This window comes from Pseudomonas reactans, from assembly GCF_013387025.1.
GTDB classification, from domain to species: Bacteria; Pseudomonadota; Gammaproteobacteria; order Pseudomonadales; family Pseudomonadaceae; genus Aquipseudomonas; species Aquipseudomonas reactans.
On record NZ_JACAQP010000011.1, the window covers coordinates 113,062 to 155,928 of the forward strand.

Sequence of the window (42,867 nt, forward strand, 5' to 3'; positions counted from 1 at the left end):
GGTTCTTCAGGTTCTTGGCTTTGCCGACATACAGCAGGCGCGCCTCGCTGTCGAACATGCGGTACACGCCTGGGCGGCCGCTGCAGGTCGAGAGAAAGGCACTGGGATCAAACGGTGTGCTCATGTCAGGCGCTGGCGTCCACCATGCCGTGGCGCACCGCGAGCAGGGTCAATTCAACATCACTGCTGATGGCGAGCTTCTCGAAAATGCGATAGCGGTAGGTGTTGACGGTCTTGGGCGACAGGCACAGTTTGTCAGAGATGCTCTGCACCTTTTGGCAACCGACGATCATCAAGGCGATCTGGATTTCCCGCTCAGACAGCGCATCGAACGGTGAGTCGCTGACGGGCTGGAAGGACTTGATCGCCAATTGCTGGGCAATCTGCGGGCTGATGTAGCGCTGGCCGGCAAAGACCAGGCGAATGGCTTGCACCATTTCCGCCAGGCCTGCACCTTTGGTCAGGTAACCGGCTGCGCCCGCCTGCAAGAGGCGAGTCGGGAACGGATCTTCTTCGCACACTGTCACCACCACGACCTTGATGTCCGGATGGCTGCGCAATAATTTGGTCGTGGCGCCTAGACCGCCGATACCGGGCATCTTGACGTCCATCAACACCACATCGGGTTTCAACTCTCGAGCCTTGATCAGGGACTCTTCCCCGGACTCGGCCTGGCCGACTACTTGCAGGCCATCGATGTCAGCCAGCATTCGTGTAATGCCTGTACGAACGAGATCATGGTCATCGACTACTAGCACCCTAATCAAGCAGACACCTCGCGATATGGTCTTATAGGTTGCTGAACACCTTAGCAAAAAACCAAGGCGCAGACCTAGCTGCAAGCGTCATATATATAGTGTTTGAACGCACAGCAGCCGCCCACCGAGGGGTGGACGGCTCTATTTTCTGGGCAGCGGGTCAGGAATCCTGGGGCTGCGGCTTGGTTTTTCCATTCAGCGAACTGGAATGTTCGGCCAAGGTCGACGTCAGTCGGCGGATCGCATCCTGGTCTTCCTTGAACATGGCGCGGTAATCGCCCAACACTTGCTCTTCGATGTGGCTCAGGTTCTCCAATTGGATCGGTGTTGCCGTACCAGTCAATACGTACAACACATCCACACCTCTTTCAGCGACACGGGATAAATAGTCCGCTTTAGGCGCACGCCCTCCACTTTCATATTTACCTTGGGCGTTGGCCTCAACGCCGCCGATTTCACCAAACACTTTTTGCGACAGGCCAAGTCGCTCTCTTTCTTGCCTCAAACGCGAACCGATTCCACTCATTTGGATGTATGATCCTAGTTGGCACACCCCAAGAGGTGACACACTCATCTCTTTGTTAAACGAACTTGAACGGTTTTGAACTATGCCCGGAATCCGTACTGCTGCACAAGCCAAGGCCTGGCTGGAACACCAAGGAAAGTCAGTCCAAGCGTTCGCCCGCGAACATGGCGTTGATCCGGCAACCACCTATCAAGTGCTCGCTGGGCGCAAAAAGGGACGGCGTGGAGAGGCCCATAAGGTAGCGGTCCTTCTGGGCATGAAAGAAGGGATCATCCTTGCTGAGGCTGATGGCCAAAACAACGATCAGGAAGTCGTCTCCTGAAGCCAGTATGCGCTTATTAGGATTGGCTGCATGCTTTAGCTGAAGGGGCAGGCACGCTCCATACGCCAGAAGCAATCCTCCTCACCGACAATGCTAAAGCCCATGCGCTGATAGAGCCGCCTGGCCGGATTGGTCTTGAACACGGTCAAGCGCAACAAGCCCAGGGCCTGCGCCTTGAGTGCCATTTTCCCCAACACCCAGCTGCCCGCGCCAAGTCTGCGGCATGTCTCGAGCATATGCAGCTCACGAATATAGAGCGCGCGGCTGTCGCGACTCAGACTGATAAAGCCCAGCACCGCATCATCGCTGCAGATCAGCCAGTTTTCACGGCCGGCCCAGGCGACGTCAAAGCCATCGTTGGACCAGATCAGCCCGTATTGCAGGTAGTAATGGCTCATGGCCTCAAAGGTCAAGGTTCGTGCGAACGGCAGATCCAGCTCCGTGGCTGCGCGTAAGTGAAACGCCATGTGTCCGTGTCCATTCCAATTAGGGTATGCACAGCATATCGACAGTCCCCCATAGCCGTAAGCATCCCACGAGCATAGAAATTTCTGATTGAAACTACTCGCACGCGTCGAGTAAGCTCTGCCCATCATTTGGAGAAACACCATGTTGCAACTCACCCACCCTCAGGTCTGCCCTGCTGCCAGCGCCCCGCGCTCGGTATCGGCTACCCGTGTGAACGGTTCGAGCGCACTGGTCAGCTTTTATTTTGGGTATTGGTTTAGCCACTGGCGCGCCTGATACCTGAAATCGGCGCCCACTACTCAAGGGGTCGCCTACCAGAGAAATCTAACCCCCGGTCGGCTCCCCGACCGGGGGTTTTGTTTTTTCAACCTCTTAATTTTTTTGAAGAACACTTAAAGGACACACGACATGAACTACGCCACCTATTACCGCTACGACACCTCCACCGCATGGCGATTTAGCCAGCTCCGCTCGGGACAGCCTGCCGCCTCCGATCGGTCACCTCTTGGTGGCAAGCCAACACACGTAGCCAATACGGCCAATTGTCGAACACCCCAGTAGGGCAGAGCGCGCGGGAACAGCCCGCCGCTTGCCCAGGAAGCCTTGAATATGAACTCTGCCACCGCCGCTCTGCCGATCTCTGCACTGACCAGCGCCAACGAAGCCCTGACCCAGCGCCTGCCCAGCTCCCTTGAGCTCAAGCATCAACTGCCCCTCAGCCCGTTCCTCAACGAACAAGTCCACGCCCATCGCCAAGCCGTGCGCGCCATTCTTAATGGCGAAGATTCCCGTTTACTGGTGATTGTCGGCCCGTGCTCGATCCACGATCCGGAATCGGCCATGGAATACGCACGCAATCTCAAGAAACTCGCACTTGAAGTCAGCGACCAGATGCTGCTGGTGATCCGCGCCTACGTCGAAAAACCGCGCACCACCATCGGCTGGAAAGGCCTGGCCTACGATCCGCACCTGGACGGCAGTGATGACATGGCCGCCGGCCTCACCCTGTCCCGCGAACTGATGCGCGAAATGCTGCGCCTGGGCCTGCCGGTCGCCACTGAGCTGCTGCAACCCATGGCCGCCGGCTACTTCGATGACCTGCTCAGTTGGGTCGCGATTGGCGCGCGTACCACCGAATCGCAGATCCACCGCGAAATGGCCAGCGGCCTGGGCATGCCCGTAGGCTTCAAGAACGGCACCGACGGCGGCGTCGCGATTGCCTGTGACGCGATGCGCTCGGCGTCCCACCCGCACCGTCACTTCGGCGTCGACAGCCAGGGCCACCCGGCGATCATCCAGACCCCGGGCAACCCCGACACGCACCTGGTACTGCGCGGCGGGCACCGTGGGCCGAACTACGACGCGCAAAGCGTGGCGCAGGTGAAACACGATCTGGCCAAGTCCAAGGTAGCGGCGCGCATCATGGTCGATTGCAGCCACGCCAACAGCGGCAAGGACCCGCTGCGTCAACCGGCGGTGTTCAACGAGGTGCTGGAACAGCGGTTGCAGGGCGACACCTCGCTGATCGGCATGATGCTCGAAAGCCACCTGTTCGAAGGCTGCCAGCCGTTGAGTGCGTCGATGAAGTACGGTGTGTCCGTCACCGACGGTTGTCTGGGCTGGAATGGCACTGAACAGCTGCTGCGCAGTGCGGCCAAGCGTTTGCGCCAACAACCCAAAACCAACTGACTGGTCGAGATCGAAATGTGGGAGCTGGCTTGCCTGCGATGGCGGCGTGTCAGGCTACAAATCTGTAGCTGATGTACCGTTATCGCAGGCAAGCCAGCTCCCACATTTGATCAGTGTTAGGCTCAAGACAGGGGATACAGCGCCTCATCAAACTGCTCAAGTTTCGGGAACGCCAAGGGCTGCTCGTCCGCCAGCCCTTGCAGCCGTTGATCATAGGCCACCAGGAAATCCCGCCGTGCCTCATCGCTGATGTACGGCACATGCCAGGCCACAAACGGTGGCATCACGTCATACCCCACATACGCCAGCGTGCCGCGCAGAATTGGCCGCAACATGTCCTCCAGCGGTCCATGAATCGCGCCCTCACCGAACATATGCTCGCGCCCGCCCAGGGTCACCGTGACCATCGCGCGCTTGCCCGCCAGGCCGCCCTGATCGTAAAAGCGCTTGCCGCCGTAACACACGCCCGACACCAGCACCCGGTCAATCCAGCCCTTGAGCATGGCCGGTGCGGAGAACCAGAAGATCGGAAAGTTGAGGATCAGCAGATCTGCCCACAACAGCTTGTCCAACTCGCCCTGGATATCCGCGGCGATCGACTGCTTCTTCACTCCCAGACGCTGCTCCAGCGCATACACCAGATACTCGGGATTTTCCCGCGATGAAAAGTCCGCCGACGACGCCACGGGGTTCCACTGCATGGCGTACAAATCGCTGACTTTCACCTCATGCCCCTGGCCTTCCAGCGTGGCCACCGCCTGATCGCGCAAGGCCGCAGTGAATGACTGTGGCTCAGGGTGCGCGTGAACAATCAAAACCTTCATACAAACTCCTCAAACGGTATGCGCCGCCCGTTGGGCCAGCAAATGATCGAGCCAGTCGGGGTCCATCTCGGGCTCCGATGAAAACAGCAGGCCGGTGTAGTCCTGGTACGGCGGGGTGAAAATCGCGCTGCGACTGCCCTGGTCCACTACCCTGCCCTGCTGCATCACCACCACTTCGTCGGCGATGGCGCGCACGGTGGCGACGTCATGGGTAATAAACAGGTAGCCCACGCCCAGTTGCTGCTGGATGCGGTTGAGCAACTTCAGCACGCCCTCGGCCACCAGTTGATCCAGGGCCGATGTGACTTCGTCGCAGATAATCAGTTGCGGATCGGCCGCCAAGGCGCGGGCGATGCAGATGCGCTGCTTCTGGCCGCCGGACAATTCCCTTGGCTGGCGCTCCATGAACACCGCCGGGTCCAGTTCGATCATCTCCAGCAACTCGGCAACGCGGGCGCGCATCGCCCTGCCCTTCAGGCCCAGGTAAAACGTCAGCGGGCGGCCGATGATATCGACGATGCGCTGACGCGGGTTCAGCGCGGTGTCGGGGATCTGGTAGATCATCTGGATGCGGCGCAATTGCTCCTTGGTTCGTCGCCGAAAATCCACCGGCAACGCTTCGCCGTCGTACAGCACCTGCCCCGCCGTGGCCGGCAACAACCCAGTAATCAGCCGCGCCGTGGAGCTCTTGCCGCTGCCCGACTCGCCGATCACCGCCAGGGTCTGGCCGCGATAGAGCTTCATCGACACGTCATGCAGCACCGGTTGATGACCGTAACTGGCGCTCACTTGGCGCACCTCCAACAGCGGTCGCTCCTGCGTCGGGCAAGCCTTGGGTTCGGTGCGAAAACTGCGCACCGCCCACAGGGATTTGGTGTAGTCCTGCTGCGGCTGGGCGAGCATGCTGCGCGTGTCTGCCTCTTCCACCAGCTTGCCGTGGCGCAACACCATGATGCGGTCAGCCATCTGCGCCACCACTGCCAGGTCATGGCTGATGTACAACGCGGCGCTGCCGTAGGTTTTCACCGCATCGCGGATCGCCGCCAGCACTTCGATCTGGGTGGTCACGTCGAGGGCGGTGGTGGGTTCGTCGAAGATGATCAGGTCCGGGTGGCAGGCCATGGCCATTGCAGTCATGACCCGCTGCAACTGCCCACCGGAGACTTGATGGGGATACCGTTGGCCGATGGTTTCCGGGCTGGGCAGGCGCAACACACGGTACAGTTCCACCGCCTCACGCTCGGCCTGGGCGCGATCAATGCCACCGTTGATCACCGCCGTCTCCACATGCTGGTCGATCAGGCGATGCGCCGGGTTGAACGACGCCGCCGCGCTCTGCGCCACATAGGCAATACGCAGGCCGCGTAATTTGCGCAGCGCCTCGGGCCTGGCCTGCAATAACTGGATACCGTCAAAACACACCGAACCACCGGTGATGCGGCAACCGTCCCGTGCATACCCCATCGCCGCCAGCCCCAGGGTGGATTTACCCGCCCCCGACTCGCCAATCAAACCCAGTACCTCGCCGCGCTGCAAGGTCAGGTCAATGCCCTTGATCAGCGGGTGCCAGGCGTCTTCGTAATGCCCTTCGATCTGCAGGTTGCGGATTTCCAGCAATGGCTTGTCCATCCTCAACACTCCTTCAGGCCGCTGGATTTGTGCAGCATCCAGTCGACGACAAAATTCACGCTGACGGTGATCAACGCCACCGCCAGGGCCGGCAGCAACGGGCTGATGTCGCCAAAGGTGATCAGTACGGCGTTGTCGCGCACCATGCTGCCCCAGTCGGCAGTGGGCGGTTGAATGCCCAGGCCGAGGAACGACAACGCGCTGATGAACAGGAACACAAAGCAGAAGCGCAGGCCGAATTCGGCAATCAGCGGCGCGGCGGCGTTGGGCAACACTTCGCGGGTGACCAGCCACCACAGGCCTTCGCCGCGCAGGCGGGCAGCTTCGACAAAATCCTGCACCACCACGGTCATTGCCACGGCACGGGACAAGCGAAACACCCGCGTCGAATCCAGCAAGGCAATCACCAGCACCAGCGACGTGGCGTTGGTGCCCACGACGCTCAGAATCAGCAACGCGAAGATCAACTGCGGGATCGCCATCAGCACATCCACCACCCGCGACAAGCCCTGGTCGATCCAACCGCCCTTGATCGCCGCCACCAAGCCGCTCAAGCCCCCCAGCAAAAACGCCAGCATCGTCGTCAGGAAGGCAATGCCCAGCGTGTTGCGCGCGCCGTAGACCAAACGGCTGAACATATCGCGCCCGAGGTTATCGGTGCCCAGCAGGAACTGGCCGCTCCAGGGCGCAAAGCCCTCGCCCACCACCTGGGTTTCGCCATAGGGCGCCAGCAACGGCGCAAACACAGCCACCGCGATGTACAACACAATGATCAGCAGGCCGAACTTGGCGCTCAACGGCGCACGGGCCACTTGGCTCAACAGGTTCATGGACTACCCCTTGGGATGCATCAGGCGTGGGTTGCTGGCGATGGACAACACGTCCGCCCCGGTATTGAGCAGGATATAAGTGGCGGCAAAGATCAGGCTGCATGCCTGCACCACCGGGATGTCGCGCTTGGACACCGAGTCCACCAGCAATTGGCCGAGGCCCGGATAGACAAACACCACTTCGACCACCACCACCCCCACCACCAGGTACGCCAGGTTCAGCGCGATCACGTTGACGATCGGCGCCAGCGCGTTAGGCAGCGCATGCCGCCAGATAATCCGCGACTGACAGATGCCCTTCAGGCGAGCCATTTCGATATACGGGCTGGCGAGCAGGTTGATCAGGGACGCGCGGGTCATGCGCATCATCTGCGCGATCACCACCAGGCTCAGGGTCGCCACCGGCAGTACCGAGCGTTCCAGGATCGTGCCAAAGGTGGCATCCGGCGCCAGGTTGGACAGACTGGGAAACCAGCCCAACTCCACCGAGAACACCAGGATCAGCAGGTAGGCGACGAAGAACTCCGGAAACGACACCGCGCTCAACGCCGAGGTATTGAGCAGGCGATCGAACCAGCTGTTGCGGTACAGCGCCGCCAGCATGCCCAGCACCAGCGCCGTGGGCACCGAGACCAACGCCGCCAACGCAGCCAGGCTCAAGGTGTTACCCAATCGCGCGCCGATCAGCTCGGCGATGGGCCGTTGATTGGCCAGCGACGCACCCAGGTCACCGTGCAGCAGGCGCAGCAGCCATTGGGCAAAGCGCGTGAACGGCGGCAGGTCTAGGCCCAACTGCGCCCGAAACGCCGCCACGGTTTCCGGCGTGGCGGACTGCCCGAGCATGGCCTGGGCAATATCCCCCGGCAGCATGCCCACGGCGAGAAAGATGATCACCGACACGGCGAACAACGACAGCACGCCCAGGGCCAGGCGTTGCAGGACCAGCTTCAACAGGCTATTCATGATGCCACTCCTCAGGCCTGCCACCACCGCTCGATCAACCGCAGCCCATCCAACTCACCATAGGGCGCGGTCAGCGGCCCGTGGTTGACCTTGTTCGACCGCGCCGCCACGGAGCTGGCAAACAGCGGCACAATCGCGCCGCCGTCATCCCGGCACAGGGCCTGCATTTCGTTGTACATCTCCTGGCGCAACGGCGCGTTCATCTCGCCACGGGCGGCATTGAGCAGTTGGTTGAAACGCGGGTTGTCCCAATGGGTTTCATTCCACGCCGCGCCTTTGGCGTAGCCGATGCTGAACATGCGGTCGGCGGTCAGGCTGCTGTACCAGAACGAGGTGGTGAACGGCTGCTTCATCCAGACGTTGGAGAAGAACCCGTCAGCCGGTTCACGCACCACATCGATGTCGATACCCGCTTGGCGCGCCTGTTCCTTGAACAAGACCGAGGCGTCCACCGCACCGGTGTAAGCCGCATCGGAAGCCTGCAGACGCACCTTGAGCGACTCCACACCGGCCTTGCGCAGGTAGAAGCGCGACTTGTCCGGGTCGTAGGTGCGCTGCTCCAGTGCCCCATTGATAAAGCGACTGCCGGGCTGGATCGGGTGGTCGTTGCCCACCAGGCCGTAGCCATGCAGCACGGAGGCCAACAACGTCTCGCGGTTGATCGCATGTTTCATGGCCATGCGGATGTCGTTGTTCTTGAATTCATTGCTGTCGCACAGCATCGGGAAGGTGTAGTGCTGCGCGCCCTTGGTTTCTTCGATCACCAGGCCGGGGTTGCGCTTGAGCAGCGCCACGGTTTTCAGGTCGACCTTGTTGATCACATCCACCTGCCCGGTGACCAGCGCATTGACCCGCGCGGCGCCGTCGGCGATGGCAAGCAACTCGGCGCTGGCGAAGTGCGCGCGACCGGGTTTCCAGTAGTCGGGGTTGCGCTCAAGGTCCATCCGCACGCCCGGCTCAAAGCTTTTCAGACGGTAGCCGCTGGTGCCCACACCGGCTTGCCAGTCAGCCACGCCGTCCTTGGCGGGCAGGATCACCAGGTGGTAATCGGCGACAACGTAGGCGAAGTCGGCATTGCCTGAATGCAGTTCGAACACCACCGCATCGCTGCCCTTGGCACTCACGCTGGCGACATCGCCTAGCACGGTCTTGGCGGCCGAAGTGGACTTGGCGTCCAGATGATGGTTGATCGAGACCACCACGTCTTCGGCGGTCAGGCTCTTGCCATTGTGGAAGGTCACGCCGGGGCGCAAATAAAAGGTCCACACCCGCGCATCGGGCGTGGATTCGAAACGCTCGGCCAGTTCGGGAATCGCGCTGCCGTCCACCGCGATTTCCGTGAGGGTGTTGTACACCGCCGAGAAGCCGACAAAGGTGAAGGTATCGACCCAGGAACCCGGATCGCGAGAATCGGTGGTGCTGCCACCGGCCAGGCCCAGGCGCAGCACGCCGCCCGGTTTGGGCGTGGCGTCTGCGGCAAACGCCTGCAACGGCAAGCCCATGGAAAACGCCGCGGCCACCGCGCCAGCCACGGCGCTGTGTTTGAGGAAGTCGCGGCGGTGCATCGCTTGAGTCATTTTGTTGTTGTTTTCGCTCATGGTCTTGTCTCTCTAAAGGTCAACAGGCACAGGCATGTTTCAACTCGATCAAGGTCACGCCATTGCGTTTGAACGCGTTGCGCAGGTCCGTCTGCAATTCATCCAGGGTGCGGGGCTGGTTCACGGTGCAACCGAACGCCTGGGCGAACAGCGCGAAATCCGGGTTGCGCGGCAGCACGCCGATGGGCTCGATATCGAGGCTCAACATGTCGTCGCGGATCTGGCCAAGGGCGTCGTTGTTCCAGAGCAGCACCACCAACGGGCTGTCCAGCTCTTCGACGGCGGTGGCCAGTTCCTGGGCGGTGTAGAGGAAACCACCGTCGCCCACCAGCACCAAACCCGGCCGCTGTGGCGCGCCGAACTTGGCGCCGATACCTGCGGGCAGGCCGTAGCCCAAGGTGCCGTAGCCGGTAGGATGCAACCAGCTGCGCGGCGCACGGCTGCGGTAGGCGTAATTGCCGGTGTAGGCCAGTTGGGTCATGTCGCTGCTGATGAACGCATCGGCCGGCAATTCGGCTTCGATACGGTCGAGAATGGCTTGGTGAATGGACTGCAAGGCGCCGTGCCCCAACTCGACTGCCTGCAACAATGCCCTCACTGTCGAGACGGCGGCTTCAGCATCGCGCGTTGTGGTCGGCAGGCGCTCCAGCAAGGCGAGCACGGTCTGCTGTGCATCGCCTTTCAGTGCCACGGCACAGGGGTAGAAATCATTGAATTTGCGTGCATCGATATCCACCCGCAACAGCTCACCGTTGAGGGGCAAACGCTCACGCCAATAGTCGGTGTCGGCCATTTCCGTGCCGATTGCCAGCACCACATCCGCCTCGCTGATCAGTTGCCAGCCGGGTTCGACGCACAGGGTGGAACCGGCATTCAGCGGGTCATTGATGGGCAGTAACCCCTTGCCGGCCACGCTGGTGAAGAACGGCGCCGCCAACTGGGTGCTCAAGCGCTGCAAAGCCCCGCCCGCCGCCAAGGCACCGCCACCGGCAATGATCATGGGTCGCTTGGCTGTCGCGAGCTTGGCCGCAGCTTGATCCAAGGCTTCAGCGGACGGCAAGCCACGACCAGGGCGGCGTACGACCTCATTGCTCCAGTCGCGCAGGATCGGCGCGGCCAACACGTCCAGTGGCACCGAGATATGCACCGGACGGGGTCGCTCGCTTTCGAACACCGCGTAGGCGCGGGCGACCAATTCAGGCAAATCCTCAGTGCTCAGTGCCACCGCCGAAAACGCGGTGATCGGCGCCGTGATCGCGCGCTGGTCCTGGGTCTCATGCAGAATGCCCCAACCTTTGCCGAGGCTGGCGGTACTGTTGACGCTCGAAATCACCAGCATCGGAATCGAATCAGCGTACGCCTGGCCAATCGCGGTGGCGGCGTTGGTCACGCCGGGACCGGTGATCACAAAACACACCCCCGGCTTGCCACTGACCCGCGCGTAGCCGTCAGCCATAAAGCCGGCACCTTGCTCATGCCGTGTCAGCACATGGCGAATGCCACTGCCGGGCAGGCCGCGATACAGCTCCAGGGTGTGCACGCCGGGGATGCCAAAGACCGTGTCGACGCCATAATTGGCCAGCAACCGCACCAGGGCCTGGCCGCCGGTCAGGGTTTTATCGTGCATGTTCATCTCCTAGACGGATCAATGCATCGACCGCCGTGGCGCCCTGGGCATTGACCAACAATGGGTTCACATCCAGCTCCAGCAACTGCCCGGCGTTGGCGCAGGCGTAGTCCGCCACGGCACGGATCGCGGCGACCAATGCATCCATATCTGCCACTTCCCGCCCGCGAAAACCCTGCAATAACGCGGCACTGCGCAGGCTGAGCAAGGCGTTGCGGATCGCACTGTCGGTGGTCGGCAACAACAGGCTGCGACTGTCCTTGAGCAGTTCCACCAGGATCCCGCCAGCGCCGATGACCAGAGCCAGGCCAAAGTCGTTTTCGCGCTTGATGCCCACGATCAGCTCCGCCAAGGGCGGCGTGGCCATGGACTCCAGCAGCAATTGGTTAAAGACGACATTGGGCGCATAAGCGGCGATTTGCTCGCGCATCTGCTCCAGTGCGGCGGTCAGGGCCATGCCGTTCTGCAGGTTCAGCACCACGGCACCGGCCTCGGTCTTGTGCGGCAACTGCGCGCTGACCGCCTTGAGCACCAACGGATAGCCCAGCAACTCTGCATCGTTGAGCGCCCTTCCCGGCGTACTCAGCACGCCGGCCGGTGTGGTCAGGCCGAATGCACGCAGGGCTTGCTTGGAGGCCCACTCGTCCAGGGCCCCGCCGCTGTCATCCAGGGCCTTTGGGCACAAGGGTTCGAGGATCGACTCGCCTCGCTCCAGCAACACGCGACGGTTGTCCTGGTAATCGGCAATCCGCCCCCAAGCCGCCAATGCATCCTCTACGCCTTGCAGCGCAGCGATCCCCTGAGCATGCAGGCGCTCGCGGGCGTGGGCCGGCAACAGCTCGGGAAACGCCGAGGTGACAAATCCGGTCTTGCCATGGCGACCGAGCGCAGCGCAGAACAGCTCCAGCAACAGGTCGCACTCCTTGCGCTCGCCGGTGAATTCAGCCGGGTAATCCAGCACCAGCATGGCGGCATCGGCGTCGGTTCGCAGCGCGGTGTCGAGCATCGTGTTCAGGGCATCACGATCGCCCCAGATGGCGGTGGTGAAATCCAGCGGGTTGACCAGGTTGGCGTAGCTGGGCAGCACCTGCGCCAGTTCACTGCGTTGCTTTTCGTCCAGTTTCGGCAAGGCCAGATGATTGCGTTCGGCATAGTCGGCAATCAGCCCCGCATCGCCACCCGAACAGGCCAGTGCAATCAAGCGATTGCCCGCCGGAAGATTGCCGCAGGCGGCCGCCTTGAGGGTTTCGACAAAACTCACTGGCCCGCTGACGCGAATCACGCCCAGTCGCGCAAACAGGCTGTCGTACAGCGCGTCGGAACCGGACAACGAACTGGTGTGACTCAAGGCCAGCTCGGCACCGATCTGCGACACGCCGGTTTTCAGCGCGATGATCGGAATACCTTTCTCCAGCGCCTTGTGCGCCGCTTGGGCAAAACCCGGCACATTCTTCAAGCCTTCCAGGTGCAGGCCGATGGCGGTGACGCGTGGTTCGTCAAGCAACACATCCATCAATTCGGCAACGCCCAGTTGCGCCTGGTTACCGACCGAGGCCATGTAGGCCACCGGCAGCGAACGGTCGCTCATCGATAGGTTGTAGGCGAAGTTGCCACTCTGGGTGAGCACCGCCACGCCCTTCTCCACCGACTTGCCGCCGTGGGCCACCGGCCACAACGCCGAGCTGTGCAGGTAATCCAGCAGGCCGTAGCAGTTGGGGCCAAGCAAGGCCATGTCGCCCGCCGCCTTTAACAGTTGCTGCTGCATGGCGGCGCCGCTGGCACCGGTCTCGGCAAAACCGGAGGCGTAGCAAATCGCGCCACCCGTGCCGATAGCGGCCAGTTCAGCGACGCAGGTCAGCGTCAATTCACGGTTGGTGGCGATAAACACCGCATCCGGCCCACACGGTAAATCGGCCACGCGGCGCACACAGGGGATGCCATCGAGGCTGTCATATTGCGGGTTGACCAGCCACATCGGCCCGGAAAAACCACCGTCGGCACAGCGCTTGAGCGCGCGCGCCATGCTGCGTCCGCCAACGAATGCCAGGTGCCGGGGCGCCAGCAGGCGCTTGAGGTTGTCGCGAATAACCTGGGACATACGCTCTCCTCGCCGCTTAACGCAACAGTGGCCGCAACAGTTCACGGGCGATGATATGGCGCTGGATTTCCGACGTGCCTTCCCAGATCCGTTCGATCCGCGCATTGCGCCAGATTCGCTCGACCGGCCCTTCATCCATCAAGCCCATGCCGCCGAAAATCTGCACCGCCTCATCGGCCACCTTGCCCAGGGTTTCACTGGCAAACAGCTTGGCCATGCCGGCCTCGCCGTCGGTCATGTTGCCTTGGTCCATTTTCCAGGCGGTGTGCAGGGTCAGCAGTTCAGCCGCGCGAATCTGCGTGGCCATGTCGGCCAGCTTGAAACTCACGCCTTGGTAGGTGCCGATCGGCTGGCCGAACTGTTTGCGGTCCGCCGCCCATTGCAACGACACATCCAGCGCGCGCTGGGCCTGGCCGACGCAGTTGGCGGCCACCATCACACGGCCAGCGGTGAGCCAGGCGTTGGCCACTTCCCAGCCTTTGCCCACTTCGCCCAGTACCTTGGACGCCGGGACGCGGCAGTCGTCGAAGAACATTTCGTAGGTGTGATAACCGCGGTTGCTCACGCACTTGGGGCCACGGCGGATGGTCATGCCCGGCGTCCCCCGGTCCACCAGGAACGAAGTCACCGCGTTGCGCTGTCGACCGTTGTGTTCGTAGGTATCAGTGACCGCAAACACGATGGCGAAATCGGCGTGCCCGGCGTGACTGATGAAGTGCTTGCTGCCGTTGATCACGAAGTCATCGCCACTGCGCACGGCGCGGGTCTTGATGGCGTTGGCGTCGGAACCGGCGCCGGGTTCGGTCAAGGCAAAACAGTCGATTTTCTTGCCTTGCACACAGGGCAACAAATAGTCGCCAATCTGCGAGCCCGTGCACGCCATCAGGATCTTGGACGGCCGCGCGACAAACACATGCAACGCCCAGGAAACTTTGGACAGTTCACGCTCGATCAGCGCCTGGGACAGGTAGTCCAGGCCACCACCACCCACCTCTTCCGGCATGTTGAAGGCGTAGAAACCGGCAGCAATCGCCTTGTCGCGAATCTGCGCCGCCAGCTCCGGCGAGACCTCATCGGCACGGTCCACCGCCTCTTCATGGGGCAACAATTCCTTGGCAACAAAACTGCGTACCGCGTCCACCAACATGTCTTGTTCTTGGCTGAGTTGGAAATTCATGGCGCTACCTGTTTGGAGGTGTTGTTGTTATTTGCCGCAGAAAGTCGGGACGCGTTTGTCCATGGATGCGCGCAGGGCTTCGGCGCCGTCGGCACTGCGCCCGCACAACAGGCCGGCGGCCAGTTCGGCCTGCAACTGCTCGGGCAGGCTGCGGTCGGCGCCTTCACGGATCAGGGTCTTGGTCTGGGCGAACGCGAAGGTCGGGCCATGGGCCAGGCGCGTGGCGAGTTCGGTGGTGTGGGTGTGCAGTTGATCATCCGCAACCACTTCCCCGACAAGGCCGGTGGCCAGGGCGCGGTCGGCGCTCCACAGTTCGTCAAGGAACAGCAGGCGCTTGGCTTGCTCGCTGCCGATCAGGCGCGGCAAGTGCCAACTGGCGCCGGCGTCGGGCGAATAGGCCATGCTGGTGTAGCCGGCCTTGAAGCGTGCCGATTGGGCGGCGATGCGCAGGTCACAGCACAATGTCAGGTCCATGCCGGCGCCGACGGCCGTGCCATTGATCGCAGCAATCGTGGGTTTGTCGAGGCTGTGCAGGCGGGTCATCAAGGCGTGGGCGGTTTCGGTCCAGCCGTAGGTTTCGAGGGCGCCACGGGCTTCGGCGTCGGCCCACTCGGCCAGGTCGGCCCCGGCGCAGAAGCTGCGACCGTTGCCGGTCAATACCACCACACGCACAGCAGGGTCGGTGTTGAAGGCGTCGAGCACGGCGTGCAGGTGCTTGAGGGTGGGAATGTCCAAGGCGTTGCGCTGCGGGCCACGGTTAAGGGTGATCCAGGCAACGCCAGCTTGCACATGAGTGAGCACGGGCGAATCGGTAGTCATGGCTTCCTCGAATTATTTTAGTTGGCTTGAGGGGTGCGACATGAGGCGATACTAAACAAGTGTTCAGCAAGAAGGCAATCGGCAAACCGCAAATATTTTCAGAAGGGGAAATGGCCGACCTGAACCTTGCGTTCAGGCGGCTGCAGAAGACTCAGGGTTTGAGCTGATAACGCTGGCGGCCACCGGCCTGCAGGCCATCGACCCAGGCTTCGCAGATCTGGATACCCTGCTGCGGCGTGAAGGTGCCGGGGTTGAGCCCCGACTCCAGCCACAACCCGTCGAGCAGTGCGCTCAGGCCGATGGCGGCCAGATCGGCATCGAAGTGCTTCCAGACCTCCTCCTTGGCCATGTCGGTCAGCGCTGAGCGCATGATGGTGCGGTACTCGCCGTAGGAGTGTTCGTGGGCCAGGTTGATCGCCGGCGCCGTCTTGACCGCGCCCCAGAACACCAACCAGGCGTCCAGCAGGTGCGGGTCGAGCAATTCGGCGGAAAACGAGCCACGGAACAACGCCGACAGGCGCTCCCGAGGGTTCGGCGGCGCCTTGGCCATGGTTTCGCGCAACAGGCTCATGACCTGGTCGGTGATAGTGCGGTAGGCCTCGGCAACCAGCTCATCCTTGCCCGAATAATGGTGGCTGATCAGCCCCACCGACACCCCGGCCTCGGCGCTGATCTTGCGGATCGACGCACCCTGGAACCCGTCACGCTTGAGGCACGTGAGCGTGGCCTGGACCAGATTGGCCTTGCGCACTTCCGGGTCCATCCGGGAAAAACGGGATTCCTGGGTCATGCGGTTAATTCCTACGATTGGGTCGGCAGCACGACTCTACCTCAGTCGCGATAACCCGGCGACACCCGATCCAGCATCCGCAGCAACGCCACCCAAGCCAGTTGCATGGCGTCCAGGTCGACCAACTCACCCTCTTCCAGCGGGCGGCCAGGGTTGTTGAATTGCTGTTCGGTGTAGGCACAGACCTCGGCGGGCGGCAGCACCAGCTTGCCACACGCCTGGGCGGCGATCTGGATATCGCAGGCCTTCTCCAGGTAATACATGCGCAGGAACGCCTGGCTGACCGTCTCACCCACCGTCAGCAAACCATGGTTGCGCAGCATCAGCACCGGCTTGTCGCCCAGGTCACGCACCAGCCGCTGCTGCTCATCCATGTCCAGGGCCACGCCTTCGTAGTCGTGGTAGGCCACCTTGCCGTAGAACTCCATGGAAATCTGGTTCACCGGCAACAACCCGCACTCCAAGGCCGCCACTGCACAGCCCGCGCGGGTGTGGGTGTGCAGCACGCACTGAGCGTCTTCGCGGGCGCCATGAATCGCACTGTGAATCACGAAGCCCGCCGGGTTGACCGCATAAGCCGAGGGCTCCACGGCGTGACCGTCCAGGCCGATTTTCACCAGGCTCGATGCGGTGATTTCGTCGAACATCAGCCCGTAGGGGTTGATCAGGAAGTGGTGCTCGGGCCCAGGGATGCGCACCGAAATATGCGTGAAAATCAGGTCACTCATGCGGTAGTGCGCGATCAATCGGTAGCAGGCGGCGAGCTGTTCACGCAGCTGCTGTTCGGTGGAGTGAGTCATTTTTATTCTCCAGGCACGGGGTTGGTAAGGGCGACGCTAATCCAGTCGCCAGTAAAAAAACAAGTTGATTTTTTACTGGCGCTCGCCTCCTATAGAAAAATAACAATAACAGCGCCTGGAGTATCCGCACCATGTCGCACCCGACCTTTCCCCATCTGTTCGAACCGCTGGAGCTGCGTGGCAAACGCCTGAAAAACCGCATCATGTCCAGCGGGCACGATACGTCGATGCCTACCGATAATCGGGTCAATGCGCAGTTGATCGCCTATCACCGTGCTCGCGCCGAGGGCGGTGTGGGGCTGATCGTGTTACAGGTGGCCGGGGTGCATGACAGCGCGCGCTATACCTCCCATGTGCTGATGGCGACCGACGACAGCTGCGTTGATGGCTACCGCGAATTGGCAGAGACCTGCCATGCCCACGGTACCGTGGTGCTGTCGCAGATCTTCCATCCGGGCCGCGAAATCATGGAGTCGGCCGATGGCCTGCTGGCCGTGGCGTACTCGGCGTCAGGAGTGCCGAATGAACGCTTTCGCGTGATGCCACGGGCGCTGGACCAGGTGATGATCAACGAGATCGTCGCAGGCTATGCGGCGGCTGCCAGGCGCTTGCATGAGGCCGGGATCGATGGGGTGGAAGTGGTTGCCAGCCATGGGTATCTGCCGGCGCAGTTTCTCAATCCTCGAGTAAACCGGCGTACCGATGATTACAACGGTTCTTTGGAACATCGGTTGAAGTTCTTGAGGGAAATCATCGAAGCCGTAAGGGACGTCACCGACGAACAGTTCATTATCGGGCTGCGCATTTCTGCCGATGAACGCGACGCCGAAGGCCTCACTGAAAACGAGTCCCTTGAGGCCGTTCAACACCTGCAAACCCAGCTGGATTACGTGCATATCGTCGCGGGCACATCAGCGTCCCTGGGCGGCGCAGTCCATATCGTGCCGCCCATGGCGATTGCCGCCGCGTACCTCGCCAACGAAGCGGCGACGTTCAAGGCCAGCCTGTCGATTCCGCTATTCGTCACAGGGCGAATCAACCAGCCCCAGGAAGCCGAACTGATATTGGCGCGGGGCCAGGCCGATGTCTGCGGCATGACGCGTGCGTTGATCTGCGACCCGCTGATGCCGGCCAAGACCCTTGAGGGCCGTGCCGAAGACGTGCGGGCGTGCATCGCCTGCAATCAAGCCTGCATCGGTCATTTTCACAAGGGGCTGCCGATCTCCTGTATCCAGCATCCCGAGACCGGCCGCGAGTTGGTGTTTGGTGAGTTGCAACAGGCAGTGAAGCCCAAACGCATCATGGTGGTGGGCGGTGGCCCGGCGGGCATGAAAGCAGCGGCAGTCGCCGCGCAACGCGGGCATGACGTAACGCTGTATGAAGCCAGCGGGCAATTGGGCGGGCAAGTGTTGCTGGCCCAGTTGCTGCCACGGCGCAGCGAATTCGGCGGGGCCAGTACCAACCTGCAACGTGAAATGGAACTGGCAGGGGTACGGGTGGTGCGCCATACCTGGGTCGATCGTGCGCTGGTGGAACAGGAACAGCCCGATCACGTGATTATCGCCACCGGTGCCGAGCCTTATTGGCCTGCCTTCGAACAGGGTGGCGCACTGCAAGTGGTGGACGCGTGGCAGGTGCTGCGCGAGCAGGTTACGTTGGGCCGCTCGGTGGTGGTGGTCGATTGGCGTTGCGACTGGATTGGCCCCGGTATTGCTGAGCGCCTTATGCGCGCCGGCCATCAGGTGCAACTGGCGGTCAATGGCACCCACTGTGGGGAAAACCTGCCGCTGTATGTACGCGATCAATTGGCTGGCGAACTGCATCGGCTGGGCATCCCGATCATCCCTTACGCCCGCCTCTATGGTTGCGATGACACCACACTTTACTTGCAACACACCGCCAGCGGCGAGCCGATGCTGCTGGAAAATGTCGACACGCTGGTGTTGTGCCAGGGTCACCAGCCAGTAGACACTCTGGGCGCGGAGCTGCAAGGCCTGGTGCCCTTTGATCGTATCGGCGACTGCCTGGCCCCGCGCACCGCCGAAGAAGCGATCTACGAAGGACTCAAGGTAGCGTGGAACCTGTGACAGACAATCCCCAGCAACTGTTTCTCGGCACGCGCATTCGTGGGCTGCGCAAGGCGCGTGGCCTGACCCTCACGGCCCTGGCGCAGGCCAGCGAATTGACGGCCGGCTACCTCAGCCAGTTGGAGCGTAACCTGGCGTATCCATCGATTCCCGCATTGTTCAATATTGCCCGCAGCCTGGGCGTGACCATCCAGTGGTTCTTCGCCAGCGAAACCGTAGCCGCTGCCGAAGACGAAGGCTATGTCGTGCGCAAAGGCAACCGCCAGAGCATTCACTACGAGGACGGCATCGTCGACCAATTGCTGACGCCGTTGCCCAACCACCAACTGGAAATGCTCCAATCAAGCTTCCCGCCGGGCACGTATAGCCAGCAGAGCTACAGCCATGAAGGCGAAGAAGCGGGGTACGTACTGAGCGGCCAGTTCGAGTTGTGGGTGAGTGAGCGACACTTCCTGCTGCAGGCCGGTGACAGTTTCAGCTTCGCCAGCCGTGAGCCCCATCGATACGGCAATCCTGGCAAGGTAGAAACCGTGGTGATCTGGGTAATTACACCGCCGACATTTTAGGCAGCTCATACAAATGGAGACGTTTCCTACAGGAACTGGCGACAGTGGCAAGGCGGCCATCAATGGTGAGGGGCCCTTTCGCTTGCTATAAAAATGGCTACTTCTCTTCGAGGATGTCGCCATGTCGTTATTGCATTTGCTGTTTGGGAAGCCGACCCAGGATGAGTGGGAGCGAGCGAAAGAGGTCAAGTCCCGTAAAACATGGAAAGTCGTGTACGGAGGCATCGGCTTGGATACCGCCGAAGTGTTGGAGTCGCAGGGTTACAAGGACGCCATGGAGCAACTACGTAAAATGGAGGCTGATCATTCATGGGCTTGCTGATCATCGTCCCCTTGCTGGTCAGCGGATACATGGTCTGCATCAGGCACCCCTTTTTCTACGTACGCCTGCACCGCTTCCAAGGACAACTGCTCTATTTGCAGGTGGCCAGGATGGGAATGGCTTGCCTGATCGTTTCGACCCTCCTGACTGCAGCCGTTCTGGCAGTGTCAAAGCAGGCGGTCCCGATCATGGGTCATGTCATTGCAACAGACTACAGCAGCTACTTGGGCACGCTATTGGTGCAACTTGATATTGCCAGCGAAAAAAACGGCACGCTATGGGTTTTCCTGATGCAGGTTGGCCTGACGGCCCTGGTAATTCCTTTCTTCTGGTCAGCGTTCTATATGGGCGTGAAGAAGAAAATATTGCAACTGGAAACAGACGTCCAGCTCCACTCGCTGCTGGCGCTGGGTGTCCTTGAGGGCACGCCTTTCAGAGTCTTGCTGAGAGAGTCCATCGTGCAGTGCAGGCCGTGCATGTTCAGCTTGAACGATCGAAAGGTCTATGTCGGAATCGTACTGTTCGCAGGCACACCGACCGAGTCCGAAGGTGTCGATCATGCCTTCACGCTTATCCCCATACTCAGCGGTTACCGAGACAAGGACACACTGAAGGTCACGCTGGATACTCACTACTCAAATGCAGCCACCCCGCCCCCCATCACACTGATCCAGGAAAATGTCGTTTCCGCCACACAGTTCGACTTCACTCTCTGGAACGCGGTCCATACCCGCAAAACCCGCAAGCCGCGACAGGGCGAGTTCCATCAACACCGCCCCGCGCGTCCGATGCACGCTGAAAGCCTCTGCGCCTGAGGCTCCAACGTCAGTCAAACTTCCAGTTCAGTCCAACACGTAGCATCTGCCCATCGTTCTTGAACTTGGAATCATACCCAGTGCCTGCTCCACCGCTACCCGGAATGACCGCGACGTTCAGCTTGTCTTCACCCAGGTCGTAGTACAGGTATTCGGTCTTGAACGACAGGTTTTTGGTGATGGCCTGTTCGATACCCGCACCCACCGTATAGCCCATCTTGAAATGACTCTGGTCGCCGCTGAACTGGGTATTGCCGGTGGGGCCGAACATGTCGACGCTCTGGCTGGTTTCTCCATAGGCCAGACCAGCCGTGCCGTAGACCAGGGTGTGGTCGAACGCATAACCGAAGCGACCGCGCAGGGTCCCAAGGTACTTGATCTTCGATTCGAATTTATTGTTCAGCGCCAAGCGGGTGTTGAGTTGAGCGGTACCGATGTTTCGGCTGTCTTGCAGGTCGGTATGAGAGATGTCCGCTTCGATACCGGCCACCCACTGGCCGAACTGGTAGTTGTAGCCGAACTGTATGCCACCTAAGAGGCCGTTGCGGTCCAGGTCCACACGGCCAGGGCGTGCACCGCCATTGATGTTGGCGATGTTCGGTGCGGCCTGGCCTTTGGTATCGACATCGCCGTCGCCACCAAAGCCGTAGCCGGCACTCAAGCCGCCGTAGAAACCGGTCCAGTCCGTCGGGCCTTCGGACGAATAGGCATCCGCCGCCTGGGCGCAGGTTGAAGCAACAACAGTCAGTGCCGTAGCGGCAAGTAAACGCGTGATCATGTGCAGAGCTCCTAGGTTTTTTAGTGGTGTAACAGGCACAGCGTCGCCGCACGCCGAAGGCAATCGGCGCGAGGAATGAATTCATTTCGAGAGGTATTACTGAGCCGAACGGCCCGGAATGAGACTACTGACCGAGGAAGCGGTAATCGGCGCTGTAGGGCTCCAGGTGCAATTCACCGACCTGGGCACAACTGCCGCTGAATACTCCGCCCAAGGTATGCAGGCGTTCCACCGCGACCACCTGTTCCAGCCCGCCGTCGCCTTGATGGCTCACTACACCAAGGCGCAGCAGCGGAATGTCCTGGGCACTCGCCCCCGGTGCCTGGGCAATGACCTTGCCGACCACTGCGCTGCGGTCATCCAGTTGCCAAGTGGGCCCGGCAAAATGTCGGCCTACGGTCTTGCCATTGATCATCAGCGTGGCAAGCGGCTCACGAAACTGCCAGGCAAGTTGACCACTGTTGTCACGAGCACAGGTATAGATCTGCACGCCGGCAGCCCGCACGGTCATCAGCACTTTCCTGGCCGAGTCATTGGCAGGTTCCGGCAAGTCCTGTGCCTGTGCCCGCTGCGCATCAACCGCACAGATCACCAGCACAATCAGGCCGATCACTTGCACGGCCAGCAGCGCCAGACGATTACGGCGGGTGATGGCATCAGGATCGGTATCATTCATTTTTCGCCTGCCAGGAGAAGGGTCGAGCAGCGTCTGGTTAATCATGTTGAAGTCCGTCGGTAGCGGCTGGTTATCAGCGTCTGCAGGATGAACAACCGACCCGAACGGTTTATTCCCGACTATTTCCCAAGCCGGGTAAAAACCTCGCCTACCAGACTTCGATCTCCAGTTCCGCGAGCTGACTGGCCGGTGTCGGCACGGCCTTGCCGCTGTGCATCACTCCCTGGCGTGGCGGCTCGCGCTTGAGGTTTGGCACCGGTATCCGCCCGCCTCCGCGTACCGTTTGAGCACCGACCATCGCGAACTGGCCATTGGCGAAGTTCAGCCCCACGCCATTCTGGCGCTGGAAGTAGATCCACCAGCGTTCCTCCTCAAATTTCATGAACGCGAACCCGCGTGGATACGCAGCTTCGCCATAGTCGTCAAAGGTCATCGCGGTGGCGAAACCCAGGCCATGCCCGTCGGAACGACTGAGGTATTCCTTGTTCAGGTAATCACTGCCGCCCTGTACGTGAAACACCCGGTAAGTGAGGTCATCAAGTTGATCGATCAGGATCGAACAACCACTGAAGTCCGGCGTGAACACGTACCCGGTCGCCCCAGGGTTGACCGGGATATCGCAAAAATCGCCCTGGGGAACCCAATGCCCCATCAGCGGCCGTTCGATCTTGCCAAAATCACCTGGCTTATCCAGGGTGGCCAGTCGGTATCCACCGGCTTTATGGCTGTTGACGTCAAACACGTTGATCCCCTTCACCAGGCTTGGAGGAATACGTTTGGCGGTCATGAAGTTCTGTTGCAAAAAGGTCTTGGTGGACGACAACGCAGTCATGCACGTAGTGGTCATAGGTGCTCCGGATAGAAGAAAGATGCAGACGTCTCGTCAATCCTTGTAAACGCCGTTCGAATCACGGGAAATCATCAGAAGAACACCCTCCCCGGACGCTTTATTCCATGATTTCGCTTAATCGAAATGCGCGTTTTCCATGCAGATAATTGTCTTCTTCCTACGGCCAGTCAGCCGGTAGCCTTCGGCCCTGCGATGCCTTGCGCACGCACTAACACCGGCTGCAACGACAGCATCGGTGCCTGCCCCCAGTGCTCGATAGATGGCGCCCACGTGAAAAAACTTTCGATAGTCCTCTTGCTCACCGGCTTGCTCCAGCTGCCGCACGCCCTGGCGGCGCCAGCCACTATTGGCGTGATTGCCTATGCGGAAAAACCGCTGAAGCTGATACGCGCCACCACCCTCTACACCGTGGGCGTCGGCACCCGACTGCAAGGGGGGGATATCCTGCAAACCGGTGCGGCTGGCGTTCAGATCGAGGGCATTGCGTCGACCACACTGGCATTGGGTCCCGACACCCGCATCCTGATTGCAACCAACCGCACCGCTGCGCAAATCAACCTGCTCAACGGCTGGCTGAAGCTGCAACCGGTGGCGGGCAGCACGCACGCCAACCTGGCAGTGACCACAGGTGCCCTGGCGTTCACCGCCACCCAAAGTTCGAGCGTGATTCACGTGAGCCCACGCCAGACCGAGATATTCATCGAGGACGGCAGCCAAGTGGTCAATGAGCTAGACGCCCACGGCAAAGGTGAGCACAGCGTCACCCTGGGCCACGAAGACTTTGCACAACGCAGCGCCGGCAGCGCCCTCAAGCGCGTGCCACGCCCCGAACAGGCATTCATTGACGCCCTGCCTCGCCAGTTCCTCGACCCGCTGGTACCGCTGGGCAAGAAAATCCCTGCCACATCCGAGCTGAAAAAGGAACGTGATGTCACCTACGACGACATTGCCCCTTGGGTTGTCAGCCCGCTCAATCTCAGCCAACAGATGCTCGCCAACCGCTTTGCGCCGCGCCTCAACGACCCCGCGTTCCGCCAGGCGGTGAAGGTCAACCGTGGCGGGGTGCTGGAGTGGGAGCTGGAGCTGTTGCGCCTGGAACGTCGCAAGAATGCGCACTGATCCCCATCACGTCGGTCCCCGAAGGTCTTTATGAAACTGTCGCTTGCGGTCAAATTCAACGTGGTGTTCCTGGCGGTGTTTATCGTCGGTTTTATCGCCACCAGCCTCTCAACCCACTACATGCTGCAACAGAGTGCGCGCCGGGAAACCCTGGAAACCGCACGCATGCTGATGCGCTCGGCCTCCGCCGCCAGCACCTACACGGCCGAGCAGATTGTGCCGCTGCTGGAGAACCGCCTGAAGTTCCAGTTCCTGCCGCAATCGGTGCCGGACTTCGCCGCCATTTCGCACCTGCAGGAACTGCTCGAGTCTTACCCGGACTATGCCTACAAAGAAGCCACGCTCAACCCCACCAACCCGCGTGACCTGGCCAACGACTGGGAAAAAACCCTGATCAGCACCCTGCGCAGCCAGCCGCAGACCGACGAAATGGTGGGTGAGCGCGCCGATGACAAAGGCACGTCGCTCTACATCGCGCGACCGATCCAGATCAAGGACGCTGCCTGCCTGGCCTGCCACAGCACGCCAGATGCAGCGCCAAAAACCATGGTCGACATCTACGGAGCGGTGAACGGCTTCGGCTGGAAACTCAACGACACCATCGGTGCGCAACTGGTCTCGGTGCCACTGGACCTGCCGATGCAACGCGCCAGAAGCCTGCTGCACAGCTACATGCTGTCGATGCTGGGAATTTTCGCCGTGTTATTCGTGGCCTTGAACGTGGCGGTGCACCTGTTTGTCACCCGACGCCTGCGCCAGATGTCGGTGCTGGCTGACCGCGTCAGCCTGGGCGAAACCGATGTGCCGCCGATGGACGTCAGCGGCAGCGACGAGTTGGCACGCCTGGGTCAGTCCTTCGGCCGCATGCGTACCAGCTTGGTCAGCGCCATGAAGATGCTTGAGGAATAGGGCCGCGATCATGCTTGAACAACTCGGCAAATACCGCATCGACAGCGTGCTCGGCAAAGGCGCCATGGGCACGGTGTACAAGGCGTTCGACCCGAACATCGCCCGCACCGTGGCGCTCAAGACCATCCGCAAGGAACTGTTCGGCGACAGCCAGCACGCCGAGTTGGTCAGCCGCTTCAAGAATGAAGCGCAGGCTGCCGGCCGGCTGATGCATCCCAACATCGTCGCAGTCTACGACTACGGCGAGGACGAGGGCTCGGCGTATATCGCCATGGAGTTCGTCGAAGGCACACCGCTCAACACCTTGCTGGCAGCACAAACGGCCCGTGACCTCAGCCACAGCCTCGGCTGGATGCGCCAGTTGCTGTTGGCCCTGGAGTACGCGCACTCCAAGGGCGTGGTGCACCGCGATATCAAGCCGGCGAACCTGCTGATCACCGCCGACAACCACGTCAAGGTCACCGACTTCGGCGTCGCACGTCTGGACTCCTCCACGCTTACCCAGACCGGCTCGATGATCGGCACCCCCAGCTACATGTCGCCGGAACAGTTCTGCGGCGAGTTGATCGACGGTCGCTCCGACGTGTTTTCCGCCGGCATCGTGCTGTACCAATTGCTCACTGGCGAGCGACCGTTTTCCGGCTCGGCCACCATGGTCATGCAGCAGATTCTCAACCAGACGCCGGTGGCACCGTCGAGCTTGAACCTGGCCCTCGACCCGGCGTTGGACAGCGTGATCGTCCGCGCCCTGGCCAAGCGCCCGGCCGACCGCTATCCCTCGGCGCACGCCTTTCTGGATGACCTTGAAGCGCTGCTCGGCACCACCACCGGCAGTTGGATCAGCGCCGATATCGACGATGATCGCACCGTGCTGATGCGCCCCAACCAACCCTTGAGCAGCGGCGTGACAGCGTTGGCGACCGAAGCCGTGGAAACCCTCACACCCTGGAAGCTGGCCGTGATGCCTGAGCTGGAGTCGCTGCTGTCCCATCAGATTGGTCCGCTTGCGCGCTTTCTGGTACGCAAGAGCCTCAATGGCGCCGATGATTTTGAGGGCATCTGCGCCGCATTGTTGCCGCATATTCCGTCGGAGCGCGGCCGTGAGCAGTTCGCCAGCGCCAGCCAGTCGCTGTTCCAGCGCCTCAACCCGCCGACTGCTGCGCCCGAGGTCGTGACTGAACCCACCGCGATTGTCCCGAGCACCGAGGTGATCCCTGCGCCAGTCGACCCCGACTTCGCGCACATGGCCGAACGCCGCCTGGCGGTGCTGATCGGTCCCATCGCCCGTATCGTGGTCAGTCGCGCCTTGCGTGCAACTTCATTGCGCCAACCCTTTGTGCAACGGTTGGCCGAGTCTATCGAGAGCGAGGCCCAGCGCCTGGCGTTCCTCAACAGCTTCGAGCCCCTGCCATGACCGACTCCCCCCTCAGCGCCTGCGGGCCCCATCGTCTGGCCTGCGCGGTCGCCTATGGGGCCAGCGATGTCGGCACGGTACGCCAGAGCAACGAAGATAACTTTCTGGTGGAGCCCAGCCTCAGGTTGTTTGCCGTGGCTGACGGCATGGGCGGCCATGAAGCCGGCGCCCTGGCGAGTGCCGAAGCCTTGATTGGTTTGCGCCAGGCGCTCAACGCCGACCGTGTCGACCCACTGAACGACGACAGCGACCCGGACGCCACCTGGTCGGACCCGGACATGCAAGCTGCCAGCCGCCTGCACAACGCCATCGACCAGGTGAACCAGTGCGTCTACCAGCAAAACGTGGCACGGCAGATGAGCGAAGGCAGCGGCATGGGCACCACCCTCACGGGAGCATGGCGCCCGCATGCCGATGGGCCACTGTTGCTGTTCCACGTAGGCGACAGTCGTTTGTACCGCTACCGCGACGGTGAGTTGAGCCTGCTGACCCGCGACCAGACCTGGTATCAACAAGCCCTTGAGGCCGGCAAAGTCGACCGCTTGCCGGCACGCAACCTGCTGTTGCAAGCGATCGGCCCGGGACCACGGGTAGAACCGCAAGTACGCGTGCAACCCGTGCTGCCCAACGACCTGCTGATGTTGTGCAGTGACGGCCTGCACGGTTGCGTCCCGCACCAGGAAATGGCCCAGGTGCTGGCCGCTGCGGGCCGCGACACGCTGGACACAGCCTGCCAACAGCTGATCCACCTCACCCGCGAATACGCAGGGCGCGACAATGTCACCGTGCTGCTCGCCTGGTTCGACGGCTGAATCGTCTATGGCAGCTTGAACGCCTCGTCCACCGGCACGCGGTAGCCGGTGGCCAGGCGGTTGGTTTCGTTGGCCATGCCGACCACCGCCTGCAACTCGCCGAACATCTCGTCGGTCATCCCCGCCTTGCGCGCCGCCGCCGTGTGGGACGCAATGCAGTACGGGCAATTATTGGTCACGCTGACAGCCACATAGAGCAGCTCCTTGGTCAGTGGGTCCAATGCCCCCGGTGCCATGATTTCCTTGAGACTTTCCCAGGTTCGACGCAGGGTCGGCGGATGGGCGGCCAGGCATTTCCAGAAGTTGTTGACCTGATCGACCTGGCGTGTGCGCATGATGTCGTCATAGACCGCCCGCACTTCGGGGCTGGCATCGGCGTATTCGGTGAGGTGTTGAGTCATGGGATGTCCAACGCGGATGGAGAGTGTTCTGGAATACCGCGCCGCCGCCATTGCTGGCAAGTGAAGCCTGAGAATCCTGGATGACGGAGTTGACGAACGGTCATGCGAATGTTCAGATGCCGGCCTGTTTCAGGTGCCCCCTGCCGCCGTGCTTGGGGTGAAACGGGAAACCGGTACGCTCTTTTGAGCCAGTCCGGTGCTGCCCCCGCAACGGTATTCGCGTGACCCCTTCGACACACCACTGTGGCCTGCGCGCCATGGGAAGGTGAAGGGCTCCATACGCGAGAGCCCGGAGACCGGCCTGGAATTTCTGTTAGGCAAACTCCTGCGGTGGGCGGGCATGGGCCGGTATCGGCGTGTGCGCGATGCCTTCTCCTGCGTGCTTCTGCGAAGATACTTTCGAGAAGACTATGATTCGACGTTCCCTGATCCCTTTGTTCGGCTCGCTGTTCAGCCCCCTGTTGCTGGCCGACGACAATACCCTGGTGCTCAACCAGCAGATTGTCTCCGCTCCTTCCGTGGAATCCACCACCGTCGCCGCCATGGCCCAGTACGGCAGCAAAGTGGAGATCGTCACCCGCGAACAGATCGAACGCGCCGGCCCCGCCGCCGACGTGACGCGGGTGATGCAGATGTTCATCCCCGGCCTCTACGTGGCGCCGAAAAACGGCCCGTTCGACTACGGCACTTATTCCCTGCTGGGCGGGCGCAACGATGACACGTTGATCCTGCTCGACGGCGTGCGCCTGAACAACCGCCTGTATGGCGGCCTGTACCTCGATACGCTGCCGGCCAACGCTATCGAGCGCATCGAAGTGCTCAAGGGCGGCCAGAGCCTGTTGTTCGGCACCCAGGCGGTGTCGGGGGTCATCAACATCGTCACGCGCAGCCCGCAGACACGCGAGGCGTCCGGTGAAGTCAACCTGGGAGTCGATACCTTCGGCGGCACCACCGGCGATGCACGGGTCGAGAAGATCTTCGCCAACGGCTGGGGCGACCTCGGCCTGCTGGCGTATGTCAGCCGCAACGCCTCCGAGGGCTACCAGCCGTTTCGCAACAGCGACTACAGCGGCCGCGTCAGCGACAAAAAGCGCTCGTACGAAGTGACCACCTTCGGCACCAAGGCCATCCAGTCGTTTGGCGACGACTCGCGCCTGGAACTGTTCTACCAATATGCCGATGCCAACCTTGATTTCGCGCGGCCGGTGAACAACTACAAGACCACCAACGACCGCGTGCAACAGATCGCCACGGCCACTTTCGAACAGGCGATCAACGAGCGCCTGAGTTATTTCATCAAGGGCCATATCAACGACTGGGACACACGCTACACGCGGATCGATAACACCGCGAATGGCGGCCGTAATGTGCGCAATCACAATGACTACTGGGGCTTTACCGATTGGGGCGTACAAGCCGAGGGCAAGGCCGAGTTGCCAGGCGGCCATGTGCTGGTGGTAGGCAGCGACAACCAGTGGTTCAAGGGCCAGGACGATGTACTGGTGATCGACGACAACAAGGCCCAGGCCCACGCGCTTTATACGCAACTGCGACCGCAGATCGACGCATTGCCCAACTGGCACCCCAGCGTGGGCGTGCGGCATGAAGCCATGAGCGGCGGTGACAGTGCCACTGTCGGCATGCTCACCTCGCTCTACGATCTCAACGACCACTGGGCCCTGCGCGGCCAATACGGTACGGCCTACAAACTGCCCAACGCCGAGCAGTTGTTCGTCAACGAGCCAGGCGACGAAATCGGCAACCGCAATCTCAAGCCGGAGAAAAGCCGCAACGCCGAACTGGGGATCGACTACAAGGGGCTACTGGGCGAAGGTGACTTCAGCGCCAGCGTCACGCTGTTCAAACGCAAGATCACCGACCTGATCACGCTCGACGATGTGCAGTGGGTCAACGGCCAGGGCCAGATCCAGATGCGCGGCTTCGAGGCCGACGCCAAGCTCGCGCTCAACGACCAGTGGAGCCTGCAAGCCGACATGACGCGCAACCTCACCGAATCGCGCACGGGGGTTACCATCAACGATATCCCGAGCTTCTTTGCCCGTTCACGTATCGGTTTCGAATCGGAAAACCGCTTATGGGGCGCAGGTACTGCGATCCGCTATATCCGCGACATCACCAGCTCAAAAAATGTCGAATACGGCCACTACTCCGTGGTGGACGCCGATGCCTATCGCTACCTCGACAACGCCCACCAGCACCGCCTGAGCCTGCTGGTGGAAAACCTGTTCGACCGCGACTACGTCACCAGCCGCGCCAGCAACGTCGACAACCTCGGCCGCCCATTCACATCGGAGGTGCGTTACACGTATCGCTTCTGATGACTGAGATCACCAAAATCGACGGGGTGGACTTCCATCCCGACTGGTCCCGCATACCGGACCACGCCCGCCATGTATTCCTGTGCACCGGCCCACGCTGTACGCAGCGCGGCGCCTTGCAACTGTGGAAAACCCTGCGCCGCCGACTGCTGGAACATGAGCACATCGAAGTGTCCGGAGGCGTGCTGCTGACACGCACCCATTGCCAATTTCCATGCAATCTCGGGCCGGTGCTCACGGTGTATCCCGAGCGTTGTTGGTATGGCGTGCGCAACAAGGCCGAAGTGCTGCGCCTGGTGGATGTGCACCTGGTGGGCGGCGATGTGGTGCAAGACCTGTTGATCAAGGATGCCCCATGAAACACCCATGGTTTTGGCTGGCCGCCCTGCTCTGCGGCACACCCGTGCTGGCAGACACCTATCGCAACTGCGCCCAGGACTGGAGCGTGCCCCCGTCACCGCCGTCGCGCATCGTGGCGCTCAACCAGCACGCCGCCGATTTGCTGCTGGCGCTGGATGCCGGGCCTTCGCTGGTGGGTGTGGCTTACCTGGACGACAACGGCATTGCACACCGGCACGGCGAGTACTTCGACGTACCGGTCATCGCGGCGAAATACCCGTCCAGTGAAGTGCTGTATGCACAGCATCCGGACCTGGTGGTGGGCGGCTTTGCCAGTGCGTTCGGTAATGGGGTCACGTCGCGCACCGGTCTGGCAAACAACGGGGTGGCGTCGTACCTGCTGGAGTCCGCCTGCGCGGGTCACTCCCTGGATTACTTTGGGCATATCCGTCAGGACTTGTTTACCCTCGGCGCCCTGCTGCACAAAACCCGGCGCGCTCAAATGCTGAGCGATGCGTTGGATGCCGACCTGTCAAACGCCCATGCGCTGATCGGGGATGCCCACCCGCTGTCGGTGTTTTACCTGGACAGTGAAGTGGGTGGACTCGATAGCGAAGGTCAACGGGGTTTTGTCACCACCTTGCTGGCAGCTTCCGGTGCACGCAATGTACTGGCCGATATCCCGTTGTCACGGGTGACCGTCAGCAATGAAACCCTGTTGACCAAGGACCCGGACGTGATCCTGCTGGCCGACGCCCTGTGGTCACCGGCCAGCCGCAAGCGGCAGTTGCTGACCACCGACCCGGTACTTTCGAAGCTACGCGCCGTGCGCGAGAACCGCATGATCGATATTCCCTTCACCCACGTGGTGCCCAACATGGGCAGCGGCCAGGTGGTTCTGTCATTGGCACAGCGGTTCAAGGCGCTGGCGATTCGTGATCTGCGGTAAAGAGTCCTTTTCGGATTCGGCGGTTTTTCCGAAGGAACGACGGGTGGATACTCGACTCCATTGTTTACCCCCTCTTCAGGAGTTACTGATGTCCATTCCAACGCAAAACGTTCCGGCCTTCGGCCTTGGCACTTTCCGCCTGCAAGGCCAGGTGGTGATCGATTCCGTCAGCACCGGCCTGGAACTGGGCTACCGTGTGATCGACACCGCGCAGATCTACGAGAACGAAGCCGACGTCGGCCAGGCAATTGCCGACAGCGGCGTGCCGCGTGACGAACTGTTTATCACCAGCAAGATCTGGATTGCCAATTTCGCCGAAGGCCAGCTGATTCCAAGCCTGCGCGAAAGTCTGAGCAAGCTGAAGACCGACTACCTGGACCTGACCCTGATCCACTGGCCCTCGCCGGAAGACCAGGTGCCTGTCGCCGAATTCATGGGCCAGTTGCTGGAAGCCAAGCGCCTGGGCCTGACCCGCCAGATCGGCATTTCCAACTTCACCGTCGACTTGATGAAACAAGCGATTGCAGCCATTGGGGCCGAAAACATCGCCACCAACCAGATCGAACTGCACCCCTACCTGCAAAACCGTAAGGTCGTGGACTTCGCTACCGCCAACGGCATTCAGATCACGTCCTACATGACCCTGGCCTACGGCGAAGTGCTCAAGGAACCGGTGATCCAGCAAATCGCCGAACGCCATCAGGCGACCCCGGCGCAAGTGACGCTGGCCTGGGCCATGCAACTGGGCTACGCAGTCATCCCTTCATCGACCAAGCGCGTCAACCTGGAAAGCAACCTCAAGGCCCTGCAACTGACCTTGAGCGCTGCCGACATGACACAGATTGCCGAACTGGAACGCGGCCATCGCCTGACCAGCCCCAAGGGTATCGCACCAGAATGGGATTAAATCCCGGCTGCTGGTGCTTGGGCTAACTCCCGCAACCACGGCAACACCCGCAGGCCGGCAGTGGCTGCGGGTGGGTCAATGATGTCCATGAAGTGTTCAAGGTTGACGTTGTCCGGCACGCCGGGCAACCGCACGAGCACCGCCGTCGTTGCGTCGGCGCTGGGGCTCAGGTCCAGGTGATCGTAGACCAGCACATGGTGTGCCTGAGGTTGAGGTCCGCTGGCGTGGGCCGCCAACCCTGCATTGATAATCAGCACATCAAAAGGCCGGGCCGGGATGGCGGTGAGCAACTGGACCTCTTCAAAGGTTCCCACCGGTATGATCCGGTAGTATCCCAACCGGTTGAGCATTTTCTCGATATACAGGCGTTGCAGGTGTTGTTCATCGGCAATCAGGATGGTCAGTGCTTTGTTTGGCATGGCGAACCCCTGGGCAGGCAGCGCTCGTCAGTGAGCGTGGCCCATTTTCCAGACATACCCCGAAGACAAAATCAGGCTTGTTCCCTCTCCATGTAGGAGTTCTCCCAAATCCACCGAATGGCCATTCACTTCAGTCAAGCCTGCTTGATGCGGGTGCTCAAGCTGTGATGCAAGCTATCGATGGCGTGGCCAATGGCTTCAACCGAAGCCGCCAATGCATCACGGTCCCCCCTTTCACACACGCCCTCCAGCGCTTCACAACAAGCGATCAACGTCTGCGCCTTGACCATGCGAGCCCCACCTTTGACGCGATGGGCCAGGTCATGCAATTTGCCGAGGTCCGCGTGTTCTTGCAGCGCCGATAGCAGCAAGCGATCCTCCGCAAGGCTATCGAGCAAGGGCACCAGCAACTCATTGAGCCCGGCAGTATCATCGCCTGTCAGAGCGACCAGCGTACTTAAGTCAAATACCGGCACGCCCTTTTTCACCACCGGTGCCGCGGTGCGCGACGCCAACGCCGTGCGCAGATCATCCAGGCCGGTCGGTTTGAAGAGACAACCGTCCATGCCCGCCTGCCGGCAGCGTTCGGTCTCCTCGGGTTGCGCGTTGGCGGTAAACCCCAATAGCAGACACGGCACCAAACCACGCTGACGCTCTTGGGCACGGATATCACGTGCCAATGTATAACCATCCATGACCGGCATATTGCTGTCGGTGATCACGCCATCAAAACGCCCGGCCAGCCATAACGCAAAACCTTCGGCGCCGTCTTGCGCAGTGACGATGTGATGCCCCAGAAAGTTCAATTGCCGAGCCAGCAACAGGCGGTTGGCCGGGTAATCGTCAACCACCAAGAGGTTCAACGCATGAGTCGCAGGCGCAGGTACCACAGGCGTACACACCGGTGCTACCGAGGCCAACGCCAGCGTCAACGTCAGGTCCACGCGCGTGCCTTTACCGAGCACACTGCTCAAATGCAATTGACCGCCCATCATTTCGCACAGGTTGCGGCTGATCATCAACCCCAGCCCCGAACCACTGCGCGCCGATTGGTCGTGATTGCTGCCTTGGACAAAGGGGCTGAACAACCGCTGTTGGTCTTGGGCACTGATGCCAATCCCCGTGTCCTCCACGAACAACCTCAGGTTCAAATGATCACCGCTCAACGAAGGTGTGCCCTGAGCCCCCAGGCGTACCTGGCCGGTAGTCGTGAACTTGATGGCATTGCCCAGCAGGTTGGACACTATTTGTTTGAGACGCAGAGGGTCGATCAGCACCAATCGGTCGACCATCAGGTCGAGTTCAGCTTGCAGCTGCAGCCCCTTGTCCCGCGCCAGCCCCTCGAACACCCGCGCCACAGAGGCCAATAGCTCATGGAGATTGGCTTCTTCCAGGCTCAGGGACAGGTGACCGGTTTCAATCCGCGCAATGTCCAGGATATCGCCAATCAATTCCAGCATGCTTCGGGACGCCATCGACGCCACTTCCAGCGCGTCCAGATCGACACGGCCCTGCTCGGCGTTTTTCAGGGCCAACTCAAGCATGCCGATCACCGCATTCATGGGCGTGCGTATCTCATGACTCATGGTCGCCAGGAACGTGGTCTTGGCACGGTTAGCGGCGTCGGCGTCCTCCTTCGCTTCCTGCAGCTGGCCCAGCAGGCGCTGGCGCTCGCTGACGTCCACCCAGCCGCCAATCATGCCCACAACGTTACCGCTGCTGTCACGGTACGGCAGCATCCACTGGTAAATGGTCAACACACCACCACCCGGCACCTTGAGCACGCGATCCTGGATCTGCGGCTCGCCGCGTTCCATCAGGTCCAAGTAATCGGAATGGAACGACTGGGCCTGCGGCGGGTTGCCCGTGTCGGTTTGCACCACGGTCTTGCCGATCACGTCCTCTAACTTGAAACCAAACACATCAAGGTAAGCGTTGTTGCAGGCCATCAACCGGCCTTGGCGATCGCGCACGTAAATCGCATGAGGTGTGCCGTCGATCAGCACCCGCATAAATCGCATCTGATCGCTCAAGGCACGTTCTGCCTGGGCGCGCTTGCGTATCAGGTTACGCAGGTAGAGCACCCAACCCAGGGTCACCAGCAGCAGCAAGGCGGCCAGGCTAAACCCTTGGATGATCACGTTTCGATGGCTGCTCCAATAGCTGTCTTCGATGATGATCTCACTGCGCCAACGGTTGGTCAGTTCGTCCATTTCTTCAGGGGTGATACTCAACAACGCCTTCTCGAGGATCGAATACAGCTCCAGTTGGCTACGGTTGACGCCGAAGGCCACACGCGCCGGCTCCGTGCCAACCGTGCTGGTGATCCGCAGGCGGTCTCGATAATTGCGCGCAATCATGTAGCGTGCGCTGATCAACGAAACTATCGTCGCATCGACACTCCCCTTGGCGACCAGGTCCATGGCGGCCTCAGGGTTCTCGACGTCGACAAACTTGATACCTGGATAGTCCCGGGCTATCTGTGCACCGAGGCTGTTGCCACCAATGAACGCCAGGCGTTTGCCGGGCATGTCTTCCAGGGTGAGCAGCCGTTCATCACTGGCACGCGCCACCAACACATAGGGACTGGACAGGTAGGGTCGGGTAAAGCGGACCTTCTCGGCACGCTCGACGCTAGGCGTGATAACCGCAAGCATATCCACTTGACCGCTGCTGACCTCGTCAATTTGCCGAGGAAGAGAATTGCCGTGGACCATCTCGAACTTCAAGCCCGTGCGCAGGCTGATCCGCGACAACACCTCCTCGCTCAGCCCCGCGAATTGCTCGTGCTCATCTAAAAATGACAGCGGCATGAACCTGTCGAGCACAGCGACTTTCACCCGTGGGTGCTTCTCCAGCCAACTCTGCTCGCTGTCGCTCAGGCGCAGTCGGTCGGCCTCAAGGAAACCGCTGTCGCCAGCACTCCAACGGCGCAGGATGTTCATTTGCTCGCTGGGCGGAATGACGGCCAGCGCTGCATTGATGATATTCAGCAGTCGAATGTTGTCCCTGGAGAAAGCGAACCCGAACGGGTTGACCTCCAGCCCGGAAAAATCGGCCATGCGCACATTATTGAGGTGATGCTTGTTGATCAGATAACGGGTACTGATAACGTCGCCCAGGTAAACATCTGCCTGGCCGAACGCCACGGAGCCGATGGCTTGGAGGGTCGAGCCATACAACAGCAGTTGCGCGTCGGGGTAATAGGCTTGGACAGCGCCTGGTTGCATGTAGTGGTAGAGCATCGCCACGCGTTTGCCTGCCAGGTCGGCGCTCAGTAAATGGCTGTCACCGGCGCGGGTAACCAGTACAGGTTGATCATTGGCGTAGGAACGGGACAGTATCAGGTCCTTGTCGGCAGCTTCGTAACCATTGGCCGAGCCTACTAAATCCACCTCGCCCCGCTTGAGCGCCTCGATCACCTCATCGCGAGTGTCATAGCGTCGAACTTCAATGGGCACGCTTAAGATAAGGCTGATCAACCAAGCGTAGTCAGCGGTGATACCTTCAAAATCGTTGTTGTTGCTCAGGTCAAAAGGCGCGTAGTCCGGCGCCGACACGCCCATTACCAGTACGCGTCGCTCGCGCAACCAGCGCCAGTCGCGCTCATCAAGCTCAAGGCCAGGGTTTTCAAGGGAGGAGTGGCCGAGGAGCCGTAGGGTGTGTGGCTCATCCAGGGCCATCGCTGTATAGGGCAACAGCCCGACCAACAGGATGGCCGTGAATCTCAACAACCGGGAGGTGGTCATTTCAGATCAGATGATTGCGCTGTGCGAACTTGGACAGGTGCACCACCGAGGACATGCGCAACTTCTCCTTGAGTCGCGTCTTGTAGGTGCTGATGGTTTTGTGACTCAACAACATATCCTCGGCGATTTCCTTATTACCCAGGCCCAGGGCCAGTTTTTGCAACACTGTCAACTCGCGGTCCGACAGCGCGTCGACCAACTCTTGCTCAGTGGTCTGCAAATCGTCACGGCGCACTGAACTGGTGGCCACGCTGGGAAAGCAGCTGTAGCCGGACCGGATCGCCCTGATCGCCTTTTGCAACTCGTCCAGTTCACCCGTCTTGGCCACAAACCCCATGGCTCCGGCGCGCATGCAGCGGGTGGAGAAGAACACCGCGAGGTAAGAGGTGAGCACCAGAATCTTGCAAGGCAGTTCCAGCGCCTTGATCCGACTGATCACCTCCAGCCCGCCAAGCTTGGGCATGGCCAGGTCAAGGATGATCAGATCCGGGCGCTGCTCACGCGCACACTGCATGGCGTCGGCGCCGTTGCCCGCCTCATAGATTTCATCAAAACCTTCCTGCTTCAGCAGGTATTTCACGGTGGCGCGGATAAAAGGGTGATCGTCCACAATTAAAGCTTTGCTCATAAGACTCCCCGAGGGATCAGTACGCTTACATATCACACGGGACCTATCTACCTGTGAAAAGTAACAGTTCCGACAAACGGTGCTGATTACTCCGCACGACACTTCAGGCAGTACAGACCCCTCCTTTTGATAAAGCACGGTCAAAACGTTGAGCTGCGCCCTAGTTCCTGAGGCGCAAGGGCGCAACCTTAACAACGGCGCGGCTTATCAAATGAAGGGATAATCTCGATTGCTTGTAGGACTTTTCCTCACAACAGCATAGTCAGCTTTGCACGAGACAACATCTGACACCCGGGGACTACTCAGTGGTACTCGGGCTCCAGAACGCCTGCACCACCAGGGTCGACATCGAAATTCGCGCCACCAGCGCATCCAGTTCGTCACCGTCCACCGATGTCACGGCCAGGGTGGCTTCGATCTCCACCTCTTCCGTACCGAAGGGGCGCACGTCCACATCGCTGGCCGGGTAGTTGCAGCGAGCCAGCTCCGCTTCGAGCAAGGCCAGTACGGCTTTCTGCTGGGTACGCCGGGCGATCACATACAGAATATTGGTGACTTCTGCCGACACCACGTCCAACGGCTGGCGGTTGATGTTGTTGACGATCGGTCGCAGCAAGGTGTTGGCTGCCAGCACAAACAGCGTGCCCAGCAACGCTTCGAGGACCAGGTCAGCCCCCGCACAGGCGCCCACCGCCGCCGATGCCCAGAGCGTGGCCGCCGTGTTGAGCCCACGCACGTTGCCCTCTTCACGCATGATCACGCCGGCACCGAGAAAGCCGATGCCCGAGACCACATAGGCCACCACCCGCACCGCGCCTTCCGCGCCGCCGAGCCGGCTGGCCATATCGACAAAAATCGCCGCGCCCACCGCCACCAGCACGTTGGTGCGCAGGCCCGCCGTGCGTTGACGGTACTGGCGTTCGAAACCGATCAAACCACCGAGAATAAAGGCCGCGGTGAGGCTGACCAGGGTGTCGACCAGGGATTCGAGGTTGATGTTGTTGATTGCTTGCATAGGAAATCTTCCCTGTTCATTGCCAGCCAAACTTACGGATGTAGTAGCCCTTTACCGCCTGGGTCAGTGCCATGTACGCCAGCAGGATCACCGGCAGGAACACGAAGTACAGCGACGGCAGCGCCTGCAACTTGAAATAATGCGCCAGCGGCCCCATCGGCAGGAAAACCCCCACGGCCATGATCACGCCGGTCATCACCATCAACGGCATCGCCGCACGGCTTTGCAGGAACGGGATTTTCGGGGTGCGGATCATGTGCACGATCAGCGTCTGGGTCAGCAGCCCGACCACGAACCAGCCGGACTGGAACAGGGTCTGGTGGTCGGGCGTGTTGGCATCGAAGACATACCACATGAGTGCGAACGTGGTGATGTCAAAGATCGAACTGATCGGCCCGAAAAACAGCATGAAACGGCCGACATCTCCCGGCTGCCAGCGCTGGGGTTTGCTCAGCATCTCGTCGTCGACGTTATCGAACGGAATCGCAATCTGCGAAATGTCATACAGCAGGTTCTGCACCAGCAAATGCATCGGCAGCATCGGTAGAAACGGAATGAACGCACTGGCCACCAGCACCGAGAACACGTTGCCGAAGTTGGAACTGGCGGTCATCTTGATGTACTTGAGCATGTTGGCGAAGGTGCGCCGGCCTTCCAGCACGCCCTCCTCCAGGATCATCAGGCTCTTTTCCAGCAGGATGATGTCGGCGGCTTCCTTGGCGATATCCACCGCGCTGTCCACCGAGATGCCGATATCAGCCGTACGCAGTGCTGGCGCATCGTTGATGCCGTCGCCCATGAAACCGACCACATGCCCATTGGCCTTGAGCAGGCGCACGATGCGTTCCTTGTGGCTGGGCGTCAGCTTGGCGAACACATTGGTGGTTTCCACGGCCTTCGCCAGTTCGGCGTCGGTCATGGCTTCGATGTCGTTGCCCATCAGCAAGCCCTGTTGCTCCAGGCCCACTTCGCGGCAGATCTTGGCAGTGACCAGTTCGTTGTCACCGGTCAGCACTTTCACTGCCACGCCATGGGCTTTGAGGGCCTTGAGCGCAGGAGCAGTACTTTCCTTGGGTGGGTCGAGAAACGCGACGTAACCGATCAGCGTGAGGTTGTTCTCATCCGCCAGGCTGTAGGTGTCACGCCCAGACGCCATTGGTTGCGCGGCCACGGCGACCACGCGCAGGCCTTCTTCATTGAACGCGGCGGTCACCTGGCGGATGCGCGCCAGCAGGTCTTCAGTCAGCGCTTCGTTGACGTCGCCGTGTCGCACGTTGTTGCACACCGACAGAATCTCTTCCACGGCGCCCTTGCAGATCAGCAGATGCGGCTGGTCGTGCTCGGCGACGACGACGGACATGCGGCGGCGGTTGAAGTCGAACGGGATTTCATCGACCTTCTGGAACGCCGTGCCAACTTTCAGCTCGCGGTGCACTTCCACATGTTCCAACACCGCCACATCCAGCAGGTTTTTCAGGCCGGTCTGGTAGTAGCTGTTGAGGTAGGCCATTTCCAGTACGTCATCGGATTCGGCGCCCCACACGTCCACATGGCGCGCCAGGAAGATTTTGTCCTGGGTCAGGGTGCCGGTCTTGTCGGTGCACAGCACGTCCATGGCACCAAAGTTCTGAATCGCGTCCAAACGCTTGACGATGACTTTTTTGCGCGACAGAAAAACCGCACCCTTGGCCAGGGTCGAGGTGACGATCATCGGCAGCATTTCCGGGGTCAGGCCCACGGCAATCGACAGCGCGAACAACAGTGCTTCGGTCCAGTCGCCCTTGGTGAAACCGTTGATGAACAGCACCAACGGCGCCATCACGAACATAAAGCGGATCAGCAACCAGCTGACCTTGTTGACGCCATGCTGGAACGAGGTGGTCGCACGGTCGGTCGCGGTCACACGCTGGGCCAAGGCACCGAAATAGGTGCTGTTGCCGGTGGTCAGGATCACCGCCGTCGCCGCGCCGGACACAACGTTGGTGCCCATGAACAGGATGTTCTCCAGGTCCAGCGGGTTGCGGGTCTTGGCGTCCTGCTGCTGGGCGAACTTCTCCACCGGCATCGATTCACCGGTCATTGCCGCCTGGCTGACGAACAGGTCCTTGGCGCTGCGCACGCGGCAATCGGCGGGGATCATGTCCCCAGCGGACAGCACGATCAGGTCGCCCGGCACCAACTGCTTGATCGGCAGTTCAATGCGCTTGGCTTCATCGCGGCGCAGCACCGTAGCGGTGTTGCTCACCATGGCTTTCAGCGCATCGGCGGCCCTGTTGGACTTGGCCTCCTGCCAGAAACGCAGCAACGTCGACAGCACCACCATGGAGAAAATCACCGTGGCGGCCTTCATGTCTTCGGTCAGCCAAGAGATCACCGCCAGCAAGGTCAGCAGCAGGTTGAACGGGTTTTTGTAGCAGTGCCACAGGTGCACCCACCATGGCAGCGGCTGTTCATGCTCGACTTCGTTGAGGCCGTATTGCACGCGCAGGGCATCAGCTTCCTGAGTCGTCAAACCCTCGGAATGGCTACCCAGGGTGCCGAGCAACTGCACCGCACTGCTGTTGGCCGAGACCACCAGGGTTTGCGCCAAGGTCGGCGGCACTTCGCGGCTGACGCTGGCGTCGGTCACGGTTTCGAGCATCGCCAGGCGACGGAAATGCCGGGCGATGTGCCGGGTCCGCAGGAAGCCGGCAAAGAACTCTTTCAACAGAGTCAGGTTCATGGTGTTACTCCTGCGCGAGGAAAAAACCGTCGTGCAGGTACCGCCGTCTGCACCGCGCCCGTTTTATAGGCACAGCCAGCTTGGCCCGCCTGTCGTAAAAGACAGGCGCGTCCGTAGCATCCCGAGGGTGAACCGGGTGCTGGTCAGCGTCGATGAGAGGGATTCGAGCAGGTGCCAGGACTGGCCGCTGCCGGGATGCCGCTTCTCGCTATTAGTGGCGAGACAACGGCATCGGAAAAATGCGCGTTACCTTGCCAAGCCTGTGCCGGTTACCGAAACCGGCCGACTACTGTCACTCGAACAAGTACCCACTGAGGGTCTCCGCTATTGATGAAAACGCGCGAAGCTTACGCCCCGATGATGAGAGAGTAAACTGTAGGAAAGTTTCCGCATGGGGAATAAGAAGATTCTTCAGGATGGGTTCAGGAAGGTACATCCACTTGATCTCGCGGCACCAACGCCAGGTAATCACCCACCTGCCCACCTGTCAGGGCCTTGACCTGAATCGAGACCCTGTTCACTTGACGCCCCATGGTGATCCCCTCGCGCGTGCGCACCGACACATAACCCTGCTTAGGCCAGAAGCGTTCGGCCTTGGTATTGCCGATGACCACCGTCAGCCTCAGCCATTGTGCGCCGTTGCCCGCAGCCCAAGCCTCAAGATCCGCGTGTAACTGCCGCGCCAGCCCGGTGCCATGCAAACGTGCATCCACCAGCAACAGCCCGATATGCCAAACACCCACAGCCAGCAAGTCCGCCGCAATGTTCACCACCGCCACCAGCTGGTTTTCCAGATCGCGGTAACCCAGCCAATACATCCGACTGCACGCCCACCCTGCGGGCAACTGCCCCTGCAATTCCTCATGCGCTTCGGTCGCTGTGGCCGGTTCGCCGTTGACCGCGATGAAGTAACCCGGCGCCCGCTCAAAAAACCGCTGCAACTCGACCTCATCGCGATCACCCAGTTCAACGACCTGAATGCCCACGACGGAACACGCCGGCAACCCGTGTGAATCAACTTCCATGTCCATCGTCCTCAATCGTCCCGCGTCAGCACTTCCAGCAACTCAATCTCAAAACGCAGGTTGCTGTTGGGCTTGATATGCGCGCCCATCGACCGCTCGCCATAGGCCAGATGCGCCGGCACAAACAGGGTGCGCACGCCGCCTACCTGCATGCCCATCAAGCCCTGGTCCCAGCCCTTGATCACACGCCCGGTGCCGATCACACACTGGAACGGTTTGCCGCGCTCCCAGGACGAATCGAACACCGTGCCGTCTTCCAGGGTACCGGTGTATTGGGTGGTGATCAGCGCGCCTTTGACCACGGCTTTGCCGGTGCCGGGGCGGATGTCGGTGATTTGGAGTTCTTCGGGGTTCATAGGGCGCTCGTTGACGGTACAAAGGGTGGGGTTTTCCCAGAATTGGGTAGGTTTGGCAAGTGTAGGAAGAGTCGCTGCGATGACATTTCCCTTTAACTCGCAGGACGTTTCCGAGAGAATCCCAACCGCTTGCGCCGCTCAAATCACGTGGCTAGTCTTCGTCGGTCACTGCCAATTCAGTGACCGGGTTTAGTAGCCCACGATGTGATTAGGCGCCAAGCGCCCCCTTCTGCAAGGCGCTTTTTTTCGGCCCTGCGTTATGGTGGCCGTGCGCAGGGCACCTTCGGGTGCGCCGGGTCCTAATCACCGGTCTACTAACCTGCGTACGGCCGCCACCCCGTTTAGTAGCGAAGGTAACGGCTCTCTAACGTTGATTAGGAGTTGAACCCATGGACAAACCTGTCCCCGCGCCACCCGCTTCAGAACTGCAATTCTTCACCACCACCCCCGACCTCAGCTTCGAAGACGCCCTGGCTCACGCCAGCAGCGTGCTGCGTTGTGCAGCCGTTGCGGCGCAAACGGCCGGGGATCAACTGGAAGGGACTTCACGCACTCTGGTGCTGTCGGTCATGCACCTGGTGGACATGGCCAGTGTGATGGTGGATCGGTCGCTGGAGTGTATGCAGCCGAGCTAACACAATGCCGCTCAGAGTGAGGGAGCATGCTCCCCACTTTAATCGCTTGCACTGCCCCTACAAAAAAATACGAATTTACTGTGCCAAAATCCAACGTTAGGGAAACTCTGAAAAAGA

41 protein-coding genes and 1 riboswitch (1 of these 42 only partly in view) are annotated in these 42,867 nt (G+C 60.7%); of the genes, 15 read left to right on the forward strand and 26 right to left on the reverse strand.

What is annotated here, in order from left to right:
• From uvrC to HX793_RS14485, 3 genes are all read right to left on the reverse strand, one after another.
• Positions 1-124 carry the start of an excinuclease ABC subunit UvrC gene (gene uvrC / locus HX793_RS14475; RefSeq protein WP_177095649.1) on the reverse strand. It extends 1,700 nt beyond the left edge of the window, so the window shows 124 of its 1,824 coding nt (coding positions 1-124); the start codon lies at positions 122-124; its stop codon lies beyond the left edge, outside the window.
• Position 125: 1 nt separating this feature from the next.
• Entirely contained in the window at positions 126-767 is a 642-nt protein-coding gene (gacA, locus tag HX793_RS14480; protein WP_016977368.1) for a response regulator transcription factor GacA, read from the reverse strand.
• A gap of 151 nt (positions 768-918) precedes the next feature.
• On the reverse strand, positions 919-1,284 hold the full coding sequence (locus tag HX793_RS14485; RefSeq protein WP_016977369.1) for a helix-turn-helix domain-containing protein: 366 nt from the start codon (positions 1,282-1,284) through the stop codon (positions 919-921).
• An 82-nt stretch (positions 1,285-1,366) separates the two neighbouring features.
• Here HX793_RS14485 and HX793_RS14490 point away from each other — a divergent pair, with 82 nt between their 5' ends.
• A complete protein-coding gene (locus HX793_RS14490) occupies positions 1,367-1,606 on the forward strand; it encodes a DNA-binding protein (RefSeq protein WP_038851376.1) in 240 nt (79 codons plus the stop codon).
• Positions 1,607-1,641: 35 nt separating this feature from the next.
• On the opposite strand, the gene HX793_RS14495 is transcribed toward HX793_RS14490, so the two are convergent.
• Positions 1,642-2,073, reverse strand: a complete 432-nt coding sequence (locus HX793_RS14495) for a GNAT family N-acetyltransferase (RefSeq protein ID WP_177095647.1) — start codon at positions 2,071-2,073, stop codon at positions 1,642-1,644.
• A gap of 610 nt (positions 2,074-2,683) precedes the next feature.
• On the opposite strand from HX793_RS14495, the gene HX793_RS14500 reads away from it, so the two are divergent.
• Entirely contained in the window at positions 2,684-3,763 is a 1,080-nt protein-coding gene (locus tag HX793_RS14500) for a 3-deoxy-7-phosphoheptulonate synthase (RefSeq protein WP_177095645.1), read from the forward strand.
• A 122-nt stretch (positions 3,764-3,885) separates the two neighbouring features.
• On the opposite strand, the gene HX793_RS14505 is transcribed toward HX793_RS14500, so the two are convergent.
• The 11 genes from HX793_RS14505 to HX793_RS14555 form a co-directional block, all read right to left on the reverse strand.
• Positions 3,886-4,587: an NAD(P)H-dependent oxidoreductase gene (locus HX793_RS14505; protein WP_177095643.1), complete on the reverse strand. Its 702-nt coding sequence runs from the start codon at positions 4,585-4,587 to the stop codon at positions 3,886-3,888.
• Between the two features lie 9 nt (positions 4,588-4,596).
• Complete coding sequence (locus tag HX793_RS14510) at positions 4,597-6,216, reverse strand: ABC transporter ATP-binding protein (protein WP_177095641.1); 1,620 nt, start codon at positions 6,214-6,216, stop codon at positions 4,597-4,599.
• A 2-nt stretch (positions 6,217-6,218) separates the two neighbouring features.
• Positions 6,219-7,046, reverse strand: coding sequence for an ABC transporter permease (locus HX793_RS14515; RefSeq protein WP_177095639.1), 828 nt, complete (start codon positions 7,044-7,046; stop codon positions 6,219-6,221).
• A 3-nt stretch (positions 7,047-7,049) separates the two neighbouring features.
• On the reverse strand, positions 7,050-8,009 hold the full coding sequence (locus HX793_RS14520) for an ABC transporter permease (RefSeq protein WP_177052828.1): 960 nt from the start codon (positions 8,007-8,009) through the stop codon (positions 7,050-7,052).
• 11 nt (positions 8,010-8,020) lie between these two features.
• The gene (locus HX793_RS14525; RefSeq protein ID WP_177095637.1) at positions 8,021-9,607 is read right to left on the reverse strand and encodes an ABC transporter substrate-binding protein; all 1,587 of its coding nucleotides are present in this window, start codon (positions 9,605-9,607) and stop codon (positions 8,021-8,023) included.
• Between the two features lie 19 nt (positions 9,608-9,626).
• Positions 9,627-11,234, reverse strand: a complete 1,608-nt coding sequence (locus HX793_RS14530) for a 5-guanidino-2-oxopentanoate decarboxylase (RefSeq protein ID WP_177095635.1) — start codon at positions 11,232-11,234, stop codon at positions 9,627-9,629.
• A complete protein-coding gene (locus tag HX793_RS14535; protein ID WP_177095634.1) occupies positions 11,224-13,332 on the reverse strand; it encodes an acetate--CoA ligase family protein in 2,109 nt (702 codons plus the stop codon). Before HX793_RS14535 ends, HX793_RS14530 begins: the two co-directional genes overlap by 11 nt.
• Positions 13,333-13,348: 16 nt before the next feature.
• Positions 13,349-14,509 carry an acyl-CoA dehydrogenase family protein gene (locus tag HX793_RS14540; protein ID WP_177052832.1) on the reverse strand — a complete coding sequence of 387 codons (1,161 nt, stop codon included), beginning with the start codon at positions 14,507-14,509 and terminating at the stop codon, positions 13,349-13,351.
• 27 nt (positions 14,510-14,536) lie between these two features.
• Positions 14,537-15,328, reverse strand: a complete 792-nt coding sequence (locus HX793_RS14545) for an enoyl-CoA hydratase/isomerase family protein (protein ID WP_177060317.1) — start codon at positions 15,326-15,328, stop codon at positions 14,537-14,539.
• A gap of 151 nt (positions 15,329-15,479) precedes the next feature.
• Entirely contained in the window at positions 15,480-16,118 is a 639-nt protein-coding gene (locus HX793_RS14550; protein WP_177095632.1) for a TetR family transcriptional regulator C-terminal domain-containing protein, read from the reverse strand.
• Positions 16,119-16,159: 41 nt separating this feature from the next.
• Complete coding sequence (locus HX793_RS14555; RefSeq protein WP_177095630.1) at positions 16,160-16,918, reverse strand: class II aldolase/adducin family protein; 759 nt, start codon at positions 16,916-16,918, stop codon at positions 16,160-16,162.
• A gap of 131 nt (positions 16,919-17,049) precedes the next feature.
• On the opposite strand from HX793_RS14555, the gene HX793_RS14560 reads away from it, so the two are divergent.
• The 4 genes from HX793_RS14560 (at position 17,050) to HX793_RS14575 (ending at position 20,708) form a co-directional block, all read left to right on the forward strand.
• Positions 17,050-19,005 carry an oxidoreductase gene (locus tag HX793_RS14560; RefSeq protein WP_177052835.1) on the forward strand — a complete coding sequence of 652 codons (1,956 nt, stop codon included), beginning with the start codon at positions 17,050-17,052 and terminating at the stop codon, positions 19,003-19,005.
• Positions 18,993-19,571 carry a helix-turn-helix domain-containing protein gene (locus HX793_RS14565; RefSeq protein WP_095015523.1) on the forward strand — a complete coding sequence of 193 codons (579 nt, stop codon included), beginning with the start codon at positions 18,993-18,995 and terminating at the stop codon, positions 19,569-19,571. The genes HX793_RS14560 and HX793_RS14565 overlap by 13 nt, the downstream gene beginning before the upstream one ends.
• A gap of 121 nt (positions 19,572-19,692) precedes the next feature.
• Positions 19,693-19,893 (forward strand): hypothetical protein, encoded by a 201-nt coding sequence (locus HX793_RS14570; RefSeq protein ID WP_177095628.1) that lies wholly within the window; start codon positions 19,693-19,695, stop codon positions 19,891-19,893.
• Complete coding sequence (locus tag HX793_RS14575; protein WP_177060325.1) at positions 19,881-20,708, forward strand: hypothetical protein; 828 nt, start codon at positions 19,881-19,883, stop codon at positions 20,706-20,708. Before HX793_RS14570 ends, HX793_RS14575 begins: the two co-directional genes overlap by 13 nt.
• 10 nt (positions 20,709-20,718) lie before the next feature.
• On the opposite strand, the gene HX793_RS14580 is transcribed toward HX793_RS14575, so the two are convergent.
• The 3 genes from HX793_RS14580 to HX793_RS14590 all read right to left on the reverse strand — a co-directional run bounded on the left by HX793_RS14580 (position 20,719) and on the right by HX793_RS14590 (position 23,009).
• Positions 20,719-21,486 (reverse strand): outer membrane protein, encoded by a 768-nt coding sequence (locus tag HX793_RS14580; protein ID WP_095015520.1) that lies wholly within the window; start codon positions 21,484-21,486, stop codon positions 20,719-20,721.
• A gap of 124 nt (positions 21,487-21,610) precedes the next feature.
• Positions 21,611-22,162: a DUF3455 domain-containing protein gene (locus HX793_RS14585; RefSeq protein WP_177052837.1), complete on the reverse strand. Its 552-nt coding sequence runs from the start codon at positions 22,160-22,162 to the stop codon at positions 21,611-21,613.
• A 148-nt stretch (positions 22,163-22,310) separates the two neighbouring features.
• Positions 22,311-23,009, reverse strand: a complete 699-nt coding sequence (locus HX793_RS14590) for a hypothetical protein (protein ID WP_025999809.1) — start codon at positions 23,007-23,009, stop codon at positions 22,311-22,313.
• Between the two features lie 273 nt (positions 23,010-23,282).
• On the opposite strand from HX793_RS14590, the gene HX793_RS14595 reads away from it, so the two are divergent.
• From HX793_RS14595 to HX793_RS14610, 4 genes are read left to right on the forward strand one after another with little or no spacing between them, the layout of a single operon-like run.
• Positions 23,283-24,131: a FecR family protein gene (locus tag HX793_RS14595; protein ID WP_177052838.1), complete on the forward strand. Its 849-nt coding sequence runs from the start codon at positions 23,283-23,285 to the stop codon at positions 24,129-24,131.
• Positions 24,132-24,161: 30 nt separating this feature from the next.
• Positions 24,162-25,040, forward strand: coding sequence for a Tll0287-like and HAMP domain-containing protein (locus HX793_RS14600; RefSeq protein WP_177052839.1), 879 nt, complete (start codon positions 24,162-24,164; stop codon positions 25,038-25,040).
• Between the two features lie 10 nt (positions 25,041-25,050).
• Positions 25,051-26,454 carry a serine/threonine-protein kinase gene (locus HX793_RS14605; RefSeq protein WP_177095626.1) on the forward strand — a complete coding sequence of 468 codons (1,404 nt, stop codon included), beginning with the start codon at positions 25,051-25,053 and terminating at the stop codon, positions 26,452-26,454.
• Positions 26,451-27,266: a PP2C family protein-serine/threonine phosphatase gene (locus HX793_RS14610; protein WP_177060327.1), complete on the forward strand. Its 816-nt coding sequence runs from the start codon at positions 26,451-26,453 to the stop codon at positions 27,264-27,266. The genes HX793_RS14605 and HX793_RS14610 overlap by 4 nt, the downstream gene beginning before the upstream one ends.
• Positions 27,267-27,271: 5 nt before the next feature.
• On the opposite strand, the gene HX793_RS14615 is transcribed toward HX793_RS14610, so the two are convergent.
• Positions 27,272-27,667, reverse strand: coding sequence for a carboxymuconolactone decarboxylase family protein (locus HX793_RS14615; protein WP_016977396.1), 396 nt, complete (start codon positions 27,665-27,667; stop codon positions 27,272-27,274).
• A gap of 114 nt (positions 27,668-27,781) precedes the next feature.
• A riboswitch (cobalamin riboswitch) is annotated at positions 27,782-27,986 on the forward strand.
• 91 nt (positions 27,987-28,077) lie between these two features.
• Here HX793_RS14615 and HX793_RS14620 point away from each other — a divergent pair.
• From HX793_RS14620 to dkgB, 4 genes are all read left to right on the forward strand, one after another.
• Entirely contained in the window at positions 28,078-30,006 is a 1,929-nt protein-coding gene (locus HX793_RS14620) for a TonB-dependent receptor plug domain-containing protein (protein ID WP_177095624.1), read from the forward strand.
• Entirely contained in the window at positions 30,006-30,365 is a 360-nt protein-coding gene (locus HX793_RS14625) for a (2Fe-2S) ferredoxin domain-containing protein (RefSeq protein WP_016977398.1), read from the forward strand. Before HX793_RS14620 ends, HX793_RS14625 begins: the two co-directional genes overlap by 1 nt.
• Positions 30,362-31,294: an ABC transporter substrate-binding protein gene (locus HX793_RS14630; RefSeq protein WP_016977399.1), complete on the forward strand. Its 933-nt coding sequence runs from the start codon at positions 30,362-30,364 to the stop codon at positions 31,292-31,294. The genes HX793_RS14625 and HX793_RS14630 overlap by 4 nt, the downstream gene beginning before the upstream one ends.
• An 88-nt stretch (positions 31,295-31,382) precedes the next feature.
• Positions 31,383-32,201, forward strand: coding sequence for a 2,5-didehydrogluconate reductase DkgB (dkgB, locus tag HX793_RS14635; protein WP_177052843.1), 819 nt, complete (start codon positions 31,383-31,385; stop codon positions 32,199-32,201).
• On the opposite strand, the gene HX793_RS14640 is transcribed toward dkgB, so the two are convergent.
• The 7 genes from HX793_RS14640 to HX793_RS14670 form a co-directional block, all read right to left on the reverse strand.
• Positions 32,198-32,620, reverse strand: a complete 423-nt coding sequence (locus HX793_RS14640) for an ANTAR domain-containing protein (protein ID WP_177052844.1) — start codon at positions 32,618-32,620, stop codon at positions 32,198-32,200. The genes dkgB and HX793_RS14640 overlap by 4 nt on opposite strands.
• Before the next feature lie 134 nt (positions 32,621-32,754).
• Complete coding sequence (locus tag HX793_RS14645) at positions 32,755-36,369, reverse strand: transporter substrate-binding domain-containing protein (RefSeq protein WP_177052845.1); 3,615 nt, start codon at positions 36,367-36,369, stop codon at positions 32,755-32,757.
• A gap of 1 nt (position 36,370) precedes the next feature.
• A complete protein-coding gene (locus HX793_RS14650; protein WP_016977403.1) occupies positions 36,371-36,997 on the reverse strand; it encodes a response regulator transcription factor in 627 nt (208 codons plus the stop codon).
• 298 nt (positions 36,998-37,295) lie between these two features.
• Positions 37,296-38,012, reverse strand: coding sequence for an MgtC/SapB family protein (locus HX793_RS14655; protein ID WP_033902087.1), 717 nt, complete (start codon positions 38,010-38,012; stop codon positions 37,296-37,298).
• Between the two features lie 16 nt (positions 38,013-38,028).
• Positions 38,029-40,734 (reverse strand): magnesium-translocating P-type ATPase, encoded by a 2,706-nt coding sequence (gene mgtA / locus HX793_RS14660; RefSeq protein WP_177095622.1) that lies wholly within the window; start codon positions 40,732-40,734, stop codon positions 38,029-38,031.
• Positions 40,735-41,156: 422 nt separating this feature from the next.
• Positions 41,157-41,759 carry a GNAT family N-acetyltransferase gene (locus HX793_RS14665; RefSeq protein ID WP_177095620.1) on the reverse strand — a complete coding sequence of 201 codons (603 nt, stop codon included), beginning with the start codon at positions 41,757-41,759 and terminating at the stop codon, positions 41,157-41,159.
• Positions 41,760-41,770: 11 nt separating this feature from the next.
• Positions 41,771-42,115 (reverse strand): FKBP-type peptidyl-prolyl cis-trans isomerase, encoded by a 345-nt coding sequence (locus HX793_RS14670; RefSeq protein ID WP_033902084.1) that lies wholly within the window; start codon positions 42,113-42,115, stop codon positions 41,771-41,773.
• 389 nt (positions 42,116-42,504) lie between these two features.
• Here HX793_RS14670 and HX793_RS14675 point away from each other — a divergent pair, with 389 nt between their 5' ends.
• Positions 42,505-42,750, forward strand: a complete 246-nt coding sequence (locus tag HX793_RS14675; protein WP_016976709.1) for a DUF6124 family protein — start codon at positions 42,505-42,507, stop codon at positions 42,748-42,750.
• Positions 42,751-42,867: the final 117 nt, after the last annotated feature.

Coding starts and splice junctions, on each gene's coding strand:
- HX793_RS14485 (WP_016977369.1), bottom strand. CDS start 1,284: ATGAGTGGAATCGGTTCGCGTTTGAGGCAAGAAAGAGAGCGACTTGGC.
- HX793_RS14490 (WP_038851376.1), top strand. CDS start 1,367: ATGCCCGGAATCCGTACTGCTGCACAAGCCAAGGCCTGGCTGGAACAC.
- HX793_RS14495 (WP_177095647.1), bottom strand. CDS start 2,073: ATGGCGTTTCACTTACGCGCAGCCACGGAGCTGGATCTGCCGTTCGCA.
- HX793_RS14500 (WP_177095645.1), top strand. CDS start 2,684: ATGAACTCTGCCACCGCCGCTCTGCCGATCTCTGCACTGACCAGCGCC.
- HX793_RS14505 (WP_177095643.1), bottom strand. CDS start 4,587: ATGAAGGTTTTGATTGTTCACGCGCACCCTGAGCCACAGTCATTCACT.
- HX793_RS14510 (WP_177095641.1), bottom strand. CDS start 6,216: ATGGACAAGCCATTGCTGGAAATCCGCAACCTGCAGATCGAAGGGCAT.
- HX793_RS14515 (WP_177095639.1), bottom strand. CDS start 7,046: ATGAACCTGTTGAGCCAAGTGGCCCGTGCGCCGTTGAGCGCCAAGTTC.
- HX793_RS14520 (WP_177052828.1), bottom strand. CDS start 8,009: ATGAATAGCCTGTTGAAGCTGGTCCTGCAACGCCTGGCCCTGGGCGTG.
- HX793_RS14525 (WP_177095637.1), bottom strand. CDS start 9,607: ATGAGCGAAAACAACAACAAAATGACTCAAGCGATGCACCGCCGCGAC.
- HX793_RS14530 (WP_177095635.1), bottom strand. CDS start 11,234: ATGCACGATAAAACCCTGACCGGCGGCCAGGCCCTGGTGCGGTTGCTG.
- HX793_RS14535 (WP_177095634.1), bottom strand. CDS start 13,332: ATGTCCCAGGTTATTCGCGACAACCTCAAGCGCCTGCTGGCGCCCCGG.
- HX793_RS14540 (WP_177052832.1), bottom strand. CDS start 14,509: ATGAATTTCCAACTCAGCCAAGAACAAGACATGTTGGTGGACGCGGTA.
- HX793_RS14545 (WP_177060317.1), bottom strand. CDS start 15,328: ATGACTACCGATTCGCCCGTGCTCACTCATGTGCAAGCTGGCGTTGCC.
- HX793_RS14550 (WP_177095632.1), bottom strand. CDS start 16,118: ATGACCCAGGAATCCCGTTTTTCCCGGATGGACCCGGAAGTGCGCAAG.
- HX793_RS14555 (WP_177095630.1), bottom strand. CDS start 16,918: ATGACTCACTCCACCGAACAGCAGCTGCGTGAACAGCTCGCCGCCTGC.
- HX793_RS14560 (WP_177052835.1), top strand. CDS start 17,050: ATGTCGCACCCGACCTTTCCCCATCTGTTCGAACCGCTGGAGCTGCGT.
- HX793_RS14570 (WP_177095628.1), top strand. CDS start 19,693: ATGTCGTTATTGCATTTGCTGTTTGGGAAGCCGACCCAGGATGAGTGG.
- HX793_RS14575 (WP_177060325.1), top strand. CDS start 19,881: ATGGGCTTGCTGATCATCGTCCCCTTGCTGGTCAGCGGATACATGGTC.
- HX793_RS14580 (WP_095015520.1), bottom strand. CDS start 21,486: ATGATCACGCGTTTACTTGCCGCTACGGCACTGACTGTTGTTGCTTCA.
- HX793_RS14585 (WP_177052837.1), bottom strand. CDS start 22,162: ATGAATGATACCGATCCTGATGCCATCACCCGCCGTAATCGTCTGGCG.
- HX793_RS14590 (WP_025999809.1), bottom strand. CDS start 23,009: ATGACCACTACGTGCATGACTGCGTTGTCGTCCACCAAGACCTTTTTG.
- HX793_RS14600 (WP_177052839.1), top strand. CDS start 24,162: ATGAAACTGTCGCTTGCGGTCAAATTCAACGTGGTGTTCCTGGCGGTG.
- HX793_RS14605 (WP_177095626.1), top strand. CDS start 25,051: ATGCTTGAACAACTCGGCAAATACCGCATCGACAGCGTGCTCGGCAAA.
- HX793_RS14610 (WP_177060327.1), top strand. CDS start 26,451: ATGACCGACTCCCCCCTCAGCGCCTGCGGGCCCCATCGTCTGGCCTGC.
- HX793_RS14615 (WP_016977396.1), bottom strand. CDS start 27,667: ATGACTCAACACCTCACCGAATACGCCGATGCCAGCCCCGAAGTGCGG.
- HX793_RS14620 (WP_177095624.1), top strand. CDS start 28,078: ATGATTCGACGTTCCCTGATCCCTTTGTTCGGCTCGCTGTTCAGCCCC.
- HX793_RS14625 (WP_016977398.1), top strand. CDS start 30,006: ATGACTGAGATCACCAAAATCGACGGGGTGGACTTCCATCCCGACTGG.
- HX793_RS14630 (WP_016977399.1), top strand. CDS start 30,362: ATGAAACACCCATGGTTTTGGCTGGCCGCCCTGCTCTGCGGCACACCC.
- dkgB (WP_177052843.1), top strand. CDS start 31,383: ATGTCCATTCCAACGCAAAACGTTCCGGCCTTCGGCCTTGGCACTTTC.
- HX793_RS14640 (WP_177052844.1), bottom strand. CDS start 32,620: ATGCCAAACAAAGCACTGACCATCCTGATTGCCGATGAACAACACCTG.
- HX793_RS14645 (WP_177052845.1), bottom strand. CDS start 36,369: ATGACCACCTCCCGGTTGTTGAGATTCACGGCCATCCTGTTGGTCGGG.
- HX793_RS14650 (WP_016977403.1), bottom strand. CDS start 36,997: ATGAGCAAAGCTTTAATTGTGGACGATCACCCTTTTATCCGCGCCACC.
- HX793_RS14655 (WP_033902087.1), bottom strand. CDS start 38,012: ATGCAAGCAATCAACAACATCAACCTCGAATCCCTGGTCGACACCCTG.
- mgtA (WP_177095622.1), bottom strand. CDS start 40,734: ATGAACCTGACTCTGTTGAAAGAGTTCTTTGCCGGCTTCCTGCGGACC.
- HX793_RS14665 (WP_177095620.1), bottom strand. CDS start 41,759: ATGGAAGTTGATTCACACGGGTTGCCGGCGTGTTCCGTCGTGGGCATT.
- HX793_RS14670 (WP_033902084.1), bottom strand. CDS start 42,115: ATGAACCCCGAAGAACTCCAAATCACCGACATCCGCCCCGGCACCGGC.
- HX793_RS14675 (WP_016976709.1), top strand. CDS start 42,505: ATGGACAAACCTGTCCCCGCGCCACCCGCTTCAGAACTGCAATTCTTC.